We start from the raw sequence: 57,671 nt of genomic DNA on the forward strand, positions 1-57,671 counted from the left end.
TGCAGCAGTTCACGCAGGACCTCGTCGACCGTGCCGCCACCCACCACGAGCCCGAGCTCGACGCCGTCACCCTCGCCACGATGCACTCGTCCAAGGGCCTGGAGTGGCCACACGTGATCGTGGTCGGCGCCGCCGAGGGCCTGCTGCCGATCTCGCACGCGACGACCGACGACGAGGTCGAGGAGGAGCGTCGGCTGTTCTACGTGGCGCTCACCCGTGCTCGCCGGTCGGTGACCGTGACGTGGTCGCGGCAGGGGTCGACGCGCGGCGGTGCGCGGGCCCCGAGCCGGTTCCTGGCAGCGCTCGACACGAGCACCGCGGGTGGGGGCGCACCGGCCGGAGCGTGACGGCCAGGTCGTCCCGCTCGAAGACCACCTGGTCGGCGTCGGGGTGCTGTGTCACCAGGGGGAGCCGTCCGATCAGCATCCGCACCGCCGAGGCCGCGACGGCAGCGACCCGCCAGGGCGACAGCGGCGCCGCGGGGCGGCCCCAGACCTGCGCCGCGATCGCCGGCCACGCCGGGTCGTCGTCGACGGCGGCGTACTCGAGGCACTGCAGGCACGGTCCCATCCCGAGGACCACGACCGGTCCGAGCCGTACCCGGCCGTCGCCCACGACGACCGGCAGGTGCGGGACCCCGCGCCGCGTCCACGCCGCGCGGAGCGCCGGGTCGACGACGTGGTCGGCCACCACGACCGCGAGCCGCGGGTCCGGGACCGGGAGCACCACGGGACCGCCCGGGCGGGCGGTGGTCCGCGCGACCGTCACGCCCTCGCCGGAGAGGAGATCGGCGACGGAGTCGGCCAGCGCGCCGCGGCCGTGCACCTCGACGCGGGCGAGGGGCTCGGGCAGGACGTCGACGACCGCGGGGGACGCCGCACCGAGCACCCGGGCCGCCACGGTTGGCGGACACCCGCAGGCCGCAGCGAGCCCGCCGAGTGCCTCGCGGGAGGTCTCGCGACGGAGCGCGGAGAGGAAGCGCTCCTCGGCGGTCGTCGGCACCGCGACCACCGCGCGCGGCGGGTCGACGCCGAGCTGCACGGTCGCCGGGTCGCGCCAGACGAACTCGAGCGACGGATCGATGCGGATGCCCATGCCCCAACGCTGACCGAGGGCCGGTCGGTGTCGGGGCGCGGGCGGAGGATCTGTGGAGAACTACGGACGCGGCTCGTCGTCGCCGGGCTCCTCGACGTGCCCGGTCTCGTCCTCGCGCGGACGGTCGCCGGTGCTGTCGTCGAGCAGGTCCTGCAGGGCCTTGTCGAACTCGTCGTCCTGGGCGCTGCGGCCCGGGTTGCGGAGCCGGAGCACGAAGGCCTCGGGGGCGTCGATGTCCTCGGACGTCGGTACCGCGTCGAAGTGCGACCAGAGGGCATCGCGCTCCTCGGCACCGAGCTCGTCGGTGAGGTGCTGCCACATCGCCGCCGCCTCGCGCAGCCGGCGGGGCCGCAGTTCGAGGCCGACGAGCGTCGCGAACGCCGACTCCGCGGGACCGCCGGCGGCACGGCGACGACGGACCATCTCGGCGATCGCGCCCGAGCGGGGGAGCCGCACGGTCGCGGCGGCGGTGACGGTGTCGACCCAGCCCTCGACCAGCGCGAGCATCGTCTCGAGCCGAGCGAGCGCTGCCTCCTGTTCGGCGGTGCGCGGCGGGATGAGGGCACCGGACGCCAGCGCGTCGCGGAGCTGCTCCTGGTTCGTGGGGTCGATCTCCGACGCCAGCTCCTCGACCCGGTCGAACGGGATGTGGATGCCGCGGGCGTAGTCGGTGATGGACGAGATGATGTGCAGTCGGAGCCAGCGCGCCGAGCGGAAGAGCCGGGCGTGCGCGAGCTCGCGGACCGCCAGGTAGATGCGGACCTCGTCCTCGGGCACGTCGAGGCCGTCGGCGAACTCCGCCACGTTCTGCGGCACGAGTGCGGCGACCTGCTCGTCGAGGAGCGGGACGCCGACGTCACCGCCGGACACGACCTCCTTCGCGAGCTGCCCGACCACCTGGCCGAGCTGGATCGCGAAGAGCGCCCCGCCGACGCCGCGCATCGCCTTCGACACGTCGCCGAGCATCGCCTTGAGCTGCTCCGGCGCCCGCTGCTCGATGGCCTCGGTCAGGGCGTTCGAGATGCTCAGCGCCACCGGCTCGGCGATCTGCGCCCACACCGGGGTGGTGGCCGCCGCCCACTGCTCGCGGGTGAACAGGCTCGGCGTCGCGGTGAGCTCGGGGACGCTCGTGGCCTCGTCGAGCCAGAGCGCGGCGACCTGGAACGCCTGGTCGCTCGCCTGCGCGGTGGCCGGGTCCACCGGGTGGCCGCCGTCGCGGGCGATCGCGGTGGCGCGTTCGGTCGCGACGGAGAAGTCGATGCCGTCCCCGCCGGACTGCGCCGCCCGCTGGAGCTGGCTCATCAGGTTCGCGACGAAGGCCGGGTCGTTCGGCAGGCCGGCGGCACCGGCGAGCTGCGACGGGTCGATCTGCCCCTCGCCGGAGAGGAGCTTGCGGAGCATCTCCTGGAAGTCGTCGTCCGGCCCCGGCTGCGGTTCATCAGGCATGCCGACTACGCTAATCGCTGCTCACGGAGCCGCACCTGGGACGCCCCCGTGGGAACGCCCGAACCGCTGCGCCGAGGGCGAACAGCCCGCAAGGGCACCCGCTCTGGAAGGACGCCCGTGACCCTCTTCGCCCCCGCGCCCCGTCGCCGTCCGCGCTCCCGCACCGTGGGGTGGGCGTTCGTGATCGGCGCCGTGGTCCTCGGGCTGCTGGCGAGCTTCCTGCCGAGCCCGTACCTCATCGAGGTGCCCGGTCCGGTGTACAACACGATCGGCACCCAGGAGCAGGGGACGGGCAAGGACGCGAAGGCCGTGGAGCTCATCCAGGTCGACGGACACCCGACCTACCCGACGTCCGGCGCGCTCGACATGCTCACGGTCGGGATCCAGGGCGACGCCTCGAACCGGCCGTCCTGGACGAGCGTCATCCGCGCCCTCTTCACGAAGTCCCAGGCGGTGGTCCCGGTCTCGGCGATCTACCCGGAGGGCACGACGACCGACCAGGTGCAGCAGCAGGACCAGGCGGACATGCAGGCCTCGCAGCAGTCCGCCGTGGCCGCCGCGCTCATCCACCAGGGCTACGACCTGCCGACCCGGCTCGTGGTCGGCACGGTGCAGGACGGTTCGGCCGCCGACGGCGTGATCCGCGAGGGCGACGTCATCACGGCGTTCGACGGCACCTCGCTCACCACGAACGCCGACGCCACCACCCTCCGCGAGGCGGTCGCGAAGCACGGCACCGAGGGGCCCGCGGAGGTCACCGTCGAGCGCGACGGCAAGTCGACGTCGGTGGCGGTCACGCCGCGCGAGCAGCAGGGGACCGCACTCATCGGCGTCGGGGTCACCGAGCAGTACGACTTCCCGTTCCAGGTGAAGATCACGCTGCAGGACGTCGGCGGCCCCTCCGCCGGCATGATGTTCGCGCTCGGGATCATCGACGAGATCACGCCCGGCAAGCTCAACGGCGGCAAACACGTCGCCGGTACCGGCACCATCACCGCCGACGGAGAGGTCGGCCCGATCGGCGGCATCCGGCAGAAGCTGTACGGGGCGAAGGACGCCGGCGCGACCGTCTTCCTCGCACCCGCCGACAACTGCGACGAGGTCGTCGGTCACGTGCCGGACGGTCTCGACGTGTACAAGGTGGCCACGCTCGACCAGGCCGTCACCGACCTGCAGACCATCGCCTCCGGGAAGAGCACCGCGAAGCTCGCGCGCTGCGGGTCGTAGACCCGCAGCGCAGCAGTGGTGACGTGCGCGCACGTCGCGATCCGCGCCTCCCGTCCGTCCGGACTGGAGGCGCGGGGCGCCTTCCTGAGTCCCCGTACAGTTTCGCTGTCGGTCCGGACCAATAGGATCGGTGCACTGACGGCCCGCCGTGCCGGGCCCGCCGGTTCGACACGTCTGGAGCACATCAAGTGACGACAACCTCGTCCACCTCGGGCCCTTCCTCCTCTGGGCGGCGCTCGCCGCGGGTCCCGATCGTGGTCACGATCATCGTGCTGGCCGCGCTGGTGATCGCCTTCTTCATCTTCGCGAGCCTGTACACGGACTACGCCTGGTTCGCCCAGCTCGGGTTCCAGCAGGTCCTGACCACCCGGTGGGTCGCGGGGACGCTGATGTTCCTCGCCGGGTTCCTCGGCATGGCGGTCGCGGTCTACGTGAGCATCGCGCTCGCGTTCCGCTTCCGGCCGGTCTACGCGAAGCTGAACTCGCAGCTCGACCGCTACCAGCAGGTCATCGAACCGCTCCGTCGTGCCGTGATGATCGGCATCCCGGTCGTGCTCGGCATCTTCGCGGGCCTGTCGACCGCGGGGCGCTGGAGCATGGTGCTCGAGTACTTCAACCGGACGCCGTTCGGCAAGACCGACCCGCAGTTCGGCCTCGACATCGGGTTCTACGTCTTCGAGCTGCCGTTCTGGCGCTCGATCGTCGCCTACTCCTCGGCGGTCGTGCTCATCGCCGGGCTCGCGGCGCTCGCGGCCTCGTACCTGTACGGCGCGATCCGCTTCGGGGGGCGCGAGGTCCGGATCTCCAAGGCCGCGCGCGTCCAGCTCGCGGTCACGGCCGCCGTCTACATCGCGCTGCAGGCCGTCAGCCTCTGGCTCGACCAGTACGCCGCACTGACGAAGTCGAACTCGCTCATCACCGGTGCCCAGTACACCGAGGTGAACGCCGTCATCCCCGGCCGCGAGATCATGGCCGGCATCGCCGCCATCGTGGCCCTGCTCTTCATCGTCACCGCGGTCATCGGTCGCTGGCGCATCTCGATCGTCGGCACCGGGCTGCTGCTCGTCGCGGCGATCGTCATCGGCGGCGTCTACCCCTGGGTCGTGCAGCGCCTGCAGGTCAAGCCGTCCGAGCGGTCCTACGAGTCCGCGTACATCGAGCGGAACATCAAGGCGACGCGGGACGCGTACGGCGTCTCCGGCGTGCAGGAGCGGGGCTACGACGCCACGACCGAGGCGAACTCCGGCGCACTGGCGCAGGACGCGCAGACCACGGCGAACATCCGCCTGATCGACCCGAAGATCGTGTCCGACACGTTCAGCCAGCTGCAGCAGTACCGGCAGTACTACCAGTTCCCGAAGGAGCTGGACGTCGACCGGTACGACGTGAAGGGCCAGACCGAGGACACCGTCATCGCGGTCCGCGACATCGACCTCGAGGGCCTGAGCAACGCCGCGAACACCCAGTACAACCGGGCGTTCGTCTACACGCACGGCTACGGCGTCACGGCGGCGTACGGCAACCAGCGCGCGAGCGACGGCAAGCCGGTGTTCCTCGAGTCGGGGATCCCGTCGAACGGCGCCCTCGGCGACTTCCAGCAGCGGGTGTACTTCGGTGAGACCTCGCCGGCGTACTCGATCGTCGGCGCTCCTGAGGGCTCGAAGGACATCGAGCTCGACTACCCGTCCGGCTCCGACGACGACAACGGCGGCAACGCCACGACGACGTACGCGGGCAACGGCGGGCCGAGCCTCGGCAACTTCTTCAACCGGCTCGTCTACGCGGCGAAGTTCCAGTCGGAGCAGATCCTGCTGTCGAACGCCGTGAACAAGGACTCGCAGATCCTCTACGACCGCGACCCGATCACCCGCGTGAAGAACGTCGCACCGTTCCTGACGCTCGACAGCGACGCCTACCCGGCGATCGTCGACCACCGCATCCAGTGGATCGTGGACGGCTACACGACGAGCGACGCCTACCCGTACTCGCAGAGCCAGAGCCTGTCGGACAGCATCGCCGGTGCGGAGACCTCGGCCTACCGCACCGACCAGGTGAACTACATCCGGAACTCGGTGAAGGCCACGGTCGACGCCTACACCGGCAAGGTCACGCTCTACGCCTGGGACACGAAGGACCCGGTGCTGAAGACCTGGCAGAAGATCTTCCCGAGCGCGATGCAGCCCGTGTCGAAGATGAGCGCGGAACTGCTCGACCACGTCCGGTACCCGACCGACCTGTTCAAGGTGCAGCGGTCGATCCTCGGCACGTACCACGTCACGAACGCGAACTCGTTCTACTCGGGCGACGACGCGTGGAACACCCCGCAGGAGCCGACGTCGGGCACGAACGACTCGGACACCACGACGGACGCCTCCACCACGACGACGGCCCTCGGGACGCAGACGACGACGAACCGGGCGAACCTGCAGGACCCGTACTACCTGACCATGAAGGTGCCGGGGCAGGGGACCGCGTACACGCTGTACACGACGTACATCCCGCAGCAGTCCGCCGGGGCGAACAACCGCAACGTGCTCACCGGCTACCTCGCCGTGGACTCGGATGCGGGCGGCGCCGGCAAGGGCAAGAAGGGGTCCGGCTACGGCAAGCTCACGCTGCTGACCATGCCGAAGACGGACAACATCCCGGGCCCGGCGCAGGTGCAGAACCTGTTCAACTCCGACACCACGGTGTCCCAGGAGTTGAACATCCTGAAGCGGGGCAACTCGACGGTGAAGCAGGGCAACCTGCTGACCCTGCCGGTCGGCGGCGGCTTCCTCTACGTCCAGCCGGTCTACGTGCAGTCCACCTCGAGCGGTTCCTACCCGCTGCTCCAGAAGGTGCTCGTGGCCTTCGGCGACAAGATCGCGTTCGAGGACACGCTCGACCAGGCGCTCGACAGCCTGTTCGGCGGCAACTCGGGTGCGTCCGCGGGTGACTCCGGCGCTGCCGGTTCGGGTTCGGGATCGAACTCCGGCGCGGACGCCGGGTCCGGTTCGGGGTCGTCCGGCTCGACGGGTTCAGGCTCCGGCTCGACCGGCTCCGGCTCCGGCTCGGGTTCGGCGGGTTCCGGCTCGGGCACTGTCGACAACGCCGCGCTGCAGCAGGCCCTGAACGACGCCAAGCAGGCGCTGCAGGACCGCCAGGACGCCTACGCCAAGAACGACCTGGTCGCTGCTGCCGAGGCCGACCAGCGCCTGCAGGACGCCATCGAGGCCGCGACGCAGGCCGAGGGCGGGAACTGACACGCCGTGGCGGGGCACACGATTTGTGCCCCGCCACGGAGCTGTGTAGGCTATTCAACGTGCCGCGGGGTGGAGCAGTTCGGTAGCTCGCTGGGCTCATAACCCAGAGGTCGTAGGTTCAAATCCTGCCCCCGCAACCAAGCGTCACATGAAGGCCCCGGTCCATTCGGATCGGGGCCTTCGTCGTTGCTTGTGGCTGCCCCGAGTCTCGCGCTGAGCGACACTTCGCGGGGCTCCGAGCACGTGCACTGTCGCTGGGCGCGGAACTCGGCCCCGGGTACGCTCGCCGGATGGGCACCCTCACGATCGCCGCCGCGCAGTTCGCCCCCGTCGACGACCCCACGGCGAACCTCGGGACCGTCCGCGCCGCCGCCGAGGAGGCAGCCGCGCGCGGGGCGGACCTGCTCGTGACACCGGAGTACACGTCCTACTTCTCCGCCGACATCGACGACCGCTTCGTGGCAGCCGCCGAGCCCCTCGACGGGCCCTTCGTCTCGGGGCTCCGCGACATCGCCCGGACCGTCGGCATCGCGCTCGTGGTCGGCGTGGCCGAGACCGCCGAGGACGCCGGTCGGTTCCGGAACACCCTCGTCGCCGTCCGACCGGACGGGTCCATCGCCCAGACGTACCGGAAGGTGCACCTCTACGACGCGTTCGGCGCGAAGGAGTCCGACCGCATCGAGGCAGGCGACCCCGAGCAGACCGCGGTGTTCGAGCTCGACGGACTCCGGATCGGGCTGGAGACCTGCTACGACCTGCGCTTCCCCGAGGTGACCCGACGACTCGCCGCCCCGGAGCACGGTGGCGCGGACGTCGTCGTGGTGCCGGCCGAGTGGGTGCGGGGTCCGGGCAAGGAACACCACTGGCGGACGCTGCTCACCGCCCGGGCCATCGAGAACACCGTGTGGGTCGTCGGGGTCGGGCAGACGCCGCCGGTCGGCATCGGGGGTTCGGTCGTGCTCGACCCCTCGGGTGTCGCGGTCGCGGCTGCCGGTGCCGCTCCGGGGATGCTCGTCGTCACGGTGGACACCGGCGTGACCCGGGCCGTGCGGGCGACGAACCCGTCCCTCACCCTGCGGCGCTACGACGTGGTCCCGCGCGGCTGAGCGGTTCCGGCACCGCCGTCGGGCCGGGCGGCTCGCGCGCGCTCCCTCGTCCGCGTGGTCGCACGTCTCGGGCGCGGACGTCCGGTTGGGCTCATCCGAGCGGGCTGTTCCTGCGCGGCCGCGTTCCTGCGGTGCTCCGTTTCCGCCCGCTCGCGCGCTCTCTCGTCCGCGCCCCATCGAGCGGGCGGATCCGGCAGCGGACGAGGTGGCCTGCGTGCGACTTCCGCCCGTTCGCGCTGCGGGTGAGTCCGCCACGGGCGAGCGGGCGGATCCGGCAGTGGACGATGTGGCCGGCGTGCGACTTCCGCCCGTTCGTGTTGCGGGTGAGGCCGCCATGGGCGAGCGGGCGCATCCCGCGGGGAGCGAGGCGGTCCGTGAGCCGACTTGGCCCGTTCGCGTTCCCGTGGGACGCCGCACCATCGGGCGGGCGGAATCGGCAGGGCAGGAGCGCGCGGTCAGCACGTTCCGCCCGCTCGCGGGAGGGCGGCGGGCAGCACGGAAGGGCCAGCGACGGCAGAGCGGCCGTCAGCCGGCAGGAACGCCCGGGTCAGTTCGAGGGCGTGAGGGCAGCGAGCCGGGTGGCGGCGTCCTCGAGCACGCTCCGGCGCTTGCAGAAGGCGAACCGGATGAGCGAGCGGTACCCGTCGGCATGGTCGGGCCGGACGAACGCCGACACCGGGACGCCCACCACCCCGGCGAGCTCGGGCAGACGGAGGCAGAGCTCGCGGGCGTCCCGGTAGCCCAGCGGAGCGGCATCGGCCAGCACGAAGTAGCCACCGTCGGGGCGCAGCACGTCGAAGCCCGCCGCACGGAGTCCGGCGGCCAGCAGGTCGTGCTTCGCGGACAGCTCGGCCGCGATGCCGGTGAAGACGTCGTCGGGGAGGCGCAGTCCGGTGGCGACCGCGGGCTGGAACGGTGCGCCGTTGACGAAGGTCAGGTACTGCTTCACGGTCGTGATCGCGTCGACGAGCGCAGGCGGAGCGGTGAGCCAGCCGATCTTCCAACCCGTGGTGCTGAAGGTCTTGCCAGCGCTCGACACGGTGACGGTGCGCTCGGCAGCCCCCGGCACCGTGGCGATCGGGACGTGCGGGGTGGTGAACGTCAGGTGCTCGTAGACCTCGTCGGTCAGGATCACCGCGTCGTACCGCGCAGCGAGCTCGACGACGGTGGACAGGACCTCGCGGGGGAGCACCCGCCCGGTCGGGTTGTGCGGCGTGTTCACGAGGACGACCCGGGTGCGGTCGGAGAAGGCCGCGCGGAGGGCCTGCTCGTCCGGCAGGAAGTCCGGCGCGGTCAGCGGGACGGTCACGTGCGTGCCGCCCGCGAGCCGGATCAGTGCGCCGTACGCGTCGTAGAACGGCTCGAAGGTGACCACCTCGTCACCGGGCTCGACGAGCGCGAGCAGGGTGGCGGCGAGGGCCTCGGTCGCGCCCGCGGTGACGAGGACCTCGCGGTCGGGGTCGACCTCGAGCCCGTACCAGTGCGCCTGGTGCTCGCTGATCGCGGTGCGGAGGTCCGGGAACCCACGCCCCGGCGGGTACTGGTTGACGCCCGCGCGGATCGCGGCGACGGCGGCGTCGAGCACCTCGGCGGGGCCGTCCGCGTCCGGGAAGCCCTGACCGAGGTTGATCGCGCCGGTCGCCGCGGCGAGGGCGCTCATCTCGGCGAAGACGGTCGGGGCGGGGACGCCGTCGCTCCCCAGGAGCATGGCTCCCTCGGCGGCGCGCAACCAGGGTCCGGACTGACGCATGTGCTTCCCTCCACCCGATGGCGACGGGAGACCGCCGTCGGTCCTCCCAACCTAGCGGGCAGGGCGGCGTCACCAGGGAGAGCGTCCACAGGCCACGCATAAGATCGCCATAGGTCGCTCGCAGCCCGGTCAGGAGCACCGCCCAGGTGGGTGCGACAGACTGCAGGAGCTTGAAAGGAGCACGTCCGACATGACCGACACCACGCCCAACGGGCAGGACGACAAGCGTCCCGAGGACACGGCCGTTCCCACGGGATCGGACGACGCGTCGCGGCACGAGACCGAGCACGTGGACGCAGCTCCCACCGACGACCGAGCCGACCACACCGACGTCATCCAGCCGGCTCCGTCGGACGACACCGACGTCATCTCGTCCGGGTCGTCGCAGCCGACGAGCCAGTACACCGCGCCGTACCCCACCACCGACGGTGGCTACGGGCAGCACACCACCCCGTACGGCCAGGCCGAGCAGCAGTCCGCGGACCGCCCGCGCTACGGCGAGTACGCGCAGAACGACGCGCAGACGAGCCAGCACGGTCAGGGCCAGTACGGCCAGGCGAGCCAGTACGGCCAGGGCCAGTCCCAGTACGGCCAGCCCAGCCAGTACGGCCAGGGCCAGTCCCAGTACGGCCAGCCCAGCCAGTACGGCCAGGGCCAGTACGGCCAGAGCCAGTACGGCCAGTCCCAGTCCCAGTCCCAGTACGGCCAGCCGAGCCAGTACGGCCAGGGCCAGTCCCAGTACGGACAGGGCCAGTACGGCCAGAGCCAGTCCCAGTACGGCCAGTCCACGTACGGCAGCGCCCCGTCCTCCTCGCAGGCACCGGCCTCCGCGAGCTCCTTCGGCGACGTCGACGGCACGAACCAGCGCAACGGCCACTACTTCGGCAGCACGGCCACCGGCGCAGCCGCCGGTGCAGCAGCCGGCGGCGCAGCGGGCCACGACGGCACCGGCAGCCACGACCGCGCCGGCACCACCACCCGCACCAAGGACGGCCGCGGCCGGCTCGTCCTCCCGATCGTCGCCGGCCTCGTGCTCGCCGGCCTCGTCGGCGGCGGTGCCGGGTACGCCGTCAGCTCCTCCCAGGACGGCGGCGGCAGCACCGTCATCGGATCGAGCAGCCAGAACGGCGGCAACCTCACGGTCAACGACTACGACAGCGCCACCGTCGTGACCGCCGTGGCCGCGCAGGCGACGCCCTCCGTGGTGACGATCAACGTCTCCGCGAGCAGCGAGGCCGGCACCGGCTCGGGCGTGGTGTTCAGCAAGGACGGCTACATCGTCACGAACACGCACGTGGTCACCCTCGACGGCGACAGCTCGAACGGCACGATCACGGTGACGACCTCGGACGGCAAGATCTACCCGGCCAAGCTCATCGGCACGGACCCGACGGTCGACCTCGCGGTGATCAAGATCGACGCGACCGACCTGAAGCCGATCACCTTCGCCGACTCCTCGAAGCTCAACGTCGGAGACACGGCGGTCGCGATCGGTGCGCCGCTCGGTCTGTCGAACACGGTGACCGACGGCATCGTGTCGACGCTGAACCGCAGCATCCAGGTGACCTCGAGCGCCCCGACCGAGGGCGGCGACTCGAACGAGGGCGGCAACGGCAACGGCGGCCCGTTCGACTTCTGGGGCAACGGCGACAACGGCAGCAGCTCGGGCACGAGCAGCACCGTCTCCCTGCCGGTCATCCAGACCGACGCGTCGATCAACCCGGGCAACTCGGGCGGTGCGCTGCTCGACTCGAAGGGCAAGCTGATCGGCATCAACGTCGCCATCGCGAGCGCGGGCAGCTCGTCGTCGTCGGACTCGCAGTCCGGCAGCATCGGCGTCGGCTTCTCGATCCCGGCGAACCTGGTCCGGCGCGTCGCGAACGAGATCAAGGACAACGGGTCCGCGACCCACGGTCTGCTCGGTGCGACGGTGGGCGACGCGGCAGAGGACGCCCGCGCCACCCAGATGGGCGCGCTCATCAAGTCGGTCTCGTCCGGCGGCGCGGCGGCGAAGGCCGGCCTGCAGAAGGGCGACGTGGTCACGAAGATCGGGTCGGCGACCGTCTCGGACGCCACCGACCTGACGGCGCAGGTCCGCTACTTCGCGGGCGGCGCGAAGACGACCATCACGTACCTCCGCGGCGGCGAGACCCGCGAGGCGGACGTGACCCTCGGGACGTACGACAGCAAGGGCTGACGCGACGGCCCACGGTCTGGAGGCGCGGTGCCGGCTGGCACCGCGCCTCCCGTCATTGCGGGGTCACGTCGTCGACGCGAGGCGGCCTTGATAGGCTCATGGTCGCTCTGCGGGGCGGCACCGCCTGCGGTGCGTCCCGCGCACCGCCAGAAGGACCCGAGGGACGCATGCAGACAGACGGACAGCCCTTGCCGGGCGTCTCGTACGTGATGCCCGTCCTGAACGAGGTCACCGAGGTGCGCGCCGCGGTCCAGAGCCTCCTGTCCCAGGACTACGCCGGGCCGTTCGAGGTGATCCTCGCGCTCGGTCCGTCGATCGACGGCACGAACGAGCTCGTCGCGGAGATGAGCGCGGCCGACCCGCGGATCCGGGCGATCGACAACCCGGTCGGCTCGACGCCCGCCGGGCTGAACGTCGCCATCCGGGCGTCCGTGCACCCGATCGTGGTGCGCGTCGACGCGCACTCGGTGCTGCCGGCCGACTACACGCGGATCGCGGTCCGCGTGCTGCAGGAGTCGGGGGCCGACAACGTCGGCGGCATCATGCACGCCGAGGGGCGGACGCCGTTCGAGCGTGCCGTGGCGCTGGCGTACGGCAGCCGTGTCGGGTTGGGCGGCACGCCGCACCACGTCGGCGGCCAGGCCGGTCCGGCGGAGACGGCCTACCTCGGGGTGTTCCGGCGTGACCGGCTGTTCGCGGTCGGCCTGTTCGACGAGGGCATCAAGCGGGGCCAGGACTGGGAGCTGAACAAGCGCCTGCGGCAGACCGGCGGCACGGTGTGGTTCACGCCCGAGCTGGTCGTGACGTACCGTCCGCGGCCGAGCCTCAAGCGCCTGGTGCGGCAGTTCGTCGCGACGGGGCTGTGGCGCGGCGAGCTCGCCCGGCGCTTCCCCGCGAACAACGGCCTGCGGTACTTCGTGCCGCCCGCCATGGTCGCCGCGATGGCGGTCGGCATCGTCGCCGGCCTCGTCGGGGTCGTCGGTGCCGTGCTCGGCAGCCCGGTGGCCTGGGCGCTGCTCGGGTTCGTCGTCCCCGCGGTGTACGTGCTCTTCGTCGTCCTCGGCGCGGTCGCCGTCGCCCGCCGCTCGGGACTGCCGACGCTCCTCTGGTTGCTCGTGGTGCTGCCCTGCATCCACGTCGGCTGGGGGCTCGGCTTCATCATCGGATTCCTCACCCGGACGTCCGACCTGACCACGCACACGGGACGGTGACCGGATCTTGACCGACCACGCCACGGGCCACGGGGACGCACGCCCCACCTCGATCGCGGAGCTCCGCGCGGTCGCCCAGCCGGACGAGGTCCGCTCGCGGGCGAACGCCGAGCACTGGACCGCCTCGCTGTACCTGCGGGACGTGTCCCCGTACCTGACCTGGGTGCTGCTGAAGACCCGGGTGACCGCGAACCAGGTGACCGGCCTGATGATCCTCGTCGGCTGGAGCGTGGCCGCGGCGCTGCTGATCCCGGGGATCTGGGGCGCGGCGCTCGCGCTCGTGCTCGGGCAGCTCCAGATGCTCGTCGACTGCTGTGACGGCGAGGTCGCCCGCTGGCGTGGCACCCGCTCGCCGGCCGGGGTGTTCCTCGACAAGGTCGGGCACTACACGACCGAGGGCCTGATCCCGGTCGCGCTCGGCGTCCGTGCGGCGACGTGGCCGATCCACGGTGCGGACTGGATGTGGACGACGATCGGCTGCGCGCTCGGCCTGGTGATCGTGCTCAACAAGGCGCTCAACGACATGGTGCACGTGGCACGGGCGAACGCCGGGCTCGAGAAGCTCGTCGACCGTCGTGACGCTGGGACGGCTCCGTCCGGTCGGCGTCTCGCGACGCTGCGTCGTGCCGCGCGCTTCCTGCCGTTCCACCGCCTGTACCACTCGGTCGAGCTGAGCATCCTGGCGTTCGTGTTCGCGCTGCTCGCCCTCGTGATCGGCCACCCGCTCGCCGACCGGATCCTCGTCGGGGCGCTCCTGCCGCTCGCGGTGCTGGCGACGGCCGGGCACTTCCTGGCGATCATGGCGTCGAAGCGGGTCCGCGCATGACCTCGGGCACCCTCCGCCGGAACGCGGTGCGGCACCGGGAGCGCCCCCGCATCGCCGTGGTGAGCCTGACCCAGGGCACCCGGCCGGACGACCTGCGCCGTGGGCTCGACAGCGTGCTCGCGCAGCAGGACGTCGAGCTCGACGTCGTCTGCGTCGGCAACGGCTGGGAGCCGACCGGGCTGCCCGACGGGGTCCGGGCGCTCGCCCTGCCGGAGAACCTCGGGATCCCCGCCGGTCGCAACGCGGGCGCCGAGGTCGTCGACGGCGACTACGTGTTCTTCCTCGACGACGACGCCTCGGTGCCGTCGCCGACCTTCCTGCGCGATGTGGTCGGCCTGTTCGAACGCGACCCGTCCCTCGGGCTCGTCCAGCCGCGGGTGGTGGACCCGACCGGCGTCGCGAACCCCCGACGCTGGGTGCCCCGCATCCGCAAGGGATCGCCGGAGGACTCGTCGCCGGTGTTCTCGGTGTGGGAGGGCTCCGTCGTGCTGCCGATGGACGTCTACCGTGCCGTCGGTGGCTGGGGAGCCGAGTACTTCTACGCGCACGAGGGCATCGAGCTCGCCTGGCGGGTCTGGGACGCCGGGCGCCGGACCTGGTACGCCGGGGACCTCGTCGCACACCACCCGGCGATCGATCCGGCACGGCACACCGAGTACGTCCGCCTGAACGCACGGAACCGGGTCTGGCTCGCGCGCCGGAACCTGCCGGCCGTGCTCCGCCCGCTCTACGTGGGGTCGTGGGCCGCGATCCAGACCCTGCGCTGGGCCCGCCACCCGCGGCAGCTCGCGACCTGGTTCGCGGGCGTCCGCGAGGGCTGGACCACCGACCCGGGGCCGACGCGCACGATGGGGTGGTTGACCATCGGGCGCATGACCCTGGCCGGGCGGCCCCCGGTCGTCTGACCGCACCAGCGTTCCCCGCACCACCCCGTCACACCAGGAGCCTCACCATGCGGATCATCAGCGACGCCCGGACCGCCGTGCGGCTCGCGACGCGCCTGCTCGCCTCGCGCCGGAGTCGGCGAGATCTCGCCCGACGGCTGCCCTCGGCGCCCGTGCCCGCACCCGGCAGCACCGAGGTGGCGGTGTACTTCGCCGACGGTCCCGTGAACATGTACCAGGTACGCCAGTGGTACGCCCCGCTCGCCGAACTCGCCCGGACCCACCCGGTGGCGATTGTCTCGCGCAGCCCGGGCACCATGCTCACCCTGCTCGACGAGTCGCCCGTGCCGGTCGTGTACGCCCGCCAGGTCGTCGACCTCGAGCGCTTCGTCGAGGAGCAGGCGCCCAAGGTCGTCTTCTACGTCAACCAGAACGCCCGCAACTTCCAGATGATGCGGTACGGGCGCATGTGGCACGTCTTCGTCAACCACGGCGAGAGCGACAAGATGTACATGACCACGAACCAGTTCAAGGCGTACGACTACGCCCTGATCGCGGGGGACGCGGCTCGTGACCGGCTGGCCGACGCCCTGTGGGACTACGACCTCGACGCTCGCACCATCGCGATCGGCCGGCCGCAGGCCGACCACTTCGCCGGGGCAGCGCCGTACCCGGCCGACGAGCGCACCGTGGTGCTCTACGCGCCGACATGGGAGGGCGACCGCGCCGCGGCGGCGTACGGATCGATCGTCAGCCACGGCACGACGATCGCCGAGCGGGTGCTCGCGTCGCCGGCGCACCGTCTGGTGTACCGGCCGCACCCCCGCAGCGGTGTGCTCGACCCCGGGTACAAGGCCGCGCACGAACGGATCGTGCAGGCGATCGCGAGCGCGAACGCCGCCGACCCGAGCGCCCACCACGTGTACGACGACGGGCCGACGCTCGGGTGGCAGCTGGCGGACGCGGACGTCGCGATCACGGACATCAGCGCCATGATCTACGACCGGCTGGCGGTCGGGAAGCCACTCGTCGTGACGCGCCCGGTCAGCCCCGAGGCCGACGTCGACGAGCGCGGGTACCTGAGCGACGCCAACTGGCTGCGTGCCGCGGACGCACCGGACGTGCTCGCGCGGGTCGACGCCGCCGCACACGACGCCGAGGAGCTGGCGAAGCTGCAGCACTGGGTCGAGCGGTACTTCGGAGACACCACGCCGGGGGCCGCGACCGCGCGCCTGCACGCCGCCGTCGAACGGCTGGTCGCACGCTGGCACGAGGTCGCGGCGGCCCGCGGCGAGGGCGAGGCCGCGCGGGACTGACCGCGGTCAGCCGTGGCGCTCGGGGACGAGGGACATCCGCCAGAGGTACTCCGAGCGGTCCGGACGGCGCCAGCGCACGACGACGACGCCGGTCTCCTCGGGGTCGGCGCCGAACACGGCGATGGAGAGCCCGCGCCCGGGCTCGAGCCGGTGCACCGCGAGCGGCGGGCAGTACCCCGAGCCGAGGTGCGTGAGGGTGAGGCCGTCGACGGGTTCGTCGCCGGTGTTCACCAGGTCGTAGCGTCGCGGGGCCTGGGAACGGTCGATGGTGAACGGGACTGCGTATGCCGGTGTGCTGTGGTGCATGGGGGCGACGGTAGGGGGAGGGTCCGACGTGCGGGCCCGGATCCCGCCGGTGGCGACATGTCCTGTGGAGGGCGGTCGGTGGCGAGCGGTTGTGGGGGAGGAGTGCCCCGTCAGGCCGCGGTGTCGGCGGCGTACCGCTGCAGTGCTTCCTCGATGCCGCCGTCGAACTGCAGGCGGCCCTTGTCGAGGTACAGGCCGCGCGTGCAGAAGCGCCGCAGGTCCTTGTCGCTGTGCGAGACGAAGAACAGCGTGCGGCCCCCGTCGAGGAGCTCCTCGATCCGCTTGTAGCACTTCTCGCGGAACGCCTTGTCGCCGACCGCGAGCACCTCGTCCACCAGGATGACCGGCTCGTCGAGGCGCGAGATGACCGCGAACGCGATGCGGACCTTCATGCCGCTCGACAGGTGCTTGTAGGGCGTGTCCACGAAGTCCGCGATCTCGGCGAAGTCGATGATCTCGTCGAAGGCGTCGCGGATCTCGGTCTTCGTCATGCCGTGCAGCCCCGCGGTGAGGTACACGTTGTCGCGCACCGACAGGTCACCCACGAAGCCGCCGGTGATCTCGATGAGCGGTGCCACACCGGCGCCGACGTGCACGCGGCCCTCGTCGGGGAGCATCACCTGGGCCACGAGCTTGAGCAGCGTCGACTTGCCCTGACCGTTCCGTCCGACGACGCCGATCGCCTCGCCCGGGCGGACGTCGAAGGAGACGTTCCGGAGCGCCCAGAACTCGTCCCCGCGCTTGCGGCGGGCACGCCCGGCGAAGAGGTCCTTGAAGCTCCGGCTCGCCCGGCGGTTCCGCTTGAACCGGATGCCGGCGTCGCGTACGGAGATCACCGGGGCGACGGTCGTGCGGGCGGTGGTCTGGTCGGTGGCGGTCATCACAGCTCCTTGAGGACCCGGTGCTCGCTGCGACGGAAGACGACCACGCCGACGGCGAGCACCACCGCCGTGACGACGACCGACACCCCGACCTCGAACCAGTCGAGCTGCCGCGGGAAGAACGCCGAGCGGTAGATGCCGAAGATGCCGCTCAGCGGGTTCAGCGCCGCCAGGTCGTGCAGCCGGTCGGGGAGCGCCTGTGTGCCGTAGATGATCGGCGACGCGTAGAAGAGGAAGCGCAGCACGAGCTTCACCGCGCGCTCGAGGTCACGGAAGAAGACCACGAGCGGCGCCACGATGAGCCCGAGGCCGTAGACGAGCGCGCACTGCAGCACGATGGCCAGCGGGTAGAGCACGACCTGCCAGTGCAGGTGGGCGCCGGTGGCGAGGACGAAGATCGCGAGGACCGGCAGGCTCAGCAGGAACTCGATGCCCTTCGACGCGTTCACCCGGGCCACCCAGATGCTGCGCGGGATGGTCGTCGAGCGGATGAGCTTCGACTCCTTGATGAACGCCCGGGTGGAGTCGGACACCGCCCCGGTGAACCACATCCACGGCAGCAGTGCCGAGAGCAGGAACACGATGTACGGCGCCTCGCCGACCGTGCCGCGGTGGAACACCTGCGTGAAGACGAACCAGTAGATCGCCGACATCACGAGCGGGTCGAGGATCGACCAGACGTACCCGAGCGCCGAGGTGGAATAGCGGACCCGGAGGTCGCGCACCGTCAGCAGCCAGAGGGCATGACGATAGCGCCGACCGTTGCTCCGGATCGCCGCGGGGGCGGCAGCCACGGACACGGTCGGCGCACTCGCTGTGGTCACGGTTTCCCTTCGGGCGGAACCGCCGAGGGGGTCCTGACGGAGGTTCAGGCGAACAGGTCGTTCGCTCGCTCGAGGTCCTCGGCGAAGTCGATCTCGACGGCGTACATGTCCGAGATGTCGATCGGGCTCCAGCGTAGCCCGTCCTCGGCGATGGCAGCCTCGATGCCGCCCTCGAAGTACTCCTGGTCGTCGACGCGGCCGAGCTGGCGGATGAGCGCCTGCTTGTCGGCCGAGGACACGTAGTTGATGCCGACGGCCTCGCCGAGACCACCGACGACACGCTTGGACAGCTCGTGGATGAAGCCCTCGGCGTCGACCGTGTACTTGACCTCTTCGTCGGAGACCTTCTCGGTGTTGACGCTGACGAACGAGCGGTCCTCGTCCATCATGTCGGCGGCACGCACCAGGGCCCGCGGGTCGAAGACCACGTCGCCGTTCATCCAGAGGACGCCGCCCTTGCCCGTCGCCTTGAGGGCACGGAGGAGGCTCTTCGAGGTGTTGGTCGAGTCGTAGGACTCGTTGTAGACGAAGTTCGCCTCGGGGAACGCCTCGACGATGTACTCGGACTTGTACCCGACGACGATCGTCACACGGGCGCTCGAGCCGAACGCGGCGCGGATGTTGTCGAACTGCTGCTGCATGATGGTGCGGCCGTCGCTCAGTTCGGTGAGCGGCTTCGGCAGGCTCCGCCCGAGGCGGCTGCCCATCCCCGCTGCGAGGATGACGATCTGCGTGGTCATGCTGGTCCCTTCCGGTGTCCGCCCGCGCGCCTGAGGGCACGGGCGGGCCTCGTCGAGTCTGCGCCGGGATGGTCCGGATTGTCCGGGAGATCGCCGTTCCCTGGGGTGATTCGCAGCCAGGGGGACCTCGCACGGAACCCGGTCGGAGCAGGTTTCCAAGTGGTGAACACTCCGTCGTGCCCTGGTGAATCATACGGAACGAGCCGCCGTCGGCCTACGGGCTGGCGGCCTTCGTGCTCAATTCGTGACACTGTCGCGGCGGCCGGTCCCGCTGTCCACGGAGCGTTGGTACGGTGGGGCCGTGGCCGCTGCAGCAGATGACGAGGACGTGTACGCCACGTCCGATGCCGCCTGGCTGACCGAGGCGGACGACACGGACACCGACGACCAGGGGGACGAGGATGCGCCGGAAGGCTCCAGTGGTGGGCCGGTGACCGACGAGGCCATCGCCGCGGACACCGACACGATCGACGCCGGAGCGTTCCGCACCGACACGGACGGCGCCGACACGACGGACGTCGAGACGAACGCCGCCGGCACGCGCGACGCCGATGCCGTGAGCGGGGCCGCAGCGCCCGCCGCCGCGGCACAGCCGGCCGGCCGGAGCACCGCTCGGCCGACGGGCAAGGCACGCCCCGGCAAGGGGCGTGGCGGGAAGGGACGGGCCACGCGCCCGGCGCAGGCGGCGGGGACGACCCGCACCGCGCCTCCCGGACGGCCGGAGGCCCCCGCGACCGACACCGACGCGACCACCGTGCCCGTGTCGGACGCCGACCCGGCCACGGCGCCCGCCGCCGCGACGGCCGTCGACGACGTGACCGACTCCACCAGGCCCGCCGCCGCAGCCTCCGCCGCCGTCGCCACCGCGCCCGACGCCGGCAGCACGAAGGCGTCCAAGAAGCGCCCCGCCACGAAGCGTTCGACGCCCGTGGCCCCCGCACCCCAGCAGCCCGTCGTGCTCCGAGCCAGCGGGCTCGTGAAGCGCTACGGCCAGACCCTCGCCGTCGACGAGGTCGACCTCGAGATCCGCCAGGGCTCGATCTTCGGCGTCGTCGGCCCGAACGGCGCGGGCAAGACCACCACGCTCTCGATGGTCACCGGCCTGCTCCGTCCGGACGCCGGCTCGGTCACGGTGCTCGACCACGACGTGTGGGCCGACCCGACCGCCGCGAAGCGCAGCCTCGGGGTCCTGCCAGACCGCCTCCGTCTGTTCGACCGGCTCACCGGCGCACAGCTCCTCTACTACTCCGCGACGCTCCGCGGGCTCGACGGCACCACCGCCCGCGCCCGCAGCGCCGACCTGGCAGAGGCCTTCGGTCTCGGCGACGCGCTCGGCCGGCAGGTGGCGGACTACTCGGTCGGCATGGCGAAGAAGATCGCGCTCGCCGCGACGCTGATCCACTCGCCGCGGGTGCTCGTCCTCGACGAGCCGTTCGAGTCGGTCGACCCGGTCAGCGCCGCGACGATCACCGACATCCTGCGCCGCTACACGAACGGCGGCGGGACCGTCGTGCTCTCCAGCCACTCCATGGAGCTCGTGCAGCGCACGTGCGACTCGGTCGCGATCATCGTCGGCGGCAAGGTCCTCGCCTCCGGCACGATGGCGCAGGTCCGTGGGCGCAAGAGCCTCGAGGACAAGTTCGTCGAGCTCGCGGGCGGCCGCGTCGTGGCAGAGAGCATGGAATGGTTGCACAGCTTCTCCGGCTGAGGGCCGACCTGCTCGCGGGGGAGGTCCGCGGCGGCGCCCGCCGGTCCGTCCTCGTCGTGCTCGGCAGCCTCGTGGGCCTGGTCGCGGCGGTGTCCGTCGCCGCCCACTTCGTCGACCTCCGGGGCGACAGCCCCTCGGTGGCGCGATCGGTCGTCGTCCCGGTCGGTGCCCTCGTGACGTTCGCGTTCACGGTCGTCCCGCTGGTCGTCGGTCGCAGCGACCAGTTCGACCCGCGCCGCTTCACGGTGTTCGGCATCGGACGACGCGACCTCGCCGTCGGGCTCGGTGTCGCCGGGCTCGTCGGGGTGCCGGTCCTCGCGGTGGCGATCGTCGCCGTGGGGCACGTCGCCACGTGGACCCGCTCGGCGGGCGTCGGCGTGCTCGCGGTCGTGTCCGCGCTCCTCGCCGTCGCGACCTGCGCGCTGCTCGTCCGGGTCGGCAGCGCCCTCGGTGCGTCCCTGATCGGACCCCACCGTTCGCGTGACGCCGGCTGGCTCGTCGCGCTGGTCATCGTCGTGCTCGCGATCCCCGCCGTCTCGCTGCTGCTCCGTGCGGACTGGATCGACCCCGCCGGCGCCGAACTGCAGCGCGTCGCGGACGTGGCCGGGTGGACGCCGTGGGGCGCCGCCTGGGCCGTCCCCGCGGACGTCGCGGTCGGGCACACCGGCGAGGGCGTCGTGAAGCTGCTCGTCGCCGTCGCCGTCGTCGCCCTGCTCGGTTGGGCCTGGTGGGCCCTCGTCGGTCGCGCGCTCGAGACCGTCGACGGCCGGACCTCGACCCGCCGGTACCGGGGTCTGGGCTGGTTCGACCGGCTCGGTTCGACCCCGGTCGCCGCGGTCGCCGCACGTGCGCTCACCTACTGGGTGCGCGACCCCCGCTACCGCACGTCCTACCTCGTCATCGTGTTCGTGCCGCTCGTGGTGCTGCCGCTCGGCGTCGCGGGCGTCCCGTGGCACTGGACCGCGCTCGTCCCGCTGCCGCTGATGGCGCTCATCGCGGGCTTCCTGCCGCACAACGACGTCTCGTACGACAACACCGCGGTGTGGCTGCACGTCGCGTCCGGCGCTCCGGGCTGGAGCGACCGCCTCGGTCGCGTCGTGCCCCTGCTTGCGGTGGGGCTACCGGCGATCGTCGCCGGCGCGGCCGTGTCCGCGCGGCTGTTCGGCGACTGGGTCGCGTTCCCGGTGCTGATCGGGGTGTGCGCGAGCGCGCTCCTCGCCGGGCTCGGCCTGTCCAGCGTGGTGTCCGTCACCCTGCCGTACCCGACGGTCCGGCCTGGCGACCACCCGTTCCAGCAGCCGCAGGCCGCCGGCACGACCGCAGCGGTCGCGCAGACGACGATGGTCGTCGGGATCCTGGTGTGCACCGTCCCCGCGGCGTGGCTCGCCGTGCTCGCGCTCGACGGCCGATCCGGGTCGTGGGGCGTGACGACGCTGGTCGTCGGGGTGCTGGTCGGGTTCGTGGTGCTCGCCGTCGGCGTCGCCGCCGGTGGCCGCCTCTTCGACCGGCACGGGCCGGACCTGCTGGCCGCGGCGCAGCGGAACTGACGGCCGGGAGGCACGGCGCGCGCCCGCCACGTCGGCCAGGTCGTCGACCGCGCGGCCGGGAGGCACGGCGCACGCCCGTGACACGGCCCGCGTTCCCGACGGGCAGACCCGGCGGCGTCGGTCGCCGCCGCCACGCGGCTCGCGTCCCCGACGCCGTGGACGCGACCACCCGCCGGGGCGCGCCGGCGGGACGGACCGGCACCGTGCCTCCCGGCCGACGCTCGCACCCGCACCGTCGTACCCTTGGGGGCATGAGCATGACGGAACCCGGCGGTGGCGGCCTCGACGTGATGGACCGCGAGCTCGAGAAGCTCCTCGAGGAAGAGGCGATCGAGCCCGGCGACCACGAGCGCTTCTCGCACTACGTACAGAAGGACAAGATCCTGCAGTCGGCGCTGAGCGGCAAGCCCGTCCGCGCACTCTGCGGCAAGAAGTGGGTGCCGGGGCGCGACCCGGAGAAGTTCCCGGTCTGCCCCGACTGCAAGGCCATCTACGAGAAGATGAAGGCCGAGTAGCGCTCGCCGCGCCGGCGGATCAGATCACCAGCGTCGGGATCGCGGGGTCGCCGCGCCCGATGCGGGCGGCGTCCGCCGGCAGTTCGGCCTTCGCGCCCTTGTGGTGGGCGCGGGCGGCCTCGACCCCGGCGCTGCCCAGGAACGCCGGGTCGACCTCGCCGTGCTCGACCACGGGCACCAGCAGCGGACGCTCGTCGGCGCCGACGGAGCCCGAGGTGCGGACCACCTCGGCCGTCGCGATGCCGTTGCGGAGCCGTCGCCCGGCTTCCTTGCGACCGCCCGTCGACGCCTTGTCCGCCGACTTCTTGGCGACCGGCACCCACTCGTCGCCCGCGGGCGTCTGGTGCGCCACGAGCTTGAACACCATCCCCGCCGCCGGGTGTCCGGAACCGGAGACGACGCTCGTGCCGACCCCGTAGGAGTCGACGGGAGCGGCTCGGAGTGCAGCGATGGTGTACTCGTCGAGGTCGTTCGTGACCGTGATCTTCGTGCCCGTCGCTCCGAGCCGGTCGAGCTGGGCGCGGACGCTCGCGACGACGCTCGGCAGGTCACCGCTGTCGATGCGGACCGCGCCGAGCTTGCCGTCGGTCAGGCGGACCGCGGTGTCGACCGCGGCCTCGATGTCGTACGTGTCGACGAGCAGGGTCGTCCCCGAGCCGAGGGCGTCGAGCTGGGAGCGGAACGCCGCCTCTTCCGAGTCGTGCAGGAGGGTGAACGCGTGTGCGGCGGTGCCCATCGTGGGGATGCCCCACGTGCGGCCGGCCTCGAGGTTGCTCGTCGCGCCGAAGCCGGCGATGTACGCGGCGCGGGCGGCGGCGACGGCGTTCCACTCGCCGGTGCGGCGCGAACCCATCTCGGCGAGCGGGCGGCGGTCGGCGGCGGACACCATGCGGGCCGCGGCCGAGGCGATCGCGGAGTCGGCGTTGAGGACGCTGAGCGCGAGGGTCTCGAGCACGACGGCCTCGGCGAAGGTGCCCTCGACCTGGAGCACGGGGGAGTTCGGGAAGAAGACCTCGCCCTCGCGGTACGCGCGGACGTCGCCCGTGAAGCGGTAGTCGGCGAGCCAGCGCGCCGTGCCCTCGTCGATGACCCGGCGGTCGCGGAGGAAGCCGATCTCCGCGTCGCCGAAGCGGAACTCCGTCAGGGCCGTGAGGAAGCGTCCGAGTCCGGCGGCCACGCCGTACCGGCGGCCGTCCGGCAGGCGCCGGGTGAACACCTCGAAGACGCAGCGGCGGTCGGCGGTGCCGTCCTTGAGGGCCGCGTCCACCATTGTGAGCTCGTACTGGTCGGTGAGGAGTGCACTGGTCACCTCGCCGAGCCTAGCGACGCGGCACTGCGCGGGCACGGGGTGCGGCGTCGGCTCGGTACGCTGGGGTTCGTGACGGATGCACCGATCGGAGTCTTCGACAGCGGGGTCGGCGGGCTCACGGTGGCCCGGGCGATCATCGACCAGCTGCCCCGTGAGAGCATCCGGTACGTCGGCGACACCGTGCACTCGCCGTACGGTCCGAAGCCCATCGCCGACGTCCGGCGGTACGCGCTCGAGGTGATGGACGACCTCGTCGAGCAGGGCGTCAAGGCGCTCGTCATCGCCTGCAACACCGCCTCCTCCGCCGTGCTGCGGGACGCCCGGGAACGCTACGAGCAGGCGTACGGCATCCCGGTCGTCGAGGTCATCCAGCCGGCCGCCCGCGCCGCGGTGAAGCAGACCCGCACCGGGCGCATCGGTGTGATCGGCACGGTCGGCACCATCGCCTCCCGCGCGTACGAGGACGCCTTCGCGGTCGCCGCGGACGTCACCCTGACGCTCGCCGCCTGCCCGCGGTTCGTCGAGTTCGTCGAGGCCGGTGACACCTCCTCGCCCGCGCTCCGCGAGGTGGCCGAGGGCTACCTCGCGCCGATCCGCGACGCCGACGTCGATACCCTGGTCCTCGGCTGCACGCACTACCCGCTGATGTCCGCTGCGATCCAGTACGTGATGGGCCCGGACGTCACCCTCGTGTCGAGCGCCGAGGAGACCGCGAACGACGTCTACCGCCGGCTCGTCGAGCACGGGCTGGAACGCACGACCCCGGAGCCGCCGACCTACGCGTTCGAGGCGACCGGTGACGACAAGAACGGCTTCATCCGACTGGCCCGCCGCTTCCTCGGACCCGAGGTCTCGAGCGTCGGACACCTCCAGACAGGGGCGATCACGTTGCCCCGCACCGAAAGGACCCCATGAGCACCCGCATCGACGGCCGCAGCGCCTCCGACCACCGTCCCGTGACCATCGAGCGGGGGTGGAGCACGCAGGCCGAGGGCAGCGCCCTCATCTCCTTCGGCAACACGAAGGTCCTCTGCACCGCTTCGTTCACCAACGGCGTGCCGCGCTGGCTCGCGGGCAAGGGCACCGGCTGGGTCACCGCCGAGTACTCGATGCTGCCGCGGTCGACGAACGAGCGCATGCAGCGCGAGTCGATCAAGGGCCGGGTCGGCGGTCGCACGCACGAGATCTCCCGCCTCATCGGCCGGTCGCTCCGCGCCGTCGTCGACACGAAGGGCCTCGGCGAGAACACCCTCGTCATCGACTGCGACGTGCTGCAGGCGGACGGGGGCACCCGGACCGCATCGCTCACCGGTGCGTACGTCGCGATGGTCGACGCGATCGAGTGGGGTCGTGAGCGCGGGTTCGTCGGCAAGAAGGCGTCACCGCTGACCGACAGCGTGCAGGCGATCTCGGTGGGGATCGTCGGGGGCGAGCCGATGCTCGACCTCGCCTACACCGAGGACTCCGCTGCCGACACGGACATGAACATCGTGACGACCGGCTCCGGGAAGTTCATCGAGGTGCAGGGCACGGCCGAGCACGCACCGTTCGACCGCGCCGAGCTGGACACGCTGCTCGACCTCGGGCTCGCCGGCAACGCCTCGCTCGCGGCGATCCAGCGCGAGGTGCTGGGGTTGTCCTCGTGACCACACGCACCGTGGTCCTCGCGACCCACAACCAGGGCAAGGTCGTCGAGCTGCGGGACATCCTGGGCGAGGCACTCGGCGGTGTGGAGCTCGTCGGCTACGACGGCCCCGAGCCCGTCGAGGACGGCGACACCTACGCCGCGAACGCCCTGATCAAGGCGCGGGCTGCGGTCGCGCACACCGGGCTCGCGGCGCTCGCGGACGACTCCGGCATCGCCGTGGACGCCCTCCACGGCGCACCGGGCATCCACTCCGCGCGCTACGCCGGCACCCGGGTGGACGCGGACAACATCGCGCTGCTGCTCAGGAACCTCGAGGGCGTCGTGGAGCGCACCGCGGCGTTCGTCTGCGCCGCCGCGTTCGTCACCCCGGACGGCACCGAGCACGTGTTCGAGGCGGTCTGGAACGGCGAGGTCACGACCGAGCCGATCGGCGACGGCGGCCACGGGTACGACCCGGTGTTCCGACCCGACGACGCCGACCGGACGTCGGCGGAGCTGACGCGCGACGAGAAGAACGCGCTGTCGCACCGGTCGAAGGCGTTCCGGGGGATCGCGCCGATCGTGCGCGAGTACTTCGGGGTCTGACCCGCGGGCCGGCGGAGCCGTCTGGTGACTGCCGGCCCTGCAGCCCCCGCGCTACGCCTGCGTGCTGCCGGCCTCCGGCTGCGTGGGCTGCTTCGACTGCGTGGCGCGAGCGGCCTCCTCGGCCTCGGCGGCGTGCTTGGCCTTGCGCGCGTTGCGGATGTACGTGAGGGCCATCGGGACGACCGTGACGACGACGGCCGCGAGCAGGATGATGTCGATGTACGACCGGACGATGTGCGCCACGAAGGGGATGTGCCCGATGAAGTACCCCAGGAACGTCACGCCGACGCCCCAGATGACCGCGCCGATCGCGTTGTAGAGCGAGTACTTCTTGTAGTTCATCCGGCCCACGCCCGCGGCGATCGGCAGGAACGTGCGGACGACCGGGACGAAGCGCGCGAGGATCACCGCGAGGGGCCCGAACCGGTGGAAGAAGGCGTTCGTCCGGTCGACGTTCGCCTTGGAGAACAGCCCGCTGTCCTTCCGCTCGAAGATCGGCGGACCGGCCTTCTTGCCGATGTAGTAGCCGAGCTCGCCGCCGAGGAACGCGGACGCCGCGATCATCAGGGCGGCGACCCAGATCGGGATCCCGCCGATCGCACCGCCGCGGTCGAACGCGAACAGGCCGGTGATGACGAGGAGGCTGTCGCCCGGGAAGATGAAGCCGACGAGCAGGCCGGTCTCGGCGAAGATGATCGCGCAGACGACGAGCACGGCGACGGCCCCGAAGTGGTCGAGGATGTACTGCGGATCCAGCCAGGGGATCAGGGCGAGTGCGACGGAGTGCATGGTTCTTCCGGTCGTGGAGGCGGCGGGCACGGGGAAGACTCCCGCGGGACGAGGGTACCGCCCGGCGATGGGGCGACCATCCCCCACGGGTATGACTTCGCCGACCGTGCGGCCCCCGTGCGGGGAACCGCGAGGGGGACGGTGCGGAAGGAGGGACTCGAACCCTCACGCCTGGGGCACAGGAACCTAAATCCTGCGTGTCTACCGATTCCACCACTCCCGCGAGCAGCGGCAGTCTACCGAGCGCGACCGGCGGGGCGGGCGCGCACCGTGCCTCCAGACCGGGCGGACCGCCGACCCGCCGACCCGCCGACCGGCCGCACCGTCAGCGCAACCGTCGCGGCAGGTACCGCGGGACGTACCGGAGCAGGATGCCCGCGCCGACGAGCCCGAGCACGCCCATCACCCCGCTCGCGAGCGCGAGCGACGCGACGGCGGTGACGCCGGAGATGAGCAGCGGCGCAGCCGCCGACCCGAAGTCGCCGGTGAAGCGCCACGCGCCGAGGAACGGGGCGGGCGCGTTGCGCGGCGCGAGGTCCGCGCCGAGCGTCATGAGGATGCCGGAGCCGACGCCGTTCGCGAGCGACATCCCGACCGCGATCGCCACGAACCAGCCGACGCGGGCGTCGAGGTGGCCGCTCCAGGCGAGCAGGAAGTACGCGACGCTCAGGCCGAGCATGCACGGCAGCGCACTCGCGAGGCGTCCCCAGCGGTCCATGATCTGCCCGCTCGTGTAGAACAGCGCGAAGTCGACGGCGCCGGCGATGCCGATGACGAGGGCAGCGGTGGCGTCCTGCAGCCCGACGCTCACGGCCCAGAGCGGCAGGATGACCTGCCGACCGGCGCGGAGTGCGCCGATCAGCGCTGCGCCGCTGCCGAGGCGGAGCAGGACCGCGCGGTTCGCGCGGATGGTGCGGAAGAGGCCGTGCGCCTCCTGCTGGACGAGCTGCGCGCCCGTGTCGGTGGGCGGCTCCAGCACGTCGGTGCGGTCGCCGGGGCCCGGACGGGAGGCGCGGCTCGGCCTCCGGAAGCCGCGTGCGCCCGTCGCGGGGTCGCGCACCACGAGGAGCACGGTCGCCGCCGCGAGGCAGCAGACGACGTGGATCCAGAAGGCGCTCCGGCTCGCGCCGGTGAGGTGGACGACCCCGGCGGCGATGAACGGGCCGACGAAGTAGCCGAAGCGGAAGACGCCGCCGAGGCTCGACAGTGCGCGGGCACGGACGTGCACCGGGATCGCGGTCGTCATGTAGGCGTGCCGGGCGAGCGCGAAGACCGCGGTCGAGACGCCCACGAGGAAGACACCCGCCGCGAGGACCCAGCTGTTCGGCGCGACGGTGCAGACGAGCAGGCCGACGACCGAGACCCCGGCGGCGCCGATCATCGCGTTCCGCTCGCCGATGCGCGCGACGACGATGCCGGAGGGCACGTCGCCGATGAGCTCCCCGACGAGGATCAGCGACGCCACGAAGCCGGCGAACGCGAGCCCGGCGCCGAGGGAGTCGGCGGCGATCGGGATGATCGGGATGATCGCGCCCTCGCCGATCGCGAAGAGGGCGGCGGGGAGGAAGCCGGACAGCACGACCGCCCGGAGGTCGAAGGCGGGGGAGTCTGAGGTCATCGCTCGTGCAACGGTACGCCTGGCGTCGCCGCGGGATGCGCTTACCCTGGAGGCATGCGTGTACTTGCGGCGATGAGCGGTGGGGTCGACTCGGCGGTGGCCGCGGCCCGGGCGGTCGACGCCGGGCACGACGTCGTCGGCGTGCACCTGGCGCTGAGCCGGATGCCGGGGACCCTTCGGACCGGCAGCCGCGGGTGCTGCACGATCGAGGACTCGATGGACGCACAGCGCGCCGCCTCGGCCCTGGGGATCCCGTACTACGTGTGGGACTTCTCGGCGCGGTTCAAGGAGGACGTCGTCGACGACTTCGTGGCCGAGTACCAGGCCGGTCGGACGCCGAACCCCTGCATGCGGTGCAACGAGCGGATCAAGTTCGCGGCCCTGCTCGAGAAGGCCCTCGCGCTCGGCTTCGACGCGGTCTGCACGGGCCACTACGCCTCGATCCTCACCGGTCCGGACGGCTCGCGCGAGCTGCATCGGTCGGCGGCGTGGGCGAAGGACCAGTCGTACGTGCTCGGCGTGCTGACGGCGGAACAGCTCCGGCACGCGATGTTCCCGCTTGGTGCCACGCCCTCGAAGGACGAGGTCCGGGCCGAGGCGGCAGCGCGTGGTCTGACGGTCGCGCAGAAGCCGGACTCGTACGACATCTGCTTCATCCCGGACGGTGACACCCGCGGCTGGCTCGCGGACCGCGTCGGCACCGAGCCCGGCGACGTCGTCGAGCGCGACGGCACGGTCGTCGGCGCGCACGAGGGTGCAACGGGCTACACGGTCGGCCAGCGGCGCGGCCTGCACCTCGGTCGGCCGGCGCCGGACGGCAAGCCCCGCTTCGTGCTCGAGATCCGCCCGAAGGACAACACGGTGGTGGTCGGCCCCAAGGAGGCGCTCGACGTGACCTCGCTCTCCGGCACGCGCTTCACCTGGGCCGGTGCCGCCCCCGCGGACCCGTCCGTCCACTTCGCGTGCGACGTGCAGATCCGCGCGCACGGCGACCCGGTGCCGGCGACGGCGCGGGTGCAGGACGGTGCCCTCGTGATCGACCCGGACGCGCCGCTGTCCGGGGTCGCGCCCGGGCAGACCGCGGTCGTCTACGTCGGCACCCGTGTGCTCGGGCAGTGCACGATCGACGCCACGGTGTCGGCGGTCCCCGCCACCGCCTGAGGCACGCCCGGCGTCGCGGTCGGGCGCCCCGCCGCTGCGACCGGCGTCGGTGGCGCACGGTAGAACTGATCCATGAGCGAGACCGACGCCACGTTCGAGACCATCGACACCGACGACCTCGACGCCGCGCAGGCCCAGCGCGAGGTGGAACGCCTGCGCACCCGGATCAACGAGCTGCGCGACCAGTACTACGAGGGCAACGGCTCGACGGTCTCCGACGGCGACTACGACGCGCTCGTGCACCGGCTCGACGCGATCGAGCAGCGCTTCCCCGACCTGCTCACCACGGACAGCCCCACGCAGACCGTCGGCGGGCAGGCGCAGACGGTGCAGTTCGCGCCCGTCGAGCACGCCGAGCGGATGCTCAGCCTCGACAACGTGTTCAGCCCCGAGGAACTCACGGAGTGGGCGGTCAAGGTGCAGCGCGACGCCGGTGCCGAGCGCGTCCGGTTCCTCACCGAGCTGAAGATCGACGGCCTCGCGATCAACCTCCGCTACGAGGACGGCCGGCTCGTGTCCGCAGCGACCCGGGGCGACGGCGTCGTCGGCGAGGACGTCACGGGCAACGTCCGGACGATGGGCACGATCCCGGACCGCCTCGCCGGCACCGGGCACCCGCCGCTGGTCGAGGTCCGCGGCGAGATCTTCTTCCCGGTCGCCGAGTTCGACGAGCTGAACGCCCACCAGCGCGAGGCGGGGGAGCGCGTGTTCGCCAACCCGCGCAACGCCGCCGCCGGGTCCCTCCGGCAGAAGGAGGAGGGCAAGTCCGAGGCGAAGCGGGCGCTGATGGTCGACCGGCTGCGTCGGCTGCGGATGCTCGTGCACGGCATCGGCGCGTGGCCGGTGCGCGACCTCGAGCGCGACACCGAGGTGCACGCGCAGTCCGAGGTCTACGAGCTGCTGCAGACCTGGGGCCTGCCGACGTCGAGCCACTACCGGGTGTTCGACACCATCGACGAGGTCCTCGGCTTCGTGCGGTCGACGGGGGAGCGTCGGTCCGCGGTGGAGCACCAGATCGACGGTGTGGTGATCAAGGTCGACGACCTGGCCCTGCACGAGGAGCTCGGCTCGACCTCGCGCGCCCCGCGCTGGGCGATCGCCTACAAGTACCCGCCGGAAGAGGTCCACACGACGCTGCTCGACATCGTCGTCAGCGTCGGGCGGACCGGCCGCGCCACCCCGTTCGCGGTGATGGCCCCGGCCGAGGTGGCCGGCTCGGTGGTGCGCCAGGCGACGCTGCACAACCAGGACGTCGTCAAGGCGAAGGGCGTGCTCATCGGTGACACGGTCGTGCTGCGCAAGGCCGGCGACGTCATCCCCGAGGTGCTCGGCCCGGTGGTCGAGCTCCGTGACGGCTCAGAGCGCGAGTTCGTGATGCCGACGCACTGCCCCGAGTGCGGCACCCCGCTCGCCCCGGCGAAGGAGGGCGACAAGGACCTCCGGTGCCCGAACGCGGAGAGCTGCCCGGCGCAGGTGCGCGGCCGCGTCGAGCACATCGCCTCGCGCGGCTCGCTCGACATCGAGGGGCTCGGCGAGGTCGCCGCCGCCGCCCTGACCCAGCCGCTGCACCCCGAGCAGCCGCCGCTCGTGACCGAGGCGGGGCTGTTCGACCTGACGATGGCGGACATCGTCCCGATCGAGGTGATCGTCCGCGACGCCGAGACCGGCATGCAGAAGGTCGACGAGGACGGCACGCCCAAGCGTGTCACGCCGTTCAGCCGCGCCCGCAAGAAGACCGACCCGCCGTTCGACCCGGACGCCCGCGGTGCCGACTTCACCGGTGAGCCGAGCCGCTACCCGTCGAAGAACGCCTTCGAGATGCTCGCGAACATCGAGGCCGCGAAGACCCGTCCGCTCTGGCGGATCATGGTCGGCCTGAGCATCCGGCACGTCGGACCGGTCGCGGCCCGCGCGCTCGCGAACCACTTCGGCTCGCTGGACGCCATCCGTGCCGCGTCGCGTGACGAGCTCGCTGCGGTCGACGGTGTCGGCGGGATCATCGCGGACGCCCTGCTCGACTGGTTCGCGGTCGACTGGCACCGCGAGATCATCGAGCGCTGGACCGCCGCCGGTGTGCAGTTCACCACGCCCGGACACCCCGGACCCGGTGCGGCCGACACCGAGGGCGGCGTGCTCAGCGGCCTCACCGTGGTCGCCACGGGTTCGCTGGAGGGGTACAGCCGCGAGGGTGCGCAGGAGGCGATCATCGCCGCGGGCGGCAAGGCGGGGTCGAGCGTCAGCAAGAAGACCGACTACGTCGCGGCGGGTCCCGGCGCGGGTTCGAAGCTGACGAAGGCCGAGCAGCTCGGGGTCAGGATCATCGACGCGGAGCAGTTCCGGCTCCTGGTGACCGAGGGTCCGGACGCGATCGCGGACCCGGCGGAGGGGGACTCCGCCGGCTGAGCAGCCCGCTGGAGCACGACTCCAGCTGGGTGTTCGCCGCGCCGCGCGGACGGACGTCCCCCAGTTCGAGGGACAAGTTGCATCGAGCACCCCCAGAGAAGGGTCATTCTCCTTACACTCGGCAGAGCATCACCCGTCGTCTGCAGGGGGACGACGGGAAGGCCTTCCCGGGGGAGACCCGATTGCTGCTCATCGCCGCGGCTCTGCTCACCGCCTCGATGCACTCCTTCGGAGTGGTCGAGGCCCCAGCGGTGCCCACGCCCGCCGCGGCGGTCGTGTCCACGACGCAGACGACGCGACCGGAGGACCCGATCGCTCGCCGGCCGGTCATGACCGGGGTACAGACGACGGCAGCGGGTGACGCGGCGGAGGTGGCAGACGCCACGCCGTCGATCGACACCGCGCACGGACGGGCGTTCCTCGAGACGCTCGCCGGACTCGCCCCGGACGCGCTGGTCGCGGCGGACGGCGACGCCCGGGTCCGCGCCACCGCGCAGGACGATCCACCGACCGCCGTCGAGGTCGCCCGGTGGTGGAGCGCCCTCGACACCGACCGCCGTGCGGTCCTCGTGCACGACGCTCCGACGGTGATCGGCAACCTCGACGGCCTGCCCTACTCGGTCCGTGACCGGGCGAACCGGGCGGTGCTCGCGCTGGGGCTGTCCGCGGCGGAGCGCGACGGCGGGACCGCCGACGGTGCAGCGACGGCCGCGATGCTCGGGCAGGTGCGGGACGCGCTCCGACACGAGCCGGGAGACCCGTACCGGTCGCTCGTCACCCTCGACACGCGGGGGTCCGGACGTGCGGCCATCGCCATCGGCGACCTCGACCACGCCGCGGACGTCACCATGGTCGTCCCGGGGATGTTCTTCACCGTCACCGGGCAGATGCGCGACTTCACCGACACCGCGAACGACCTCTCCGCGGAGCAGGCGACGCTCTCCGGGCTCGCCGAGTCGGGGGAGGGCAACGGCGTGGCCGTCGTCGCGTGGATGGGCTACCGGACACCGGACCTGTCGAACATCCTGTCGCTCGACCTGGCCCGGACCGGAGCGGAGCGGCTCGAGCGGGCCGTCGACGGTCTCCGCACGGTCCGTGCCGGCGAGACGCCCCGGGTGAACGTGGTCGCGCACTCGTACGGCTCGACGACCGCGCTGATGGCGTTGTCCTCCGGGCACATGCGCGCGGACACCCTGACGGTGTTCGGCTCGCCGGGCAGCTCGGTGAAGCGGGCGTCCGAGCTGGCGGTCGGTGCCGGGCAGGTCTTCGTCGGCGACGCGCACAGCGACCCGATCGCCGGCTCCGGGTACTTCGGCACCGACCCGGGCTCCGCCTCGTTCGGCTCGACGGTGCTCGACCTCGCCGGCAGCGGGGGCGTCGCGACCGGCGGCCTGTTCCGGAAGCCGGTCGGCCACAACGACTACCTCAAGCCGGGCACGGCGTCCCTGCACGACGTCGCGCTCATCGCCAACGGCCGCGGCGACCTCGTGCGCGAGCAGCTCCGACGCGGCGAGCACGGCGGGAAGGGTCTGCCGCAGACGTCGCCGGACATGTACCTCGTCCGGCCGCAGGACCTGCAGCAGCGCGACTGAGCCGCAGCCTGGGTGGCTCCCTGAACGCCGCTGCAGCCAGGAGTCGTTCCACGGCAGAACCACCACAGTCCCCGCCCGTACCGTGCCCCCATGCGTGTCGTGCGATGGCCAGGAGCCCTGCTGACGTTCGTCGCGATGTCGGGCCTCGCCGGTCTGCTCGTCGCGGTGGCGGTCACCCCCGCGGTGGCGGTCGCGGGCGAGGGCACCTCGGGCGCGGTGTCCTTCTTCGAGGACCTGCCGAGCTACCTCGACATCCAGACGCCGCAGCAGGTGTCGACCGTCTACGCCACGAAGGGCGGTCACCAGGTCAAGATCGCGTCGTTCTACGCCGAGAACCGCACGACCGTCGCGTCGGACCAGATGGCGGACACGCTCAAGCAGGCTGCGATCGACACCGAGGACCCGCGCTTCCGTGACGAGGGTGGCATCGACGTGATCGGCACCGTCCGCGCGACGATCGCCGACGCCGTCCACCACGGGGCGAGCGTGCAGGGCGGTTCGAGCATCACGCAGCAGTACGTGAAGAACGTCCTCGTGCAGCAGTGCGAGGAACTGACCGGCAAGGACGCCGCCGCGACGAAGGCGGCGATCGACTCCTGCTACCAGAAGGTCGCCGGCGACTCGAAGGCGCGCAAGCTCCAGGAGATCCGGTACGCGGTCGCCGTCGACAAGAAGTACTCGAAGGACGAGATCCTCACCGGGTACCTCAACCTCGTCGGGCTCGGCGGCCGGGTGTACGGCGCCGAGGCGGGTGCCGAGTACTACTTCGGCGTCCACGCGAAGGACCTCTCGCTCGTGCAGTCCGCGACCCTCGTCGCGATCCTGAACAACCCGTCGAACCTCCGCATCGACCAGCCGTCGGACAAGGACAACGGCACGGCGAACGGCTACGCGATGACGAAGGCCCGCCGCGACTACGTGCTGCAGCGGATGGCCGTGCACCACGACGTCACCCGGGCGCAGGCGAAGGCGGCGGAGGCCACCCCGGTGACGCCGCGGATCACCGCCACCGCGAACGGGTGCTCCGCGGCCGCTGCGGGCTTCGACGCCGGGTACTTCTGCGACTACGTGCGCGACCAGGTGCTGCAGGACCCGGCGTTCGGCAAGACGCAGCCCGAGCGGATCGAGACGCTCGACACCGAGGGGCTGCAGATCCACACCTCGCTCGACCTCGACCTGCAGGCCACCGCGCAGCAGGCCCTGTCCTCGTACGTCCCCGCGACGATGCCGGGCGTCGAGGCCGGCGGGACGAACGTGACGGTCCAGCCCGGCACCGGACGCATCCTGTCGATGGTGCAGAACACGGCGTACACGCAGTCGGACGCGGCTCCTGCCGGCTCCACCTCGGTGGACTACAACGCCGACTCCGGCTACGGCAGCTCGAACGGCTTCGCGACCGGGTCGACGTACAAGGTCTTCACGCTGGCCGAGTGGCTCGCGAGCGGGCACACGCTCAGCGAGTCGGTCTCGACCACCGAGCACACGTTCCAGCAGAGCGAGTTCACCAACTCCTGCCTCGCGCTCGGTGGCGAGCCCTGGCAGGTCGCCAACGCCGAGGCCGTGAACCCGAGCATGACGGTGCAGGACGCGACCTCGGAGTCGATCAACACCGCGTTCGGCGCGATGGCGAAGCAGCTCGACCTCTGCAAGATCAAGCAGCTCGCGCAGGCGATGGGCATCCACCAGGCGAGCGGTGCCGCGCCGGACTCGAACCCGGCGTCGGTGCTCGGCACGAACCCGCTGTCGCCGATCGACCTCGCCGAGGCGTACGCGGGGTTCGCGAACGGCGGCGTCGTCTGCACCCCGACCGCGATCGTCGCCGTGACGACCTCGACCGGGAAGAAGATCACGCCGACGCCGTCCTCGTGCACGCAGGGCGTGCCGGAGGACGTCGCCGGCACGGTGGACTTCGCGCTGCAGGGCGTGCTCCGCGGCTCCGGCACGGCCGCGAGCGCGAACCCTGGCGACAGCGTCCCGAAGTTCGCCAAGACCGGCACCACTGACGGTGACCAGCAGAACTGGCTCGTGGCGTCGACGACGAAGTACACGAACGCCACCTGGATCGGCAACGTGCAGGGGCACGTGCGCCTGGCGAACTGGCCGTTCCTGCAGGGCACGACCGGGTACAGCGCGAAGTTCGGCGTCGGCCGGACGATGATGTCCTACCTCGACCAGACGCAGGGCGGGGACGCGCTGCCGGCGCCGGACCCGGCGATGATCGGGCAGGTCGCGGCGGCGCCGTCGACCGCCTCCGCCGACCAGCAGGGGCAGCAGACCCAGCAGCCCACGCAGCAGCAGGCAGCGCAGCCGCAGCAACAGGGTGCGCAGCAGCAGCAGCAGCAGCAGCAGCAGCCCGCGCAGCCGCAGAGCGGCCAGTCGGGCCAGCAGGCACCGACGCAGCAGCAGCCGACCCGGCCACGGCACGGCAGGTGACCGTCGGGAGGCGCGGCGCCGGTCCGGCGGACCGGCACCGCGCCTCCAGACCGGTTCTCCACAGCTCTGGTCGCCGTCGCGCCGCCGCCGGACGCGGCCAATAGACTGGTGCGCATTCCACGAACCGATCGACGGAGCACCATGCCTGACATCACGAGCGAGCAGGTCGCCCACCTGGCGGACCTCGCGCGTATCGCACTCACGCCCGACGAGATCGAGAAGATGACCGGGGAGCTGTCGCACATCGTCGACAGCGTCGCCCGCGTCACCGAGGTCGCGACCCCGGACGTCCCCGCGACGAGCCACCCGGTGCCCCTCGGCACCGTGACGCGGCCCGACGTCGTCGGCGAGACGCTGACCCAGGAGCAGGCGCTGTCCGGCGCCCCGGACTCCGACGGCGAACGGTTCCGCGTGACGGCCATCCTGGGAGAAGAGCAGTGACCGACGACATCACCCGGCTGAGCGCCGCAGCGCTCGCCGACGCCCTCGTGGCCCGCGACGTCTCGAGCGTCGAGGCCACGCAGGCCCACCTCGACCGCATCGCGGCGGTGGACGGCGACGTCCACGCCTTCCTGCACGTCAACCAGAACGCGCTCGCCGTCGCCAAGTCGATCGACGCGCGTCGTTCGGCCGGTGACGAGCTCGGCGCGCTCGCCGGTGTGCCGATCGCGATCAAGGACGTCCTGTGCACGCAGGACATGCCGACGACCTCGGGGTCGAAGATCCTCGAGGGCTGGGTCCCGCCGTACGACGCCACGACGGTCGCGAAGCTCCGCGCCGCGGGCCTCGTGCCGCTCGGCAAGACCAACATGGACGAGTTCGCGATGGGCTCGACGACCGAGTTCTCGGCGTACGGCCCGACCCGCAACCCGTGGGACCTCGACCGGATCCCCGGTGGCTCCGGCGGTGGTTCGGCGGCCGCGGTCGCCGCACACGAGGCACCGTTCGCTCTGGGCTCGGACACCGGTGGCTCGATCCGCCAGCCGGGTGCCGTCACGGGCACCGTCGGTGTGAAGCCGACCTACGGCGGCGTCAGCCGGTACGGCGCGATCGCGCTCGCCTCGTCGCTCGACCAGGTCGGGCCGGTGTCCCGCACCGTGCTCGACGCTGCGCTCCTGCACGACGTCATCGGCGGGCACGACCCGCGCGACTCCACGTCGATCCCGGACGCCTGGCCGTCGATGGCCGCCGCCGCGCGCGAGGGCCTGCAGGCCGACACGCTCCGCGGGATGAAGGTCGGCGTCGTGAAGGAACTCGCCGGGGGCGAGGGCTTCCAGGCCGGCGTCACGCAGCGCTTCCAGGAGACCGTCGCGATCCTCGAGACCGCGGGCGCCGAGGTCGTCGAGATCGACGCGCCCTCGTTCGCCCACGCGATCAGCGCCTACTACCTGATCCTCCCCGCCGAGGCGTCGTCGAACCTCGCGAAGTTCGACTCGGTGCGCTTCGGCCTCCGTGTCACGCCGGAGAACGGCGCGACCGTCGAGGACGTCATGGCCGCCACCCGCGAGGCCGGCTTCGGCCCCGAGGTGAAGCGCCGCATCATCCTCGGCACCTACGCGCTGAGCGCCGGGTACTACGACGCCTACTACGGCTCGGCGCAGAAGGTCCGCACGCTCGTGCAGCGCGACTTCCAGGCCGCGTTCGAGCGGGTCGACCTGCTCATCAGCCCCTCGGCCCCGACCACGGCGTTCCCTCTGGGCGAGCGCCTCGACGACCCGCTGTCGATGTACCTGAACGACCTCACGACGATCCCGGCGAACCTCGCCGGCGTCCCCGGCATGAGCATCCCGAACGGCCTCGCTCCCGAGGACTCGCTGCCGACCGGCGTGCAGCTGATGGCCCCGCAGCGCGAGGACGCCCGCCTGTACCGCTACGGCGCCGCCCTCGAGCGCCTGCTCGAACAGCAGTGGGGTCGTCCGCTCATCGACAGCATCCCGGACCTCGACCAGTCTCAGCAGTCCGCTGCGCAGGAAGGTGTGATCTGATGGCGCAGAAGGACGCGCTGATGGACTTCGACGAGGCGCTCGAGCGCTTCGAGCCGGTGCTCGGCTTCGAGGTCCACGTCGAGCTCGCGACGAAGACCAAGATGTTCTCGGACGCGCCGAACTTCTTCGGTGGCGAGCCGAACACGAACGTGACGCCGGTCGACCTCGGGCTGCCCGGGTCGCTGCCCGTCGTCAACGAGCAGGCCGTGCGCTACTCGATCCAGCTCGGGCTCGCGCTCGGCTGCTCGATCGCCGAGTCCTCGCGGTTCGCCCGGAAGAACTACTACTACCCGGACAACCCGAAGAACTACCAGATCTCGCAGTACGACGAGCCGATCGCGTTCGAGGGCGAGGTCGAGGTCGAACTCGCCGACGGCACGATCTTCAACGTCCCGATCGAGCGGGCCCACATGGAGGAGGACGCCGGCAAGCTGACGCACGTCGGCGGTGCCACCGGCCGCATCCAGGGCGCCGAGTACTCGCTCGTCGACTACAACCGCGCCGGCGTCCCGCTCGTCGAGATCGTCACGAAGCCGATCTTCGGCGCGAAGGACCGCGCTCCGGAGCTCGGGGCCGCGTACGTGCAGGTCATCCGTGACCTCGTCCGCGCGCTCGGGGTCTCCGAGGCCCGCATGGAGCGCGGCAACCTGCGCTGCGACGCCAACATCTCGCTGCGCCCCTGGGGCCAGGAGAAGCTCGGCACGCGCACCGAGACGAAGAACGTCAACTCGTTCCGCGCCGTCGAGCGCGCCATCCGCTACGAGATCCAGCGCCAGGCCGCGATCCTCGCCGCCGGTGGCACGATCACGCAGGAAACCCGGCACTGGCACGAGGACACCGGCCGCACCTCGGCCGGCCGCCCGAAGTCGGACGCCGACGACTACCGCTACTTCCCGGAGCCCGACCTGCTCCCGATCGTGCCGGACCCGGCCGTGATCGAGGAGCTCCGGGCGTCCCTGCCCGAGGCCCCGGTCGCACGCCGTCGTCGTCTCAAGGGCGACTGGGGCTTCAGCGACCTCGAGTTCCAGGACGTCGTCAACGGTGGGCTGCTCGACGAGGTCGAGGCCACGGTCGCCGCCGGTGCGTCGCCGCAGGCCGCCCGCAAGTGGTGGACCGGTGAGATCAGCCGTGTGGCGAACGCGCAGGAGGCCACCGCCGGTGACCTCGTCTCGCCGCAGCACGTCGCCGAGACGATCGCGCTCGTCGAGTCCGGTGACCTCACCGACCGTCTCGCCCGCCAGGTGCTCGAGGGCGTCATCGCCGGCGAGGGTTCGCCGGCACAGGTCGTCGAAGCGCGTGGGCTCAAGGTCGTGTCGGACGACTCGGCGCTCACCGCCGCTGTCGACGAGGCGCTCGCCGCACAGCCGGACGTGCTCGCCAAGATCCAGGACGGCAAGGTCCAGGCCGCCGGCGCGATCATCGGCGCGGTCATGAAGGCCATGAAGGGTCAGGCCGACGCAGCCCGGGTCCGCGAACTCGTGCTGGAGCGCGCGCAGCAGTCGTAGCGCGTCGGTACGCGCCCCGCGGAACCAGGTTCCGGACGCAGCACCGTGGAACGCCACGGTGCTGTGTCCGTTCCGCAGCGTCGACCGTGCGGCGGTGTCTCGGTCGGGTTCCTGGGGACGCGTCCACGACCCGGTGACAGGATGAGTCGTGTCAGCAACGATCCGCGCCATCGGTACCGCCGTCCCCGAGACGACGCTCGACCAGGACCGGGTGCGCGACCTCTTCGCCGCCCAGCCCGGACTCGGACGGCTCGCCGGTCGCCTCGTGCCCGCAGCGTTCGGCGCCTCCGAGGTGGACCACCGGCACACCGTGCTCGAGGAGCTCGACACCCGTCGCGCGGGCGGTGCGTTCCGCGACGACGCAGGTGCCCTGCACTCGCCGACGACCGGGCAGCGCAACGACCGGTACCGCGAGCTGGCGCCCGACCTCTTCGTCGCGGCCGCCCAGGACGCGGTCGACCGTGCCGGCATCGCGCCCGGCACCGTCACGCACCTCGTCACCGTGTCGTGCACGGGCTTCACGCAGCCAGGCCCGGACATCGACGTCGTCGACCGGCTCGGCCTGCCCGCCGGTGTGTTCCGGCACCACATCGGCTTCATGGGCTGCTGTGCGGCCTTCCCCGCGCTCCGCATCGCCGCCGCGTTCGTCGACGCCGACCCGGACGCCGTCGTGCTCGTCGTCTGCGCCGAACTCTGCACGCTGCACGTCCGGTCGTCCGACGACCCCGACCAGATCGTCGCGAACAGCGTCTTCGGTGACGGTGCCGCCGCGGCCGTCGTCACCGCCGACGGTCCCGGGCTGCGCTTCGACGGGTTCGCCACCGCCGTCGTCACCGAGGGGGCGTCCGAGATGGCGTGGAACATCGGCGACGAGGGCTTCGAGATGGTCCTCTCCACCGCGGTGCCGAAGCTCGTCGGCCAGTACGTCCCCGCGGCCGTCGCGCCGTTGCTCGGGGGAGCGCCGGCCACCGACGTGCCCGTCTGGGCCGTGCACCCGGGCGGCCGCGCGATCCTCGACCGGGCGCAGGACGCGCTCGGGTTGCCCGACGAGGCGATCGCATCGAGCCGGCGGGTGCTCCGCGAGCACGGCAACATGTCGAGCGCCACGGTGCTGTTCGTGCTCCGGGACGCGGTCGACGCCGGGCTCCGGGACGGCAGCGCCCTGGTGGCCCTCGCGTTCGGGCCGGGGCTGACGGTCGAGAGCGCGCGGCTGACCGCGGTGCGGACCGAGGCGTCGCCGGCGGTCGAGGGCTCACGGACGCCGGTCGCGACCACGGAGTCGGCGTGAGCGGACGTGCCGGCGGGGAGTCGCGCCTCCCGGCCGTGGACCTGACCACGCGCGCCCGCGACCTGCGCGAGCTCATGGACGACCCCGACTGTGACCCACGCGTGCTCGACCGGACCTTCCGACGGTTCGCGCTCGTGAACGCCCTGGTCAGCGGGTGGCGGTCGGTGTGGCGGACACACGTGGTACCCGCGCTGCCGGCGTCCGGCGGTGGACGGGTGCTCGACCTCGGGTGCGGCGGGGGAGACCTCGCACGGGCGCTCGTCCGCTGGGCGGCCGCGGACGGCATCCGGCTCGACGTCGTCGGTGCCGATCCGGACGACCGAGCGATCGACGCCGCCGAACGGTCGACGCCGCGCGGGGTGACCTTCCTGCGCCGGTCGAGCGACGAGCTGGTGGCCGCGGGGGAGCGGTTCGACGTCGTGGTGTCGAACCACGTGCTGCACCACCTCGGCGACGAGGAGCGGGACGGCTTCCTCGCCGACTCGGAGCGACTCGCGACGAACCGGAGCCTGCACTCGGACATCCGGCGGTCGGCGAGTGCGTACCGTGCGTACGCGGTCGGTGCACCGCTCGTCAGCGCGGGGACGTTCGTGCGGGTCGACGGCCTGCGGTCGATCCGCCGGAGCTACACGCTGCCCGAACTGCGTGCGGTGCTGCCCGCGGGGTGGCGAGCCGAGTCGGCGTCCCCGCACCGTCTGCTCGCCGTGCGGGACGCGGTACCCGCGGTCTGACGGCGGGGACCGCCGACCGCCGACCGCCGACTGCCGACCGCCGAGTCTCGCGCTGGACGACAGCTCACGCGCGTCGGGCTGCGTGACGTGTCGCTGGGGCCGAGACCCGGGCGGGGCGGGCCGAGACTCGGGCGGGGCGGGCCGAGACTCGAGCGGGGCGGGTCGAGACTCGGCAGGGCGAGCGCGCGGTGGTCCGCTAGCGTCGGCACCATGCCTGCCTCGCCGCCCCTGCACCGGGTCGCCGTGCTCGTGCTGCCGGGCGCGAAGCCACTGGACGTGGGGATCCCGGCGCAGGTGTTCTCCAACCGGCCGAGCATGCCGTACGCCGTCCGGGTGTGCGGGCCGCGAGCCGGGACCGTGCACGGCGGGGACGGCCTCGCGTACGCCGTCGGGCGCGGGCTCGAGGCCGTCGACTGGGCGGACACGGTCTTCGTCCCTGGCTACCGGTACCCCGCCGACGTCCCACCGCCCCCGGAGGTCGTGACGGCACTCCGCGCCGCGCACGACGCCGGGACGCGGATCGCGGCGATCTCGACGGGAGCCTTCGCGCTCGCCGCGGCCGGACTCCTCGACGGCCGGCGCGCGACGACGCACTGGCACTACACGCGCGTGCTCCGCGAGCGGTACCCGGACGTCGACGTCGACGAGGACGTCCTGTTCGTCGACGCCGGGTCCGTCCTGACGAGCGCCGGAGCGGCGAGCGGCATCGACCTCTGCCTGCACATCGTCCGGCAGGACCACGGGGTGGCGCTGTCGAACCACGTCGCACGACGCCTCGTCAGCGCCCCGTACCGGAGCGGCGGGCAGGCGCAGTACGTGCCACGGAGCGTGCCCGAGCCACTCGGCGACGTGTTCGCGGCGACGCGGGAGTGGGCGCTCCGGCACCTCGGCGAACCGCTGACCCTCGACCGGTTGGCGCGGCAGGCGACGGTGTCACCGCGGACGTTCTCGCGGCGGTTCGCCGAGGACACCGGGTACACGCCGATGCAGTGGGTGCTCCGGGCCCGCGTGGACCTCGCGCGCGAGTTGCTGGAGGCGACGGACCTCGGGGTGGACCAGGTCGCGGAGCGAGCAGGACTCGGGACGGACGCGAACCTGCGGACGCACTTCCGGCGGGTGCTCGGCACCTCGCCGACGGCCTACCGGCGGACGTTCCGCGACTGACCGCGGCGGCCGCGCCAGGGTGGCGTGATCCTTCCGGACGCTGGCCGTCGTGCCACTGGAGCCGCGCCTCCCGGCTCGTGAGCATGGACACATGACTCGTATCGCCATCAACGGCTTCGGCCGCATCGGCCGCAACACGCTCCGCGCCCTCCTCGCCCGAGGCGGTGACGACCTGGACGTCGTCGCCGTCAACGACCTGACCGCGCCGGAGACGCTCGCGCACCTCTTCCGCTACGACTCAGCCCTCGGTCCGTTCGCCGGCACCGTCGAGGTGGACGGCGACGCCCTCGTCGTCGACGGACGGCGCATCCGCGTGCTCGCCGAACGCGAACCCGCCGACCTGCCGTGGGCCGAGCTCGGGGTCGAGGTCGTGCTCGAGGCGACCGGTCGGTTCACCGCGCGCGAGGCGGCCGCTGGGCACCTCGAGGCCGGCGCCCGACGTGTGCTCATCAGTGCGCCGGCGACCGGCGCGGACGCGACCATCGCGTTCGGCGTCAACTCCGACGTGTACGACCCGGCGGCGCACACCGTGGTGTCGAACGCCTCGTGCACGACGAACGCGCTGGCACCGCTCGCGGCCGTGCTCGACGACCTCGCCGGGATCGAACACGGCTTCATGACGACCGTGCACGCGTACACGCAGGAGCAGAACCTGCAGGACGGGCCGCACCGTGACCTCCGTCGGGCACGGGCGGCCGGCGTGAACATCGTGCCGACGACGACCGGAGCGGCGAAGGCCATCGGGCTCGTGCTGCCGCGGCTCGACGGCAAGCTGTCCGGCGACTCGATCCGCGTGCCCGTGCCCGTCGGCTCGATCGTGGAGCTGAACACCGTGGTGGCTCGGAACGTCACGCTGGACGAGGTGAACGCGGCGTACCGGACGGCTGCTGAGGGGGCGCTCGCCGGCGTGCTGGCGTACACGGCGGACCCGCTCGTGTCGACGGACATCACGGGGCGGCCGGAGTCGGCGGTGTTCGACTCGCTGCTGACCCGGGTCGACGCGGGGCGGCACGTGAAGGTCGTGGCCTGGTACGACAACGAGTGGGGGTTCTCGAACCGGGTGGTGGACACGCTGGGCATGCTCGCGCGGGGGTAGCGCGGCGGGCGAGTCTCGCCAGACCGCGCGCGAGACTCGCGCTGGGCGACGCATCACGGGCACTCGGCCGTATGATCTGTCGCGCAGCGCGAGACTCGGGGCGCGCGCGTGCCCGCCCGCGGCCCGCTCAGGTGATCGCGGCGGTGGTGGACGCGAAGGAGCGGGAGCGCACGGCCTCGCGGTAGCGGTCGAGCGCTGCAGCGTCGGCCCCGACGGACTCCAGCGCCGCCAGGCCCGCCCCGAGCACCGGGGGATCGGTCACCCAGGTCGGCACGGCGCCCGGTACCCGCTCCGCGAGCCCGGCCACCACCGCCTCCACGAGCAACGGGTCCCGCGCCGCGAGCACCCCGCCGCCGAGCACGACGGGCACCGTTCCCGCGGAGCCGAGGCCGAGCCTGCCGAGCGCGACCGATGCCAGCAGCACGATCTCCTCGGCCTGCCGCTCCACGACGCTCCGCGCCACCGCGTCCCCACCGCCGGCGGTCTCGAAGAGCACCGGGCAGAGCCGGTTGAACACCCCGAGGTCGAGCCGGCCGAAGTGGATCGACTCGGTGACCTCGCGGACCGAGCGCATGCCGAGCGCGGCCGGCACCGCGACCTGCAGCGCCGTCGCCGGTCCACGGCCGTCCTCGGCGCGCGCCGCGTGCCACAGCGCCCGGTTGCCGAGGTACGCACCGCCGCCCCAGTCCCCGGAGATGTCCCCGATCGCCGGGAACCGGGCGGTCGCACCGTCGGCGCGGACCGCGACGGCATTGATGCCGGTCCCGCACACCACCGCCGCGGCGTCCGGCGACAGGGTGCCGGCCCGCAGCAGCGCGAAGAGGTCGTTGTCGAGGACGTCCGGCGCTCCACCGTCGCCCGCCCAGCGGGACAGCGCTGCCTCGGCGGCGACGAGCTCGTCGTGCAGGTCGAGCCCCGCGAGGTACACGTGCGTGGTGAGGATGCGCCGGTCGCCGAGATGACGCACGACCCGACCGCGGACGTCGTCGAGGATCGGTCCGGCGATCGCCCACCCACGGCTCTGCGGGTTCGACCCCGGACCCCGGGCGTGCCCGACGATGCTGCCGTCGAGCGCGATCGCGACGACGTCGGTCTTGCTCCCGCCGCCGTCGACGGCGAGCACGACGTCACCGGCGCCGGCGGCGCCGACCGGACGGGAGGCACGGATCGCCCCCGCCTCGCTGGTCCCCGTCGTCCCGTCGGTCGCCGCCACCGCGCTGGTGGCCGCCGTCACGCCGGTGCGGCTCAGGCCACCCACGTCGCCTGCTCCGATCGCGCCCACGGCAGGTGCTCCGCGTTCGCGGCGAGCAGCAGGTCGGTCGCCTTCTCGGCGCGGTCGACCTGCCCGACGAGCGGGTGCGCCCACATCGCGCGGAGCACCCGGTCACGTCCGCCGTGCACGGCCGCGTCGAGCGCCAGTCGCTCGTACCCGGCGACGTGGGCGACGAGCGCCGCCATGTCCGGTGCGAGCGGGGCGACGGGGAGCGGGGTGATCGCCTGCCGGGTGACGCGTGCCGGCACCTCGATGACGTGGTCGTCGGGGAGGAAGTCGAACGTGCCGTCGTTCCGGACGTTGAGCACCTGCACGTCACCGCGGTCGCCGAGGATCGAGGACAGGACGTCGATCGCCGCCTCGGAGTAGTACGCGCCGCCGCGCTGCTCGAGCTCGGCGGGCTTCGTGACGACCGACGGATCGGCGTACTTGGTCAGCAGCGCGCGCTCCGTCGCCATCACGGCCTCCGCGCGGGTCGGCTCGTGCAGCTGCTCCTCGAGCACGACGTCGTGGCTGTAGAAGTACCGCAGGTAGTACGACGGGATCGCGTGCTGCAGGCGGAGCTGGTCCGGGTGCATCTTCACGCTGTGTGCGGTGCGCTCGAGGGCGTCCTCGGACAGCAGCTCGGGCAGCACGTCGCGCTCCCCGGTGTCGTCGCGCACGTGCACGCCGCGCTCCCACGTCAGGTGGTTCAGGCCGACGTGGTCGAGCCGCACCCGGTCCGGGGCGACGCCGAACTCCTTCGCGAACCGCCGCTGGAAGCCGATCGCGACGTTGCAGAGTCCGACGGCGCGGTGCCCGGCTTCGAGGAGCGCGCGGGTGACGATGCCGACCGGGTTCGTGAAGTCGACGATCCAGGCGTCCGGCTTGGCGTGCTTCCGGACCAGCTCGGCGTACTCGAGCACGACGGGCACGGTGCGCAGCGCCTTCGCGAACCCGCCGGGGCCGGTGGTCTCCTGCCCGATGCAGCAGAGCTCGTGCGGCCACGTCTCGTCCTGCTGTCGGGCCGCCTGGCCGCCGATGCGGAGCTGGAACATGACCGCGTCGGCGTCCGAGACGCCCGCGACGACGTCGTCGGTGACGTGCACGGTGCCGGGGTGCCCGGCGTGCGCGAACATGCGCCGCGCCACACCGCCGACGAGTTCGCGGCGGACGGGGTCGGGGTCGACGAGCCAGAGTTCGTCGATGGGCAGTTGGTCGCGGAGCCGGGCGAAGCCGTCCACGAGTTCGGGGGTGTAGGTGGATCCGCCACCGATGACCGTGAGTTTCACTGTGGTGCTATCCCTTCACGCCGGTGAGCGCGATGCCCTCGACGAATGCCTTCTGTGCGAAGAAGAAGATGACGACGACGGGGACCATGACCACGACGGTCATCGCCATCGTCATCGACCAGTCGGTGCCGTGTTGCCCGCGGAACGTGGCGAGCCCGTACGCCACCGGCCAGGCGGCCTGGTTCTCGGAGGCGTAGAGGAGCGGGCCGTAGTAGTCGTTCCACGAGTGGAAGAACATGAAGATCGCCGCCGACGCGATGCCCGGTCGGGCCATCGGGACGACGACCCGCATGAGCACACCCCACTCGCTGCAGCCGTCCATGCGGGCGGCGTCGCCGTACTCCTTCGGGATGGTGAGGAAGAACTGGCGGAGCAGGAAGATGCTGAACGCGTCGCCGAGCAGGTTCGGCAGGATCAGCGGCCAGAGCGTGCCGGTGAGGTGCAGGTGCGACCACATCACGTAGACCGGCACCGCGGTGACCTGCGGCGGCAGGAGCATCGCGACGATGATCACCGTGAAGACCGCGTTCGCACCCCGGAACCTGATCTGTGCGAGGGCGTACGCCGCCGGGACCGAGCTGACGAGCATGAACGCGGTCGCGAGCACGGCGTACATCGCCGAGTTGCCGAACCACTGCGCGAGCGGCAGCTCGGTGAACACGCGTCCGTAGTTCGAGAGGTCGAACGGCCTCGGGACGATCGACGCGGTCAGGGCCTGGTTGCTCGACATGAGCGACGTCAGCACGACGAACACGATCGGCGCGATGGTCAGGACCCCGAGGGCGACGAGCACGGCGTGCTCGGCGATCCAGACCAGCGGGCTGCGACGTGGCCCACGGGCGGCACCGGGGGCCGCACCGCGGGGAGCGCGGGCGACTCGGGGTTGGGAGACGGCGGTCATCAGGACTCCTCCGGACGGAACACCGAGATCCGGCGCATCGTGAACACGAGCACCACGGCGGTGATCACGAACAGCACGACGGCCATCGCGGACGCGTAGCCGAACTGGAAGTTCGCGAACCCGTGCTGGTAGAGCAGCTCGGTGTAGGTGAGCAGCGAGGTTCCCGGGTACCCGAGGTCCGCCGCCGTGCCGCCGCCAATCGTCGCCCGGCCGCTCGCCACCCCGGACGCGACCGCGGCCTCGGTGAAGTACTGCAGGGCGGCGATGACACCCGTGACCGCGGCGAAGCCGATGACCGGCGCGATGGTCGGCAGCGTGATGTGCCGGACCTGCTGGATGCCGTTCGCCCCGTCGAGCGACGCCGCCTCGTAGAGGTCGCGCGGCACGTCGAGCAGCGACGCCAGGAAGATGATCATGATGTCGCCGGTCACCCAGACGCCCATGATCACGAGCGACGGCTTCGACCAGGACGGGTCGTTGAACCACAGGGGCCCGTCGATGCCGAACACCCGCAGGATCTGGTTCACCGGACCGGTGCCCGGGTTGAACAGGAACACGAAGGCCACGACGCTCGCGACCGGCGGCACGAGGGCCGGCAGGTAGAACAACGTCCGCCAGAACCCGGACATCGTCTTCGCGCGGCTCAGCAGCCCGGCGACGAGCAGGCCGCAGACGATCCGCACCGGGACGAGGATGACCACGAACCAGAGCGTGTTGACGATCGCGGGGCCGATCTGCGGGTCCTGCGTGAACAGGAACCGGTAGTTCAGCAGGCCGACGAACTGGGGCTCCTGCAGCTGGTTGTAGCGCGTGAACGAGTAGAAGACCGACGCGACGAGTGGGTAGGCGAAGAAGAGCACCAGGCCCGCCAGGGCCGGAGCGAGCATCGTCAGCGCGACGAGGCGTCGACGGGACTCGGCTGAGCGGCGCCGGCGCACCGGGGCGGAACCGGGCAGTGGACCCGACCCCGTCGGGCCGGTGGGCCGGGAGGCGCGGGTGGGCCGCGCCTCCCGGCCGACGGTCTCGGTGGGCGTGGTCATCACGGACCGGTCAGCTGGTTCGCGTTGTCGATGTCCTGGTCGAGCTTCCGCAGCTGCGCGTCCAGGTCACCGCCCGACTCCTGCCACGCCTGCCAGGCCTTGGTCTGGGTGGCGAGGTAGGCGGCACCGTCCGGGGTGGCCGGCGAGGTGAAGGTCTTCGGGTTGCCCGCGATGTCGACGAAGGTCTGGTAGCGGTCGTCGACCTCGAGGTCCTTCGACTTCAGCGCGGACTGCAGCGTCGGGATGTTCTTCAGTCCGTTCGCCATCGTGACCTGGGCGTCGGTGTCGAGCGACAGGTACTTGAGCAGCGCCCAGGCGAGCTCGGGCTGCTTCGAGCCCTTCGCGATGCCCGCGACGTTGCCCGCGATCCAGGTGGAACCGAAGTTCCCGACGCCCGGCAGCACCGGGATCGGCGCGGTGCCGTAGTCGAGATCGGGCTTCTGGTCGGCGATGAACGCGGTGCGGTACTCGCCGTCGATCTCCATCGCGACCTGGCCGGTCTGGAACGCGTTGTCGGCGGCGAACTCCTGGCCGAGCCCGGACGTGAAGGCCTTGAGCTTGTCGTAGCCGATCTCGTCGATGTAGTCCTTCTGCCACTGCAGGAGCTGCTTCCAGCCCGGCGACGTGCCGATGACGCTCTTGCCGTCCTTGTCCAGCCACTTGCCGTCGATCATCGCGGCCCAGTGCTGGGGGGAGTTCTCGTAGAAGTCGATGAGGGGGTTGAAGCCCAGTCGCTTGATCGACCCGTCGGCGTTGTACGTCGTGAGCTTGAGTCCGTCGGCCTTGAGCTCGTCGAGGGTCTTCGGCGGGCTCGTGATGCCCGCCTCCTCGAACGCCTGGTTGTTGTACAGCAGCGCGTCCACGTCGGCGAGGGCCGGGAGCGTGCAGCGCTGGCCCTTGTACTCGGTGTAGCCACGGACGGCCTCGGGGATGTCCGACAGGTCGACGTCGTCCCGCTTGATGTACGGCGCGAGGTCACGGAAGGCTCCGGAGGAGCAGAAGCTGCCGACGATCGCGGTCGAGTAGGACAGACCGACGTCGATGTTCTGCCCCGACGAGATCGCCTTCTGCAGCTTCTCGTCGTCCTGGCCGGCGTGGATGTCGACGGTCACGTCGGGGTTCGCTCGTTCGAAGCCGTCGACGGCCTTCTTGATGACGCCCGCTTCGCGGCCGGTGAAGAAGTGCCAGAGGGACACGGTGCCCTCGAGCTTCTTCGGGGCCGTCTCGTCGATGTCGGCGGCGCTGCTGCCGGAGCTGCACCCGGCGACGACGAGGGCTCCGGCGACCGCGAGTGCGGTGGCGGCGGTGATCCGGGTGGCGGATCGCTTGTTGAGGTGCATCGGTACTCGCTCTCTGGTCGTGGCGGTCCGGTCCGGGTCGGGTTCCGGGCGCGCCGAAGAGCCCTCTGGCAGGGCTGGCGAACAGTGCTGGGTTCGGTGGTGCGGGTGGGACTTCTCAGGGGCGCTCGGCGGGGTCCGGCGCGGGCGCATCGTCACTGATGCGGTCGAGCCGGTCCGCGAGCGCGGTGCGGAGGACGTCGGTGATGACGTACCGCGCACCGTGCAGGACGGGGGTGTCGGGGACGCCGGGTGCCACGACGGCGGTGGACCAGCGGGTGCGGGTCCGGAGCCAGGCGGTCACGGCGGCGGCCAGGGCGGGTCCGCCCGCGATCCCGGTCGGGCCGTGCAGCACGACCGTCTCGGGATCCGCGACGGCGAGGGCGGGGAGCACGTTGTGCCCGACGCGCTCGCCGAGGGCGGCGGTGAACGGGTGCTGCGGTGGCAGGCCGGGCAGCTGGGACAGCACCTGGCGCCAGTCGGCGGCTGCGCCGTCGGGCGCCGTGATGCCGTGTTCGGCGGCGAGGGCGGCGATCGCGGACTCGGAGATGAGGTCCGCGACGATCCGTGCCGTCGGGTCGATGGCCTGGGCGTCGACCGGCAGCCCGAGGTAGCCGATCTCGCCTGCGGCGCCGGAAGCGCCGGTGTGGACGCGGCCGTCGAGGTCGAGGGCCATGCCGAGGCCCTCCGCCATCCAGAACAGGGCGAAGGACGCCGGTGCTCGTCCGGCCCCGGCGGCGCGTTCGGCGATCGCGGCGAGGTTGGCGTCGTTCTCGACGACGACGCGCACACCGAGCGACCGGGACAGCGTCGCGGCGACCTGGTCGCGCGGCCAGCCGGGCAGCCCGTCGGTGAAGATGAGGGTGTCGGTCGCGTGGTCGACGCTGGCCTGCACGCCGACCGCGACCGCGGTGACGAGGTCCGGGTGCACGTCGGCTGCGGCGGCGGCGCGGGACACTGCGGCGGCGACGATGTCGGCGCCGGGTGAGCGCATCTCGGTCGCCGACATGGTGTGCGTGGCGACGGGGAAGCTCCGACCGGCCGCGTCCACCACGGTCGAGCGGACGTCGACGAGCTGGACGTCGACGGCGACGGCGAGGTCACGGTCGGTGATCGCCTCGTACAGCACCGCGCTCGGCCCGCGGCGGCCGGCGCCGGCGGCGGTCCCGGCTTCGCGGATGAGGTCGGCGGCCTCGAGCCGGCGGATGATCTCGGCCGCCGTGGGCTTGCTGAGCCCGGTGCGCTGCGCGAGTTCGTTGCGACTGAGCGGGCCCGCGTCGAGCAGGAGCTCGAGGGCGGCCCGGTCGTTGAGCAGGCGGAGCAGCCCGGGTTGCCCCGGTGTACCGGGCTGCCCCGGGGTGCGTCCGCGTGTGCTCATGTCGAGGACTGTAACGGACAACCTTCTTTACTGAAAGGTTTGTTTACGAATCGGCAACACGCGTTCTGCTCGGCGAAACACGCCGCACCGTCACGGGCGGAGCAGCACCTTGATCGCACGCCGCTCGTCCATCGCCGCGTACGCCTCGGCAGCCTGGTCGAGGGGCAGCTCGAGGTCGAACACCCGGCCCGGGTCGATCGCGCGCGAGAGCACGTCGGGCAGCAGTTCCTCGATGTACGCGCGCGCCGGGGCCATCCCGCCACCGACGGTGATGTTCTTCGCGAACAGGAACGGCATCGGCAGCTCGGGGTCCCCCGCGGGCACGCCGACGTAGCCGACCGCACCGCCCGGCCGGACGACGCGGAGCGCCTGGTCCATGCTCTCCGCGGTGCCGACGGCCTCGAGTGCGCAGTCGGCGAGGTCGCCGTCGAGCAGCTCGCGGACGGCGGCCACGCCCTCGTCGCCACGGGTGTCGACGACGTCGGTCGCGCCGAACTCGCGCGCCAGGGCCTGGCGGTCGGCGTGCCGGCTCATCGCGATGATGCGCTCGGCGCCGAGACGCGCCGCGGCGAGGACGGCGGACAGGCCGACCGCGCCGTCACCGACGACCACGACGGTCTTGCCCGGTCCGACACCGGCGGACACGGCGGCGTGGTGCCCGGTGGAGAAGACGTCGGAGAGGGTCAGGAGCGACGGCACGAGGTCGTCGTCGACCGGGCCGGGCACGCGCACGAGCGTCGCCGCGGCGTCCGGCACGCGGACGTACTCCGCCTGTGCCCCGCCGAGCGGGTGCCCGTAGGCGTCCGGCGTCACGCCGAAGGTGGAGCCGTGCTCGCAGCCGCTCGTCATGCCGTGGGCACAAGCCTGGCAGGTGCCGTCGTTCGTGGTGAACGGCGCGATGACGAAGTCGCCGACCGACAGGTCCGTGACCGCGTCGCCGAGGGACTCGACGACGCCGACGAACTCGTGCCCGATGGCGCGCGGCTCCTTCGTGTCGCGCACGCCGCGGTACGGCCAGAGGTCCGACCCGCAGACGCAGGCGGCGGTGACCTTGACCACGGCGTCGGTGGGGTCGATGAGGACGGGGGCGTCACGCTCCTCGACGCGGATGTCGCGGGGGGCGTGGATGACGGTTGCGCGCACGGTGGGGCCTTCCGATCGGGGGTGGTCGTGGCGCGTGCGGGACGCGCCAGGGATCCGGCGCCGTTGCGGGACCCGTCGACACTACGCTTCCCGGGTGGACGACGACCGGTACGGCAAGGACGTGCTCTCGGGCGACTGGCGCTCGCAGGGCGTCAAGAAGGTGCGGCAGGTGCCGCTCGAGCGCGAGATGGTCCTGGAGGACCCGGACTCCGGTTGGGCGGGCGCCGTCGTCGGCCTCGAGGCGGGCAACGTCACCTTGGAGGACTGGAAGGGTCGCACGCGCGCGTTCCCCTTCACGGGGCAGTTCCTGCTCGAGGGCGAGCTCGTCACGCTCGGCCGTCCGCAGGCACCGGTCGGTCGGTCCGCCGCCGGTCGTCCTGCCTCGGCCCCGGCAGGCGGTGCCGTCGCCCCGGCCGGGAGGAACGGGGCAGCGCCCGCCGTGCGGCACGCGTCCGGCGGCGACCGCCTCCGTACCGCGTCCGGTTCGTTCGCGGTCGAGCAGCAGCGCGCCCGCGTGGCACTGCCCTCGCGGATCATGGTCGAGGGCCGGCACGACGCCGAGCTCGTCGAGAAGGTCTGGGGCGCCGACCTGCGCGTCGAGGGCGTCGTCGTCGAGTACCTGGAGGGCGTCGACAACCTCGCCGACGTCCTCGACGAGTTCCGCCCCACCCGGGACCGGCGCGTCGGGGTGCTCGTCGACCACCTCGTGCCCGGGTCGAAGGAGTCCCGGTTCGCGGACGCCGTGATGCGCGGCAGGTGGGGCGCGCACGTGCTCGTCGTCGGGCACCCGTTCGTCGACGTCTGGCAGTCGGTGAAGCCGGCACGCCTCGGGCTGACCGAGTGGCCGACGATCCCGCGCTCGATCGAGTGGAAGAAGGGCATCCTGCAGCACCTCGGCTGGCCGGCGGACGAGCAGGCCGACGTCGCCCGGGCCTGGCAGCGGATCCTCGGGCAGGTCCGCACCTTCGCCGACCTCGAGCCGCAGCTGCTCGGCCGTGTCGAGGAGCTGATCGACTTCGTGACCGAACCGGAGGCCTGACCAGGCCGACCATCTTCCCCACGCGCGCCAGATGCCCGAGGCGATCCGCGCCTCCAGGCCTACTGTTGGGGCATGGACGGCATCGACGGGCGTGTGCGCAGCGCGGTCGACGTCTGGCTGCGCTGGCTGCCGCGCTGGCAGATCGGCACCGCCCGTCCGCGCACACGGATCTGCCGGAAGTGCACCGGATCGCCCATCGCGACCGCGGCGGGCTTCGGGCCGGACGTCCCGCACGCCGTGCAGCACGCGCTCATCGGGCGGATCTCGACCATCGTCGAGGACGCCGTCGACGACTACACGGCCCGAAACCTGCCGCTCCTGCAGCGCGAACTCGAGCGCGCGGACGCGCGGAGACGGCACGCCGGGTACCAGCCCACCGAGGGACTGTCGCCGGAGTTCCAGGGCCTCGACGTCGACCCGGAGCCGTCGCCGGGCGAACCGTTCCTCTTCACCCTCGGCGAGCTGACGGGCACCGGGGCAGGGGAGCAGGTGCCGCGCGAGCCGCTGTCCGACGAGGCGAAGGCCGCGCTCCGGCACGAGATCGAGCTCTCCGACGAGTGCGCCCGCGCCACCGGCACCGCGGTGTGCCTGGCCCTGATCGACCACCGGCCGCGCATCGCCGAGGCCGTCGAACGCCTCGTCGAGCCGCAGATCGAGGCCCTGGTGTCCGACATGTTCCGCGGGTTCGACGGACCGGAGTCGACCCGCGACGGACTGTTCTAGCGGCCCTGCACACCCCGGCGGCGAGCGGTCGCACGCAGCACGAGCAGCGCGATCGCACGCCAGCTCAGCAGGAACACGCCGAGCACGATCGTCGCGACGATCACGAACGAGACCGGCAGCGGGTCGCCGGCCACGTCGCCCTGACCGCTCGCGACGCGCAGCGCCAACCCGCCGGCCACGGTCAGCAACCAGACCACCACGCCGGTCGGCCAGAGGCGCAGCGGGCGCGCCCATGCGCGGGTGAGGACGTACCCGACCGCCCAGCCGATCAGGAACGGCCACACGGTCGTCGCGAGGCCGAGTGCGCTGTCGGCCTCGCCGTGCGAGGACCGTCCGACGAGCGCGAACACGACGATGAGCAGGACGTCGGCGACGGCTGCGAGCCAGCCCCAGGTGCGTGCGGTCACGCCCCCATCCTCCCAGGCCGGCGGGTACCCGCCGTTCACGTCGTGGTCACCTCGGGTTCGTCGCGGTCGGCCAGGATGCCGCGATGACGTTGCACGCGGACGCCGCGGTCCAGGGGACCCGCACCTCCGACCCGGTCTGGAGGAACGGCGCGCGTCCGCCCCGCGTCGTCGCCGACCGCGGTGTGCCCCGCGTCCGGCGCGAGGACACGCTGCCCTCGGTCGCCGTCGCCGAGGCGCTCGGCGCGGACGCCGTCGCGGTCGACGTCCGGAGCACCGCCGACGGCGTCCCGGTCCTGCTGCACGACGCGACCCTCGGGCGGATGTGGGGCGACGCCCGTCGGCTCCGCGACGTCGACTGGTGCGAGGTCGCCCGGCTCGGCAACGGGCTCGACCGGATCCCGCGGCTCGACGCGGTGCTGGAACGCCTCGACGGCAGCCGCGCCACGCTCGTCGTCCGGGTGGTGGACCCCGCCGACGCCCGGGACGCCGCACGCACCGTCGCGGCGCGCGACGCAGCGTTCCGCGGGGGCACGGCCGTGGCCTGGCGGGGGACGACGGCAGCGCTCGCCGCCGTCCGGGCCGAACTGCCCACGGCCGACGTCTGGCTCGCGTGGGAGACGCTCGACGCACCCGGACCGGCCGACCTCGGAGCGCTGACCCCGACGACGCTCGACGTCGACCTGGCGTTCGTCACCGCGGACACCGTCGCGGCGGCGCACGCCCTCGGCCTCCGGGTCGCGGTGCACGGCGTGCAGGACCCGGCACCCGCGCGGTGGGCCGCCGCGCTCGGGGTCGACGCGCTCGTCACCGACGACGTGGCGACGGTGCACGCGGCGCTCGTCGACGGGTCCGTCGGTCCGGTGCCGGAGGCACTCGCCGGCGGGCACACCGGACCGGTGGCGACGGTCCGGGAGCCGACCGAGACCGAGGTGGCGAGTCGGGCGCAGGCCCTGGCGCACCGGATCGCGCACGAGGTCGTCGCCTGGACCCGCGAGCACCCCGTCGCGACGGGCGTCGCCGTCGACCGTGCCGTCGAACACCTCGTCCGCTCCCGGCTCCGCGCCGCGTTCCCCACGCACGGCGTCACCGGTGCGGTGTTCGGCACGGCGTCCGGGGACCGGTACCACTGGTGGGTGGACGCGGTCGACGACCCCGCGAACCTGCACGGCGGTGTGCCGTGGACCGCGACCTCCCTCTGCCTGACCCGCGGCGGGCGGCCGCTCGTCGGCGTCGTGGCGGACCCCTGGCGTGGCGAGGTCCTCGAGGCACGGCGCGGGCGCGGAGCCGTGCTGCGCGACCGACCGCTCCGGCTCGACGACGTGCCGCGGCCGCTCGCCGGGGCCGTCGTCGGCACCGTGCACGACGGGCTGCGGCCGTGGTCCGGGGCCGCGGCCTTCACCGAGACCCTCGCCGACCGCGGCTGCGCCCTCCGCGTGCCCGGGTCGGCCGCCCTGACCATCGCCCAGGTCGCCGCCGGGCGGGGGATCGGCGCGTGCGTGCCGTCGTTCGACCCGGTCGTGCACGGGGCCGCGGTGCTGCTCGTGCACGAGGCGGGCGGGGTCGTCCTCACCCGCGACGGGGCCGTGGACGGGTTCCCCTCGGCGGGGGAGCCGGTCCTCGTCGCGCAACCGGGCGCGGCGGACGAGCTGCACGCGCTCTGGACGGCCGCACTCGGGTCGTGAGACGCGCGGCGGACGTGCACCGCGCCTCCCGTCCTGCTCTCGGACGACTCTGTGGAACCGCTCAGTCAGCGGTCGTCCGCGCTCCCTAGTGTGGCGAGCACAGCATCCCGTCCGACCGGACGGCTGCGTCCCCAGAAGGAGCAACGACCATGGGATTCCTCGACCGCCTGCTCGGCCGCCCGGACCGCGACCGGCCCGACGCCGGACCGAACCAGTGGGGGCAGCAGCCGCAGCAGCAGGGCTACCGGTACGGACAGCAGTCGTACCAGCAGACCGGGGCGCCATCGGGCGGTGGCCCGCAGTGGGGCACCCCGCAGGCCGGCGGACCCGGTGCCCAGACCGACGACGAGCGTGCCGTCGAGCGCTACCGCTACCTGCTCCGCACGGCACCGCCCGAGCGCATCGAGGAGGTCCACGCCGAGGCCTTCGCGACCCTGACACCCGAGCAGCGCCGCATGGTCTACGACGAGTTCACCCGGACCGCCCCGGCGGGGGAGGCGCCGCGTGGCGACGACCCCCGTTCGCTGGCGCAGGCGGCCACGCGCTCCGAGATCCGACAGCCCGGCTTCATGGAACGCTCGCTCGGGGGCATGAACGGCGGCCGCGGCGGCTTCGGCGGCGGGTTCGGCCAGCGTTCCGGCCCGTCCTTCGGCAGCATGATCGGCGCGTCGATCCTCGGCACCGTGGCGGGCTACGTGATCGGCTCGACGCTGATGAGCGCCTTCCTATCGGACGCCGGATCGTTCGACGGCGGTACCGATGCTGCGGGTGACGGTGGTTCGGAGGACACTGGTGGCGATCCCGGCGACGGCGGTGCATCCGACGGCGGAGCACCCGACGGTGGTGCGGCCGACGGCGGCGGGTTCGAGAGTGCGGGCTGGGGCGACGGCGGATCGGACTTCGGCGGTGGCTTCGGCGACTTCGGCGGTGACTTCGACGTCTGAGTGACGTCGTCGCTCCGCCGCCACCTGACGTGTCCCATGGTCGGCGAAGGAGCGACATGGCCATCATCGAAGCCTCCGGGCTCACCAAGACCTACCGGTCGAAGACGGGGCCCGTGCACGCCCTGGCCGGGCTCGACCTCGCGGTGCCGCAGGGCACCGTGAAGGCCCTGCTCGGCCCGAACGGCGCGGGCAAGACCACGACCGTGAAGGTCCTCACCACCCTGACCACGCCCGACGCGGGCACCGCCACGATCGACGGTATCGACGTCGTCGCGGACCCGCAGGCGACCCGGCGCGCGATCGGCGTCTCGGGGCAGTACGCGGCGGTCGACGAGAACCTGACGGGGTTCGAGAACCTCGAGATGATCGGGCGGCTCTACCACCTCGGTCGGCGCACCTCGC

General features: G+C 72.3%; 48 protein-coding genes and 2 tRNA genes (2 of these 50 running past the window's edge). 32 read left to right on the forward strand and 18 right to left on the reverse strand.

Going from position 1 to position 57,671, the window contains the following annotated elements:
- On the forward strand, positions 1 to 347 hold the final stretch of the coding sequence (locus ACY3FI_RS04335) for an ATP-dependent helicase (protein WP_462549524.1). The gene continues 1,402 nt to the left of window position 1, outside the view; the window shows 347 of its 1,749 coding nt (coding positions 1,403–1,749); its start codon lies beyond the left edge, outside the window; the stop codon is at positions 345 to 347.
- A gap of 808 nt (positions 348 to 1,155) precedes the next feature.
- On the opposite strand, the gene ACY3FI_RS04340 is transcribed toward ACY3FI_RS04335, so the two are convergent.
- The gene (locus ACY3FI_RS04340) at positions 1,156 to 2,541 is read right to left on the reverse strand and encodes a zinc-dependent metalloprotease (RefSeq protein ID WP_462549525.1); all 1,386 of its coding nucleotides are present in this window, start codon (positions 2,539 to 2,541) and stop codon (positions 1,156 to 1,158) included.
- A 117-nt stretch (positions 2,542 to 2,658) separates the two neighbouring features.
- Between ACY3FI_RS04340 and ACY3FI_RS04345 the strand changes: the two genes are divergently transcribed.
- The 4 genes from ACY3FI_RS04345 (at position 2,659) to ACY3FI_RS04360 (ending at position 8,119) form a co-directional block, all read left to right on the forward strand.
- Positions 2,659 to 3,768 carry a YlbL family protein gene (locus ACY3FI_RS04345; protein WP_462549526.1) on the forward strand — a complete coding sequence of 370 codons (1,110 nt, stop codon included), beginning with the start codon at positions 2,659 to 2,661 and terminating at the stop codon, positions 3,766 to 3,768.
- Positions 3,769 to 4,022: 254 nt separating this feature from the next.
- Entirely contained in the window at positions 4,023 to 7,013 is a 2,991-nt protein-coding gene (locus tag ACY3FI_RS04350; RefSeq protein ID WP_462549527.1) for a UPF0182 family membrane protein, read from the forward strand.
- Positions 7,014 to 7,076: 63 nt separating this feature from the next.
- Positions 7,077 to 7,153, forward strand: a tRNA-Met gene (locus ACY3FI_RS04355).
- Positions 7,154 to 7,303: 150 nt separating this feature from the next.
- Positions 7,304 to 8,119 (forward strand): carbon-nitrogen hydrolase family protein, encoded by an 816-nt coding sequence (locus ACY3FI_RS04360; RefSeq protein WP_462549528.1) that lies wholly within the window; start codon positions 7,304 to 7,306, stop codon positions 8,117 to 8,119.
- Positions 8,120 to 8,666: 547 nt separating this feature from the next.
- Here ACY3FI_RS04360 and ACY3FI_RS04365 read toward each other — a convergent pair.
- The gene (locus ACY3FI_RS04365; protein WP_462549529.1) at positions 8,667 to 9,869 is read right to left on the reverse strand and encodes an aminotransferase class I/II-fold pyridoxal phosphate-dependent enzyme; all 1,203 of its coding nucleotides are present in this window, start codon (positions 9,867 to 9,869) and stop codon (positions 8,667 to 8,669) included.
- 190 nt (positions 9,870 to 10,059) lie between these two features.
- Between ACY3FI_RS04365 and ACY3FI_RS04370 the strand changes: the two genes are divergently transcribed.
- The 5 genes from ACY3FI_RS04370 to ACY3FI_RS04390 all read left to right on the forward strand — a co-directional run bounded on the left by ACY3FI_RS04370 (position 10,060) and on the right by ACY3FI_RS04390 (position 16,303).
- Positions 10,060 to 12,066, forward strand: a complete 2,007-nt coding sequence (locus ACY3FI_RS04370) for a S1C family serine protease (protein WP_462549530.1) — start codon at positions 10,060 to 10,062, stop codon at positions 12,064 to 12,066.
- 167 nt (positions 12,067 to 12,233) lie between these two features.
- On the forward strand, positions 12,234 to 13,277 hold the full coding sequence (locus tag ACY3FI_RS04375) for a glycosyltransferase family 2 protein (RefSeq protein WP_462549531.1): 1,044 nt from the start codon (positions 12,234 to 12,236) through the stop codon (positions 13,275 to 13,277).
- 7 nt (positions 13,278 to 13,284) lie between these two features.
- Entirely contained in the window at positions 13,285 to 14,103 is an 819-nt protein-coding gene (locus tag ACY3FI_RS04380; RefSeq protein WP_462549532.1) for a CDP-alcohol phosphatidyltransferase family protein, read from the forward strand.
- Complete coding sequence (locus tag ACY3FI_RS04385) at positions 14,100 to 15,008, forward strand: glycosyltransferase family 2 protein (RefSeq protein WP_462549533.1); 909 nt, start codon at positions 14,100 to 14,102, stop codon at positions 15,006 to 15,008. The genes ACY3FI_RS04380 and ACY3FI_RS04385 overlap by 4 nt, the downstream gene beginning before the upstream one ends.
- Positions 15,009 to 15,055: 47 nt before the next feature.
- Positions 15,056 to 16,303 carry a CDP-glycerol glycerophosphotransferase family protein gene (locus ACY3FI_RS04390; protein WP_462549534.1) on the forward strand — a complete coding sequence of 416 codons (1,248 nt, stop codon included), beginning with the start codon at positions 15,056 to 15,058 and terminating at the stop codon, positions 16,301 to 16,303.
- 6 nt (positions 16,304 to 16,309) lie between these two features.
- On the opposite strand, the gene ACY3FI_RS04395 is transcribed toward ACY3FI_RS04390, so the two are convergent.
- The 4 genes from ACY3FI_RS04395 to ACY3FI_RS04410 all read right to left on the reverse strand — a co-directional run bounded on the left by ACY3FI_RS04395 (position 16,310) and on the right by ACY3FI_RS04410 (position 19,054).
- Positions 16,310 to 16,609, reverse strand: a complete 300-nt coding sequence (locus tag ACY3FI_RS04395) for a hypothetical protein (protein ID WP_462549535.1) — start codon at positions 16,607 to 16,609, stop codon at positions 16,310 to 16,312.
- A gap of 110 nt (positions 16,610 to 16,719) precedes the next feature.
- Positions 16,720 to 17,490, reverse strand: coding sequence for an ABC transporter ATP-binding protein (locus ACY3FI_RS04400; protein WP_462549536.1), 771 nt, complete (start codon positions 17,488 to 17,490; stop codon positions 16,720 to 16,722).
- On the reverse strand, positions 17,490 to 18,314 hold the full coding sequence (locus tag ACY3FI_RS04405) for an ABC transporter permease (RefSeq protein ID WP_462549537.1): 825 nt from the start codon (positions 18,312 to 18,314) through the stop codon (positions 17,490 to 17,492). Before ACY3FI_RS04405 ends, ACY3FI_RS04400 begins: the two co-directional genes overlap by 1 nt.
- Positions 18,315 to 18,358: 44 nt before the next feature.
- Positions 18,359 to 19,054 (reverse strand): phosphocholine cytidylyltransferase family protein, encoded by a 696-nt coding sequence (locus ACY3FI_RS04410; protein ID WP_462549538.1) that lies wholly within the window; start codon positions 19,052 to 19,054, stop codon positions 18,359 to 18,361.
- A 301-nt stretch (positions 19,055 to 19,355) separates the two neighbouring features.
- Here ACY3FI_RS04410 and ACY3FI_RS04415 point away from each other — a divergent pair, with 301 nt between their 5' ends.
- The 3 genes from ACY3FI_RS04415 to ACY3FI_RS04425 all read left to right on the forward strand — a co-directional run bounded on the left by ACY3FI_RS04415 (position 19,356) and on the right by ACY3FI_RS04425 (position 22,824).
- Complete coding sequence (locus ACY3FI_RS04415) at positions 19,356 to 20,762, forward strand: ABC transporter ATP-binding protein (protein WP_462549539.1); 1,407 nt, start codon at positions 19,356 to 19,358, stop codon at positions 20,760 to 20,762.
- Complete coding sequence (locus ACY3FI_RS04420) at positions 20,738 to 22,309, forward strand: NACHT domain-containing protein (RefSeq protein WP_462549540.1); 1,572 nt, start codon at positions 20,738 to 20,740, stop codon at positions 22,307 to 22,309. Before ACY3FI_RS04415 ends, ACY3FI_RS04420 begins: the two co-directional genes overlap by 25 nt.
- 251 nt (positions 22,310 to 22,560) lie before the next feature.
- Complete coding sequence (locus tag ACY3FI_RS04425) at positions 22,561 to 22,824, forward strand: DUF3039 domain-containing protein (protein WP_462549541.1); 264 nt, start codon at positions 22,561 to 22,563, stop codon at positions 22,822 to 22,824.
- Between the two features lie 19 nt (positions 22,825 to 22,843).
- Here the strand turns inward: ACY3FI_RS04425 and ACY3FI_RS04430 are convergent, their stop codons facing one another.
- Complete coding sequence (locus ACY3FI_RS04430) at positions 22,844 to 24,133, reverse strand: nicotinate phosphoribosyltransferase (protein ID WP_462549542.1); 1,290 nt, start codon at positions 24,131 to 24,133, stop codon at positions 22,844 to 22,846.
- A gap of 69 nt (positions 24,134 to 24,202) precedes the next feature.
- On the opposite strand from ACY3FI_RS04430, the gene murI reads away from it, so the two are divergent.
- Genes murI through rdgB form a run of 3 tightly spaced genes read left to right on the forward strand, consistent with a single transcriptional unit; the run spans position 24,203 to position 26,366 of the window.
- Positions 24,203 to 25,048 carry a glutamate racemase gene (gene murI / locus ACY3FI_RS04435; protein WP_462549543.1) on the forward strand — a complete coding sequence of 282 codons (846 nt, stop codon included), beginning with the start codon at positions 24,203 to 24,205 and terminating at the stop codon, positions 25,046 to 25,048.
- Positions 25,045 to 25,779: a ribonuclease PH gene (gene rph, locus ACY3FI_RS04440; RefSeq protein ID WP_462549544.1), complete on the forward strand. Its 735-nt coding sequence runs from the start codon at positions 25,045 to 25,047 to the stop codon at positions 25,777 to 25,779. The genes murI and rph overlap by 4 nt, the downstream gene beginning before the upstream one ends.
- On the forward strand, positions 25,776 to 26,366 hold the full coding sequence (gene rdgB / locus ACY3FI_RS04445; protein ID WP_462549545.1) for an RdgB/HAM1 family non-canonical purine NTP pyrophosphatase: 591 nt from the start codon (positions 25,776 to 25,778) through the stop codon (positions 26,364 to 26,366). Before rph ends, rdgB begins: the two co-directional genes overlap by 4 nt.
- A gap of 51 nt (positions 26,367 to 26,417) precedes the next feature.
- On the opposite strand, the gene ACY3FI_RS04450 is transcribed toward rdgB, so the two are convergent.
- The 3 genes from ACY3FI_RS04450 to ACY3FI_RS04460 all read right to left on the reverse strand — a co-directional run bounded on the left by ACY3FI_RS04450 (position 26,418) and on the right by ACY3FI_RS04460 (position 28,773).
- Positions 26,418 to 27,155, reverse strand: coding sequence for a DedA family protein (locus ACY3FI_RS04450; protein ID WP_462549546.1), 738 nt, complete (start codon positions 27,153 to 27,155; stop codon positions 26,418 to 26,420).
- Between the two features lie 142 nt (positions 27,156 to 27,297).
- Positions 27,298 to 27,378 (reverse strand) — tRNA-Leu (locus tag ACY3FI_RS04455).
- A 102-nt stretch (positions 27,379 to 27,480) separates the two neighbouring features.
- Positions 27,481 to 28,773: an MFS transporter gene (locus ACY3FI_RS04460; protein WP_462549547.1), complete on the reverse strand. Its 1,293-nt coding sequence runs from the start codon at positions 28,771 to 28,773 to the stop codon at positions 27,481 to 27,483.
- Between the two features lie 54 nt (positions 28,774 to 28,827).
- Between ACY3FI_RS04460 and mnmA the strand changes: the two genes are divergently transcribed.
- From mnmA to gap, 11 genes are all read left to right on the forward strand, one after another.
- A complete protein-coding gene (mnmA, locus tag ACY3FI_RS04465) occupies positions 28,828 to 29,934 on the forward strand; it encodes a tRNA 2-thiouridine(34) synthase MnmA (protein ID WP_462549548.1) in 1,107 nt (368 codons plus the stop codon).
- A gap of 72 nt (positions 29,935 to 30,006) precedes the next feature.
- Positions 30,007 to 32,337: an NAD-dependent DNA ligase LigA gene (gene ligA, locus ACY3FI_RS04470; RefSeq protein ID WP_462549549.1), complete on the forward strand. Its 2,331-nt coding sequence runs from the start codon at positions 30,007 to 30,009 to the stop codon at positions 32,335 to 32,337.
- Positions 32,338 to 32,519: 182 nt separating this feature from the next.
- The gene (locus ACY3FI_RS04475) at positions 32,520 to 33,929 is read left to right on the forward strand and encodes an alpha/beta hydrolase (protein ID WP_462549550.1); all 1,410 of its coding nucleotides are present in this window, start codon (positions 32,520 to 32,522) and stop codon (positions 33,927 to 33,929) included.
- A 90-nt stretch (positions 33,930 to 34,019) separates the two neighbouring features.
- Entirely contained in the window at positions 34,020 to 36,362 is a 2,343-nt protein-coding gene (locus tag ACY3FI_RS04480; RefSeq protein WP_462549551.1) for a transglycosylase domain-containing protein, read from the forward strand.
- Between the two features lie 141 nt (positions 36,363 to 36,503).
- A complete protein-coding gene (gene gatC, locus ACY3FI_RS04485) occupies positions 36,504 to 36,803 on the forward strand; it encodes an Asp-tRNA(Asn)/Glu-tRNA(Gln) amidotransferase subunit GatC (RefSeq protein WP_462549552.1) in 300 nt (99 codons plus the stop codon).
- Positions 36,800 to 38,347, forward strand: coding sequence for an Asp-tRNA(Asn)/Glu-tRNA(Gln) amidotransferase subunit GatA (gene gatA, locus ACY3FI_RS04490; protein ID WP_462549553.1), 1,548 nt, complete (start codon positions 36,800 to 36,802; stop codon positions 38,345 to 38,347). Before gatC ends, gatA begins: the two co-directional genes overlap by 4 nt.
- The gene (gatB, locus tag ACY3FI_RS04495) at positions 38,347 to 39,852 is read left to right on the forward strand and encodes an Asp-tRNA(Asn)/Glu-tRNA(Gln) amidotransferase subunit GatB (protein WP_462549554.1); all 1,506 of its coding nucleotides are present in this window, start codon (positions 38,347 to 38,349) and stop codon (positions 39,850 to 39,852) included. The genes gatA and gatB overlap by 1 nt, the downstream gene beginning before the upstream one ends.
- 148 nt (positions 39,853 to 40,000) lie before the next feature.
- Positions 40,001 to 41,140: a type III polyketide synthase gene (locus tag ACY3FI_RS04500; protein ID WP_462549555.1), complete on the forward strand. Its 1,140-nt coding sequence runs from the start codon at positions 40,001 to 40,003 to the stop codon at positions 41,138 to 41,140.
- Positions 41,137 to 41,871, forward strand: a complete 735-nt coding sequence (locus ACY3FI_RS04505; protein ID WP_462549556.1) for a methyltransferase domain-containing protein — start codon at positions 41,137 to 41,139, stop codon at positions 41,869 to 41,871. The genes ACY3FI_RS04500 and ACY3FI_RS04505 overlap by 4 nt, the downstream gene beginning before the upstream one ends.
- Before the next feature lie 210 nt (positions 41,872 to 42,081).
- A complete protein-coding gene (locus ACY3FI_RS04510) occupies positions 42,082 to 43,035 on the forward strand; it encodes a GlxA family transcriptional regulator (protein WP_462549557.1) in 954 nt (317 codons plus the stop codon).
- Between the two features lie 91 nt (positions 43,036 to 43,126).
- Positions 43,127 to 44,131 (forward strand): type I glyceraldehyde-3-phosphate dehydrogenase, encoded by a 1,005-nt coding sequence (gap, locus tag ACY3FI_RS04515; protein WP_462549558.1) that lies wholly within the window; start codon positions 43,127 to 43,129, stop codon positions 44,129 to 44,131.
- Between the two features lie 127 nt (positions 44,132 to 44,258).
- Here gap and ACY3FI_RS04520 read toward each other — a convergent pair whose 3' ends face one another.
- From ACY3FI_RS04520 to ACY3FI_RS04550, 7 genes are all read right to left on the reverse strand, one after another.
- Positions 44,259 to 45,389: an N-acetylglucosamine kinase gene (locus tag ACY3FI_RS04520; RefSeq protein WP_462549559.1), complete on the reverse strand. Its 1,131-nt coding sequence runs from the start codon at positions 45,387 to 45,389 to the stop codon at positions 44,259 to 44,261.
- Positions 45,377 to 46,675: a 6-phospho-beta-glucosidase gene (locus tag ACY3FI_RS04525; protein ID WP_462549560.1), complete on the reverse strand. Its 1,299-nt coding sequence runs from the start codon at positions 46,673 to 46,675 to the stop codon at positions 45,377 to 45,379. Before ACY3FI_RS04525 ends, ACY3FI_RS04520 begins: the two co-directional genes overlap by 13 nt.
- 7 nt (positions 46,676 to 46,682) lie before the next feature.
- A complete protein-coding gene (locus tag ACY3FI_RS04530; protein ID WP_462549561.1) occupies positions 46,683 to 47,576 on the reverse strand; it encodes a carbohydrate ABC transporter permease in 894 nt (297 codons plus the stop codon).
- The gene (locus tag ACY3FI_RS04535; protein WP_462549562.1) at positions 47,576 to 48,616 is read right to left on the reverse strand and encodes a carbohydrate ABC transporter permease; all 1,041 of its coding nucleotides are present in this window, start codon (positions 48,614 to 48,616) and stop codon (positions 47,576 to 47,578) included. Before ACY3FI_RS04535 ends, ACY3FI_RS04530 begins: the two co-directional genes overlap by 1 nt.
- Positions 48,616 to 49,956, reverse strand: coding sequence for an extracellular solute-binding protein (locus tag ACY3FI_RS04540; RefSeq protein ID WP_462549563.1), 1,341 nt, complete (start codon positions 49,954 to 49,956; stop codon positions 48,616 to 48,618). The genes ACY3FI_RS04535 and ACY3FI_RS04540 overlap by 1 nt, the downstream gene beginning before the upstream one ends.
- 115 nt (positions 49,957 to 50,071) lie before the next feature.
- A complete protein-coding gene (locus ACY3FI_RS04545; RefSeq protein WP_462549564.1) occupies positions 50,072 to 51,331 on the reverse strand; it encodes an ROK family transcriptional regulator in 1,260 nt (419 codons plus the stop codon).
- A 90-nt stretch (positions 51,332 to 51,421) separates the two neighbouring features.
- A complete protein-coding gene (locus ACY3FI_RS04550; RefSeq protein ID WP_462549565.1) occupies positions 51,422 to 52,474 on the reverse strand; it encodes a zinc-dependent alcohol dehydrogenase family protein in 1,053 nt (350 codons plus the stop codon).
- Between the two features lie 94 nt (positions 52,475 to 52,568).
- On the opposite strand from ACY3FI_RS04550, the gene ACY3FI_RS04555 reads away from it, so the two are divergent.
- Together ACY3FI_RS04555 and ACY3FI_RS04560 are read left to right on the forward strand one after the other, a co-directional pair.
- Positions 52,569 to 53,513, forward strand: a complete 945-nt coding sequence (locus ACY3FI_RS04555) for a DUF3097 domain-containing protein (RefSeq protein ID WP_462549566.1) — start codon at positions 52,569 to 52,571, stop codon at positions 53,511 to 53,513.
- 72 nt (positions 53,514 to 53,585) lie between these two features.
- On the forward strand, positions 53,586 to 54,236 hold the full coding sequence (locus ACY3FI_RS04560; RefSeq protein WP_462549567.1) for a spermidine/putrescine ABC transporter substrate-binding protein: 651 nt from the start codon (positions 53,586 to 53,588) through the stop codon (positions 54,234 to 54,236).
- Here ACY3FI_RS04560 and ACY3FI_RS04565 read toward each other — a convergent pair.
- On the reverse strand, positions 54,233 to 54,643 hold the full coding sequence (locus ACY3FI_RS04565) for a DUF3054 domain-containing protein (RefSeq protein ID WP_462549568.1): 411 nt from the start codon (positions 54,641 to 54,643) through the stop codon (positions 54,233 to 54,235). The two genes, ACY3FI_RS04560 and ACY3FI_RS04565, sit on opposite strands and share 4 nt — an antisense overlap.
- Positions 54,644 to 54,726: 83 nt before the next feature.
- On the opposite strand from ACY3FI_RS04565, the gene ACY3FI_RS04570 reads away from it, so the two are divergent.
- The 3 genes from ACY3FI_RS04570 to ACY3FI_RS04580 form a co-directional block, all read left to right on the forward strand.
- Complete coding sequence (locus ACY3FI_RS04570; RefSeq protein WP_462549569.1) at positions 54,727 to 56,325, forward strand: inositol monophosphatase family protein; 1,599 nt, start codon at positions 54,727 to 54,729, stop codon at positions 56,323 to 56,325.
- Positions 56,326 to 56,474: 149 nt separating this feature from the next.
- Complete coding sequence (locus ACY3FI_RS04575) at positions 56,475 to 57,269, forward strand: hypothetical protein (RefSeq protein ID WP_462549570.1); 795 nt, start codon at positions 56,475 to 56,477, stop codon at positions 57,267 to 57,269.
- A 56-nt stretch (positions 57,270 to 57,325) separates the two neighbouring features.
- Positions 57,326 to 57,671 carry the 5' portion of an ATP-binding cassette domain-containing protein gene (locus ACY3FI_RS04580; RefSeq protein ID WP_462549571.1) on the forward strand. It continues 719 nt past the right edge of the window, so only the first 346 of its 1,065 coding nucleotides appear in the window; it begins with the start codon at positions 57,326 to 57,328; the stop codon falls past the right edge of the window.

The sequence above is a fragment of the Curtobacterium sp. RM9 genome, from assembly GCF_054956955.1.

What these genes read in the sequence shown, in the direction of transcription:
- ACY3FI_RS04420 (WP_462549540.1), top strand. Translation starts at nt 20,738, where the DNA reads ATGGTTGCACAGCTTCTCCGGCTGAGGGCCGACCTGCTCGCGGGGGAG.
- ACY3FI_RS04530 (WP_462549561.1), bottom strand. Translation starts at nt 47,576, where the DNA reads ATGACCGCCGTCTCCCAACCCCGAGTCGCCCGCGCTCCCCGCGGTGCG.
- ACY3FI_RS04450 (WP_462549546.1), bottom strand. Translation starts at nt 27,155, where the DNA reads ATGCACTCCGTCGCACTCGCCCTGATCCCCTGGCTGGATCCGCAGTAC.
- ACY3FI_RS04545 (WP_462549564.1), bottom strand. Translation starts at nt 51,331, where the DNA reads ATGAGCACACGCGGACGCACCCCGGGGCAGCCCGGTACACCGGGGCAA.
- ACY3FI_RS04510 (WP_462549557.1), top strand. Translation starts at nt 42,082, where the DNA reads ATGCCTGCCTCGCCGCCCCTGCACCGGGTCGCCGTGCTCGTGCTGCCG.
- mnmA (WP_462549548.1), top strand. Translation starts at nt 28,828, where the DNA reads ATGCGTGTACTTGCGGCGATGAGCGGTGGGGTCGACTCGGCGGTGGCC.
- rph (WP_462549544.1), top strand. Translation starts at nt 25,045, where the DNA reads ATGAGCACCCGCATCGACGGCCGCAGCGCCTCCGACCACCGTCCCGTG.
- ACY3FI_RS04560 (WP_462549567.1), top strand. Translation starts at nt 53,586, where the DNA reads ATGGACGGCATCGACGGGCGTGTGCGCAGCGCGGTCGACGTCTGGCTG.
- ACY3FI_RS04365 (WP_462549529.1), bottom strand. Translation starts at nt 9,869, where the DNA reads ATGCGTCAGTCCGGACCCTGGTTGCGCGCCGCCGAGGGAGCCATGCTC.
- ligA (WP_462549549.1), top strand. Translation starts at nt 30,007, where the DNA reads ATGAGCGAGACCGACGCCACGTTCGAGACCATCGACACCGACGACCTC.
- ACY3FI_RS04375 (WP_462549531.1), top strand. Translation starts at nt 12,234, where the DNA reads ATGCAGACAGACGGACAGCCCTTGCCGGGCGTCTCGTACGTGATGCCC.
- ACY3FI_RS04570 (WP_462549569.1), top strand. Translation starts at nt 54,727, where the DNA reads ATGACGTTGCACGCGGACGCCGCGGTCCAGGGGACCCGCACCTCCGAC.
- ACY3FI_RS04575 (WP_462549570.1), top strand. Translation starts at nt 56,475, where the DNA reads ATGGGATTCCTCGACCGCCTGCTCGGCCGCCCGGACCGCGACCGGCCC.
- ACY3FI_RS04385 (WP_462549533.1), top strand. Translation starts at nt 14,100, where the DNA reads ATGACCTCGGGCACCCTCCGCCGGAACGCGGTGCGGCACCGGGAGCGC.
- ACY3FI_RS04540 (WP_462549563.1), bottom strand. Translation starts at nt 49,956, where the DNA reads ATGCACCTCAACAAGCGATCCGCCACCCGGATCACCGCCGCCACCGCA.
- ACY3FI_RS04340 (WP_462549525.1), bottom strand. Translation starts at nt 2,541, where the DNA reads ATGCCTGATGAACCGCAGCCGGGGCCGGACGACGACTTCCAGGAGATG.
- ACY3FI_RS04460 (WP_462549547.1), bottom strand. Translation starts at nt 28,773, where the DNA reads ATGACCTCAGACTCCCCCGCCTTCGACCTCCGGGCGGTCGTGCTGTCC.
- ACY3FI_RS04390 (WP_462549534.1), top strand. Translation starts at nt 15,056, where the DNA reads ATGCGGATCATCAGCGACGCCCGGACCGCCGTGCGGCTCGCGACGCGC.
- ACY3FI_RS04480 (WP_462549551.1), top strand. Translation starts at nt 34,020, where the DNA reads ATGCGTGTCGTGCGATGGCCAGGAGCCCTGCTGACGTTCGTCGCGATG.
- ACY3FI_RS04370 (WP_462549530.1), top strand. Translation starts at nt 10,060, where the DNA reads ATGACCGACACCACGCCCAACGGGCAGGACGACAAGCGTCCCGAGGAC.
- ACY3FI_RS04400 (WP_462549536.1), bottom strand. Translation starts at nt 17,490, where the DNA reads ATGACCGCCACCGACCAGACCACCGCCCGCACGACCGTCGCCCCGGTG.
- ACY3FI_RS04395 (WP_462549535.1), bottom strand. Translation starts at nt 16,609, where the DNA reads ATGCACCACAGCACACCGGCATACGCAGTCCCGTTCACCATCGACCGT.
- gap (WP_462549558.1), top strand. Translation starts at nt 43,127, where the DNA reads ATGACTCGTATCGCCATCAACGGCTTCGGCCGCATCGGCCGCAACACG.
- gatC (WP_462549552.1), top strand. Translation starts at nt 36,504, where the DNA reads ATGCCTGACATCACGAGCGAGCAGGTCGCCCACCTGGCGGACCTCGCG.
- ACY3FI_RS04535 (WP_462549562.1), bottom strand. Translation starts at nt 48,616, where the DNA reads ATGACCACGCCCACCGAGACCGTCGGCCGGGAGGCGCGGCCCACCCGC.
- ACY3FI_RS04410 (WP_462549538.1), bottom strand. Translation starts at nt 19,054, where the DNA reads ATGACCACGCAGATCGTCATCCTCGCAGCGGGGATGGGCAGCCGCCTC.
- ACY3FI_RS04360 (WP_462549528.1), top strand. Translation starts at nt 7,304, where the DNA reads ATGGGCACCCTCACGATCGCCGCCGCGCAGTTCGCCCCCGTCGACGAC.
- ACY3FI_RS04425 (WP_462549541.1), top strand. Translation starts at nt 22,561, where the DNA reads ATGAGCATGACGGAACCCGGCGGTGGCGGCCTCGACGTGATGGACCGC.
- gatB (WP_462549554.1), top strand. Translation starts at nt 38,347, where the DNA reads ATGGCGCAGAAGGACGCGCTGATGGACTTCGACGAGGCGCTCGAGCGC.